Annotated in this window: 53 protein-coding genes and 1 pseudogene (2 of these 54 cut by a window edge); 31 read left to right on the forward strand and 23 right to left on the reverse strand. The window is 66.0% G+C overall.

From position 1 onward, the window contains the following. The 3 genes in view from ABZ293_RS26830 to ABZ293_RS26840 are tightly spaced (at most 16 nt apart) and all read right to left on the reverse strand, a layout consistent with a single transcriptional unit that may run on beyond the window. Nucleotides 1-796, reverse strand: partial view of an AAA family ATPase gene (locus ABZ293_RS26830; protein ID WP_355185010.1) — the 5' portion only. Its footprint begins 305 nt before the window's first position; only the first 796 of its 1,101 coding nucleotides appear in the window; the start codon lies at nt 794-796; its stop codon lies beyond the left edge, outside the window. Beyond that, on the reverse strand, nt 786-1,208 hold the full coding sequence (locus ABZ293_RS26835) for a ribulose bisphosphate carboxylase small subunit (RefSeq protein WP_355185012.1): 423 nt from the start codon (nt 1,206-1,208) through the stop codon (nt 786-788). The genes ABZ293_RS26830 and ABZ293_RS26835 overlap by 11 nt, the downstream gene beginning before the upstream one ends. Before the next feature lie 16 nt (nt 1,209-1,224). Beyond that, nucleotides 1,225-2,667 (reverse strand): form I ribulose bisphosphate carboxylase large subunit, encoded by a 1,443-nt coding sequence (locus ABZ293_RS26840; protein WP_355185014.1) that lies wholly within the window; start codon nt 2,665-2,667, stop codon nt 1,225-1,227. A gap of 126 nt (nt 2,668-2,793) precedes the next feature. On the opposite strand from ABZ293_RS26840, the gene ABZ293_RS26845 reads away from it, so the two are divergent. The 4 genes from ABZ293_RS26845 (at nt 2,794) to ABZ293_RS26860 (ending at nt 7,641) form a co-directional block, all read left to right on the forward strand. Beyond that, nucleotides 2,794-3,660 carry a LysR family transcriptional regulator gene (locus tag ABZ293_RS26845; RefSeq protein WP_355185137.1) on the forward strand — a complete coding sequence of 289 codons (867 nt, stop codon included), beginning with the start codon at nt 2,794-2,796 and terminating at the stop codon, nt 3,658-3,660. A 192-nt stretch (nt 3,661-3,852) separates the two neighbouring features. Then, complete coding sequence (locus tag ABZ293_RS26850) at nt 3,853-5,025, forward strand: aminoglycoside phosphotransferase family protein (protein ID WP_355185016.1); 1,173 nt, start codon at nt 3,853-3,855, stop codon at nt 5,023-5,025. Between the two features lie 274 nt (nt 5,026-5,299). Next, on the forward strand, nt 5,300-6,442 hold the full coding sequence (locus ABZ293_RS26855; protein ID WP_355185018.1) for a cytochrome P450: 1,143 nt from the start codon (nt 5,300-5,302) through the stop codon (nt 6,440-6,442). A 341-nt stretch (nt 6,443-6,783) separates the two neighbouring features. Then, on the forward strand, nt 6,784-7,641 hold the full coding sequence (locus ABZ293_RS26860; protein WP_355185020.1) for an SAM-dependent methyltransferase: 858 nt from the start codon (nt 6,784-6,786) through the stop codon (nt 7,639-7,641). 8 nt (nt 7,642-7,649) lie between these two features. On the opposite strand, the gene ABZ293_RS26865 is transcribed toward ABZ293_RS26860, so the two are convergent. Genes ABZ293_RS26865 through ABZ293_RS26875 form a run of 3 tightly spaced genes read right to left on the reverse strand, consistent with a single transcriptional unit; the run spans nt 7,650 to nt 10,922 of the window. Then, nucleotides 7,650-8,936, reverse strand: a complete 1,287-nt coding sequence (locus ABZ293_RS26865) for an FHA domain-containing protein (RefSeq protein ID WP_355185022.1) — start codon at nt 8,934-8,936, stop codon at nt 7,650-7,652. Next, complete coding sequence (locus tag ABZ293_RS26870) at nt 8,933-9,376, reverse strand: hypothetical protein (RefSeq protein WP_354956699.1); 444 nt, start codon at nt 9,374-9,376, stop codon at nt 8,933-8,935. The genes ABZ293_RS26865 and ABZ293_RS26870 overlap by 4 nt, the downstream gene beginning before the upstream one ends. 4 nt (nt 9,377-9,380) lie before the next feature. Beyond that, nucleotides 9,381-10,922, reverse strand: coding sequence for a hypothetical protein (locus ABZ293_RS26875; RefSeq protein WP_355185024.1), 1,542 nt, complete (start codon nt 10,920-10,922; stop codon nt 9,381-9,383). A gap of 192 nt (nt 10,923-11,114) precedes the next feature. Here ABZ293_RS26875 and ABZ293_RS26880 point away from each other — a divergent pair, with 192 nt between their 5' ends. The 17 genes and pseudogenes from ABZ293_RS26880 (at nt 11,115) to nuoN (ending at nt 27,953) form a co-directional block, all read left to right on the forward strand. After that, nucleotides 11,115-11,450, forward strand: coding sequence for a hypothetical protein (locus ABZ293_RS26880; protein WP_354956734.1), 336 nt, complete (start codon nt 11,115-11,117; stop codon nt 11,448-11,450). A 406-nt stretch (nt 11,451-11,856) separates the two neighbouring features. Then, nucleotides 11,857-12,237: an NADH-quinone oxidoreductase subunit A gene (locus ABZ293_RS26885; protein ID WP_355185026.1), complete on the forward strand. Its 381-nt coding sequence runs from the start codon at nt 11,857-11,859 to the stop codon at nt 12,235-12,237. Nucleotides 12,238-12,314: 77 nt separating this feature from the next. Further along, a complete protein-coding gene (locus tag ABZ293_RS26890; protein WP_354956693.1) occupies nt 12,315-12,869 on the forward strand; it encodes an NADH-quinone oxidoreductase subunit B family protein in 555 nt (184 codons plus the stop codon). Continuing rightward, nucleotides 12,866-13,636 carry an NADH-quinone oxidoreductase subunit C gene (locus ABZ293_RS26895; RefSeq protein WP_355185028.1) on the forward strand — a complete coding sequence of 257 codons (771 nt, stop codon included), beginning with the start codon at nt 12,866-12,868 and terminating at the stop codon, nt 13,634-13,636. The genes ABZ293_RS26890 and ABZ293_RS26895 overlap by 4 nt, the downstream gene beginning before the upstream one ends. Further along, nucleotides 13,636-14,994 (forward strand): NADH-quinone oxidoreductase subunit D, encoded by a 1,359-nt coding sequence (locus ABZ293_RS26900; protein WP_355185030.1) that lies wholly within the window; start codon nt 13,636-13,638, stop codon nt 14,992-14,994. The genes ABZ293_RS26895 and ABZ293_RS26900 overlap by 1 nt, the downstream gene beginning before the upstream one ends. After that, nucleotides 14,991-15,698 (forward strand): NADH-quinone oxidoreductase subunit NuoE, encoded by a 708-nt coding sequence (gene nuoE / locus ABZ293_RS26905; protein ID WP_355185032.1) that lies wholly within the window; start codon nt 14,991-14,993, stop codon nt 15,696-15,698. Before ABZ293_RS26900 ends, nuoE begins: the two co-directional genes overlap by 4 nt. Beyond that, nucleotides 15,698-17,011, forward strand: coding sequence for an NADH-quinone oxidoreductase subunit NuoF (gene nuoF, locus ABZ293_RS26910; protein WP_355185034.1), 1,314 nt, complete (start codon nt 15,698-15,700; stop codon nt 17,009-17,011). Before nuoE ends, nuoF begins: the two co-directional genes overlap by 1 nt. Nucleotides 17,012-17,127: 116 nt before the next feature. Further along, complete coding sequence (locus ABZ293_RS26915; protein ID WP_355185036.1) at nt 17,128-19,590, forward strand: NADH-quinone oxidoreductase subunit G; 2,463 nt, start codon at nt 17,128-17,130, stop codon at nt 19,588-19,590. Continuing rightward, nucleotides 19,583-20,773 (forward strand): annotated as a pseudogene (gene nuoH, locus ABZ293_RS26920) (NADH-quinone oxidoreductase subunit NuoH); the annotation flags it as partial. The gene ABZ293_RS26915 and the pseudogene nuoH, both read left to right, overlap by 8 nt. A 66-nt stretch (nt 20,774-20,839) precedes the next feature. Further along, nucleotides 20,840-21,415, forward strand: coding sequence for an NADH-quinone oxidoreductase subunit NuoI (nuoI, locus tag ABZ293_RS26925; RefSeq protein ID WP_355185139.1), 576 nt, complete (start codon nt 20,840-20,842; stop codon nt 21,413-21,415). 5 nt (nt 21,416-21,420) lie between these two features. Then, nucleotides 21,421-22,299: an NADH-quinone oxidoreductase subunit J gene (locus ABZ293_RS26930; RefSeq protein WP_355185141.1), complete on the forward strand. Its 879-nt coding sequence runs from the start codon at nt 21,421-21,423 to the stop codon at nt 22,297-22,299. Continuing rightward, nucleotides 22,296-22,595, forward strand: coding sequence for an NADH-quinone oxidoreductase subunit NuoK (nuoK, locus tag ABZ293_RS26935; protein WP_062982135.1), 300 nt, complete (start codon nt 22,296-22,298; stop codon nt 22,593-22,595). The genes ABZ293_RS26930 and nuoK overlap by 4 nt, the downstream gene beginning before the upstream one ends. Before the next feature lies 1 nt (nt 22,596). Further along, nucleotides 22,597-24,483, forward strand: a complete 1,887-nt coding sequence (gene nuoL, locus ABZ293_RS26940) for an NADH-quinone oxidoreductase subunit L (RefSeq protein ID WP_355185038.1) — start codon at nt 22,597-22,599, stop codon at nt 24,481-24,483. After that, entirely contained in the window at nt 24,480-24,602 is a 123-nt protein-coding gene (locus ABZ293_RS26945; RefSeq protein WP_355185040.1) for a hypothetical protein, read from the forward strand. The genes nuoL and ABZ293_RS26945 overlap by 4 nt, the downstream gene beginning before the upstream one ends. Next, a complete protein-coding gene (locus ABZ293_RS26950) occupies nt 24,599-24,721 on the forward strand; it encodes a hypothetical protein (RefSeq protein WP_355185042.1) in 123 nt (40 codons plus the stop codon). The genes ABZ293_RS26945 and ABZ293_RS26950 overlap by 4 nt, the downstream gene beginning before the upstream one ends. After that, entirely contained in the window at nt 24,718-26,346 is a 1,629-nt protein-coding gene (locus tag ABZ293_RS26955; RefSeq protein ID WP_355185044.1) for an NADH-quinone oxidoreductase subunit M, read from the forward strand. The genes ABZ293_RS26950 and ABZ293_RS26955 overlap by 4 nt, the downstream gene beginning before the upstream one ends. Further along, nucleotides 26,343-27,953, forward strand: a complete 1,611-nt coding sequence (gene nuoN / locus ABZ293_RS26960; protein WP_355185046.1) for an NADH-quinone oxidoreductase subunit NuoN — start codon at nt 26,343-26,345, stop codon at nt 27,951-27,953. Before ABZ293_RS26955 ends, nuoN begins: the two co-directional genes overlap by 4 nt. Before the next feature lie 93 nt (nt 27,954-28,046). Here nuoN and ileS read toward each other — a convergent pair whose 3' ends face one another. From ileS to ABZ293_RS26975, 3 genes are all read right to left on the reverse strand, one after another. Then, entirely contained in the window at nt 28,047-31,193 is a 3,147-nt protein-coding gene (gene ileS, locus ABZ293_RS26965) for an isoleucine--tRNA ligase (RefSeq protein WP_355185048.1), read from the reverse strand. 307 nt (nt 31,194-31,500) lie between these two features. Continuing rightward, nucleotides 31,501-32,445: a serine/threonine-protein kinase gene (locus tag ABZ293_RS26970; protein WP_355185050.1), complete on the reverse strand. Its 945-nt coding sequence runs from the start codon at nt 32,443-32,445 to the stop codon at nt 31,501-31,503. Nucleotides 32,446-32,544: 99 nt separating this feature from the next. Beyond that, nucleotides 32,545-33,375, reverse strand: a complete 831-nt coding sequence (locus ABZ293_RS26975; RefSeq protein ID WP_355185052.1) for an alpha/beta hydrolase — start codon at nt 33,373-33,375, stop codon at nt 32,545-32,547. A 293-nt stretch (nt 33,376-33,668) separates the two neighbouring features. Here ABZ293_RS26975 and ABZ293_RS26980 point away from each other — a divergent pair, with 293 nt between their 5' ends. Continuing rightward, on the forward strand, nt 33,669-34,262 hold the full coding sequence (locus tag ABZ293_RS26980) for a WHG domain-containing protein (protein ID WP_355185054.1): 594 nt from the start codon (nt 33,669-33,671) through the stop codon (nt 34,260-34,262). Continuing rightward, the gene (locus tag ABZ293_RS26985) at nt 34,259-35,101 is read left to right on the forward strand and encodes an alpha/beta hydrolase (RefSeq protein ID WP_355185056.1); all 843 of its coding nucleotides are present in this window, start codon (nt 34,259-34,261) and stop codon (nt 35,099-35,101) included. The genes ABZ293_RS26980 and ABZ293_RS26985 overlap by 4 nt, the downstream gene beginning before the upstream one ends. A gap of 180 nt (nt 35,102-35,281) precedes the next feature. Here the strand turns inward: ABZ293_RS26985 and ABZ293_RS26990 are convergent, their stop codons facing one another. The 5 genes from ABZ293_RS26990 to ABZ293_RS27010 form a co-directional block, all read right to left on the reverse strand. Next, nucleotides 35,282-35,800 (reverse strand): GNAT family N-acetyltransferase, encoded by a 519-nt coding sequence (locus tag ABZ293_RS26990; RefSeq protein ID WP_355185058.1) that lies wholly within the window; start codon nt 35,798-35,800, stop codon nt 35,282-35,284. 124 nt (nt 35,801-35,924) lie between these two features. Next, nucleotides 35,925-37,133 carry a DUF418 domain-containing protein gene (locus ABZ293_RS26995; protein ID WP_355185060.1) on the reverse strand — a complete coding sequence of 403 codons (1,209 nt, stop codon included), beginning with the start codon at nt 37,131-37,133 and terminating at the stop codon, nt 35,925-35,927. Nucleotides 37,134-37,234: 101 nt separating this feature from the next. Then, a complete protein-coding gene (locus ABZ293_RS27000; RefSeq protein WP_355185062.1) occupies nt 37,235-38,002 on the reverse strand; it encodes a hypothetical protein in 768 nt (255 codons plus the stop codon). A gap of 227 nt (nt 38,003-38,229) precedes the next feature. Next, nucleotides 38,230-39,636: a three-helix bundle dimerization domain-containing protein gene (locus tag ABZ293_RS27005; RefSeq protein ID WP_355185064.1), complete on the reverse strand. Its 1,407-nt coding sequence runs from the start codon at nt 39,634-39,636 to the stop codon at nt 38,230-38,232. Nucleotides 39,637-40,093: 457 nt separating this feature from the next. Then, the gene (locus tag ABZ293_RS27010) at nt 40,094-41,095 is read right to left on the reverse strand and encodes a zinc-binding dehydrogenase (protein ID WP_355185066.1); all 1,002 of its coding nucleotides are present in this window, start codon (nt 41,093-41,095) and stop codon (nt 40,094-40,096) included. Nucleotides 41,096-41,149: 54 nt separating this feature from the next. On the opposite strand from ABZ293_RS27010, the gene ABZ293_RS27015 reads away from it, so the two are divergent. Further along, nucleotides 41,150-41,959 carry a helix-turn-helix transcriptional regulator gene (locus ABZ293_RS27015; RefSeq protein ID WP_355185068.1) on the forward strand — a complete coding sequence of 270 codons (810 nt, stop codon included), beginning with the start codon at nt 41,150-41,152 and terminating at the stop codon, nt 41,957-41,959. A gap of 266 nt (nt 41,960-42,225) precedes the next feature. Here the strand turns inward: ABZ293_RS27015 and ABZ293_RS27020 are convergent, their stop codons facing one another. The 3 genes from ABZ293_RS27020 to ABZ293_RS27030 form a co-directional block, all read right to left on the reverse strand. Next, complete coding sequence (locus ABZ293_RS27020; RefSeq protein ID WP_355185070.1) at nt 42,226-43,644, reverse strand: S8 family serine peptidase; 1,419 nt, start codon at nt 43,642-43,644, stop codon at nt 42,226-42,228. A gap of 62 nt (nt 43,645-43,706) precedes the next feature. Next, nucleotides 43,707-44,303: a DUF308 domain-containing protein gene (locus ABZ293_RS27025; RefSeq protein WP_355185072.1), complete on the reverse strand. Its 597-nt coding sequence runs from the start codon at nt 44,301-44,303 to the stop codon at nt 43,707-43,709. An 88-nt stretch (nt 44,304-44,391) separates the two neighbouring features. Next, a complete protein-coding gene (locus ABZ293_RS27030; RefSeq protein WP_355185074.1) occupies nt 44,392-45,027 on the reverse strand; it encodes a 1,4-alpha-glucan branching protein in 636 nt (211 codons plus the stop codon). A gap of 339 nt (nt 45,028-45,366) precedes the next feature. Between ABZ293_RS27030 and ABZ293_RS27035 the strand changes: the two genes are divergently transcribed. Beyond that, a complete protein-coding gene (locus tag ABZ293_RS27035) occupies nt 45,367-46,374 on the forward strand; it encodes an acyl-CoA desaturase (RefSeq protein WP_355185076.1) in 1,008 nt (335 codons plus the stop codon). A gap of 327 nt (nt 46,375-46,701) precedes the next feature. On the opposite strand, the gene ABZ293_RS27040 is transcribed toward ABZ293_RS27035, so the two are convergent. Beyond that, complete coding sequence (locus ABZ293_RS27040; protein WP_355185078.1) at nt 46,702-47,634, reverse strand: hypothetical protein; 933 nt, start codon at nt 47,632-47,634, stop codon at nt 46,702-46,704. A 908-nt stretch (nt 47,635-48,542) separates the two neighbouring features. Between ABZ293_RS27040 and ABZ293_RS27045 the strand changes: the two genes are divergently transcribed. The 3 genes from ABZ293_RS27045 to ABZ293_RS27055 are packed head-to-tail and all read left to right on the forward strand — an operon-like array spanning nt 48,543 to nt 50,772. Continuing rightward, nucleotides 48,543-49,154 carry a dihydrofolate reductase family protein gene (locus ABZ293_RS27045; RefSeq protein ID WP_355185080.1) on the forward strand — a complete coding sequence of 204 codons (612 nt, stop codon included), beginning with the start codon at nt 48,543-48,545 and terminating at the stop codon, nt 49,152-49,154. A 53-nt stretch (nt 49,155-49,207) separates the two neighbouring features. After that, complete coding sequence (locus tag ABZ293_RS27050; RefSeq protein WP_354955037.1) at nt 49,208-49,537, forward strand: YciI family protein; 330 nt, start codon at nt 49,208-49,210, stop codon at nt 49,535-49,537. Nucleotides 49,538-49,539: 2 nt separating this feature from the next. Beyond that, nucleotides 49,540-50,772, forward strand: a complete 1,233-nt coding sequence (locus ABZ293_RS27055; RefSeq protein ID WP_355185082.1) for a sigma-70 family RNA polymerase sigma factor — start codon at nt 49,540-49,542, stop codon at nt 50,770-50,772. Here ABZ293_RS27055 and ABZ293_RS27060 read toward each other — a convergent pair. Further along, nucleotides 50,739-51,446 carry a nuclease-related domain-containing protein gene (locus ABZ293_RS27060; RefSeq protein ID WP_355185084.1) on the reverse strand — a complete coding sequence of 236 codons (708 nt, stop codon included), beginning with the start codon at nt 51,444-51,446 and terminating at the stop codon, nt 50,739-50,741. The two genes, ABZ293_RS27055 and ABZ293_RS27060, sit on opposite strands and share 34 nt — an antisense overlap. A gap of 123 nt (nt 51,447-51,569) precedes the next feature. Then, nucleotides 51,570-52,493: a LysR family transcriptional regulator gene (locus tag ABZ293_RS27065; protein ID WP_355185086.1), complete on the reverse strand. Its 924-nt coding sequence runs from the start codon at nt 52,491-52,493 to the stop codon at nt 51,570-51,572. Nucleotides 52,494-52,620: 127 nt separating this feature from the next. On the opposite strand from ABZ293_RS27065, the gene ABZ293_RS27070 reads away from it, so the two are divergent. Beyond that, nucleotides 52,621-53,454 carry a 3'(2'),5'-bisphosphate nucleotidase CysQ gene (locus ABZ293_RS27070; RefSeq protein ID WP_355185088.1) on the forward strand — a complete coding sequence of 278 codons (834 nt, stop codon included), beginning with the start codon at nt 52,621-52,623 and terminating at the stop codon, nt 53,452-53,454. 40 nt (nt 53,455-53,494) lie between these two features. Further along, nucleotides 53,495-54,091, forward strand: a complete 597-nt coding sequence (locus tag ABZ293_RS27075; protein ID WP_355185090.1) for an NAD(P)-binding domain-containing protein — start codon at nt 53,495-53,497, stop codon at nt 54,089-54,091. A gap of 110 nt (nt 54,092-54,201) precedes the next feature. Here ABZ293_RS27075 and ABZ293_RS27080 read toward each other — a convergent pair whose 3' ends face one another. Continuing rightward, nucleotides 54,202-54,342, reverse strand: coding sequence for a hypothetical protein (locus tag ABZ293_RS27080; RefSeq protein WP_355185092.1), 141 nt, complete (start codon nt 54,340-54,342; stop codon nt 54,202-54,204). 213 nt (nt 54,343-54,555) lie between these two features. Next, complete coding sequence (locus ABZ293_RS27085) at nt 54,556-55,263, reverse strand: TetR/AcrR family transcriptional regulator C-terminal domain-containing protein (protein ID WP_355185094.1); 708 nt, start codon at nt 55,261-55,263, stop codon at nt 54,556-54,558. A 114-nt stretch (nt 55,264-55,377) separates the two neighbouring features. Between ABZ293_RS27085 and ABZ293_RS27090 the strand changes: the two genes are divergently transcribed. Then, on the forward strand, nt 55,378-56,517 hold the full coding sequence (locus tag ABZ293_RS27090) for an NAD(P)/FAD-dependent oxidoreductase (RefSeq protein ID WP_355185096.1): 1,140 nt from the start codon (nt 55,378-55,380) through the stop codon (nt 56,515-56,517). A 332-nt stretch (nt 56,518-56,849) separates the two neighbouring features. Here ABZ293_RS27090 and ABZ293_RS27095 read toward each other — a convergent pair whose 3' ends face one another. Continuing rightward, a protein-coding gene (locus ABZ293_RS27095; RefSeq protein WP_355185098.1) for an NADP-dependent oxidoreductase crosses the window boundary here: on the reverse strand, nt 56,850-57,671 show its 3' portion. It continues 72 nt past the right edge of the window; only the last 822 of its 894 coding nucleotides appear in the window; its start codon lies beyond the right edge, outside the window; it ends in the stop codon at nt 56,850-56,852.

The raw sequence follows: 57,671 nt of genomic DNA on the forward strand, positions 1-57,671 counted from the left end.
AGGCGGCCGATCCGGTGTCGTCGAAGCGGAAGTTGTCGCGCGCCACCATGAGTTCGGCGATGCGCACCAATTCGTCGTGGGTGTAGTCGCTGAATTCCAGATGATGGGCCACCCGCGAGGACAGTCCCGGGTTGGCCGAGAAGAATTTCTCCATCCGATCCGGATAGCCCGCGAAGATCACCACCAGGCTGGTCCGTTCGCTTTCCATTTCCTGCAGCAGGATTTCGATGACTTCCTGACCGTAATCGCGTTCGTTCTCCGGGCGGAACAGGTAGTACGCCTCATCGATGAACAGCACTCCCCCAGCCGCCTTGGCGAGGGCTTCCTTGGTCTTGGGTGCGGTGTGCCCGATGAACTGGCCGACCAGATCATCGCGAGTCACCGTGTGCACCTTGGGTTTGCGGATATAACCGAGCGCGTGCAGCATCTGCGCCATCCGCAATGCGACGGTGGTCTTACCGGTTCCGGGGCCGCCGGTGAAGCTCATGTGCATAGTGGGCCGGGACGCTTGCAGGCCGAACCGCTCCCGGGCCCGGTCGATGAGCAGCAGCGCCGCGATCTCGCGCACCCGCCGCTTCACATTCGCCAATCCGACGAGTTCGGCGTCGAGCCTGCTCAATACGTCCTCGACGTCGTTGCTCGCGATATCGGTGGTCAGATCCAGCACGGCGCCTTCGGCCAGCACCTCGCCGTCCGGTGGTGCGTCCGCGGGCACGGCCCGCACCGGCCGGCCGTCGTCGACGGCCGGCCGGTGCAATCGGAAACCGCTTGCCGCGCTGGACCGTTCAGCCACCATAGCGGGCACCCGGCCGGTCGTCGGCGGCATACGGCCGCAGTCCGTAGATCTGCCGCCGGTCCGGGCCCTCGGTGCGGGTCAGCAGGAAGCCGGGTTCATCGACGGGGCGCTGCACCAGGAAGCTCAATGCGGTGGTCTGCCTGCCGTAGCGGGCATCGTAGGCGAGGACCCGAATGTAGTGCCGCGGAAAAGTATTGCGGCAGGCGTCGATCTCGGCGAGCACGCCGTCGGGCTCGTCGAGATCGAACAGCGGCAGCCCCCACATTTCCCAGTAGGCGTTGCGGGGGTGCGGATCATCGGTGTACTCGATGGACACCGGCCAATTGTTGAGCAATGCGTAGCGCACCTGGGCCGCGATTTCGGCATCGGTGAACTCGGGCAGGTAGGAGAAGGTTCCGTGACGCAGATACATGGGAAGGTCCTGTCGTTCAGCGGCTGGCCGTCGGCACGGCATCCGGTGCGTCGGTGGAGGTGTAGTCGAAGGTGACATCGCCCCAGGTCGAGAGCGCGACATCGAGCGGGCGACAGATCTCGGCGGCCTTGCGCAACACCTCCGGCCCCTCCTTCAGCAGGTCGCGACCCTCGTTGCGGGCCTTGACAACCGCCTCCAACGCCACCCGATTGGCCTCCGCGCCCGCGGCGATGCCGAGCGGATGTCCGATGGTGCCGCCGCCGAACTGCAACACCACGTCATCGCCGAAAAGGTCGAGCAGCTGGTGCATCTGCCCCGCGTGGATACCGCCGGAAGCGACGGGCATGACCCCACCCAGACTCGCCCACTCCTGATCGAAGAAGATGCCGTTGCCCGGGTTGGTAGGAATGTGGTTCTCCCGCAACGTATCGTAGAAACCCCTGGTCGTTGCCGGATCACCCTCCAGCTTGCCGACCACGGTGCCCGCGTGTAGATGATCGACGCCGATCAGCCTGCACCACTTCGCCAGCACCCGGAAGCTCACACCGTGGGTCTTCTGCCGGGTGTAGGTGGAGTGCCCCGCACGATGCAGGTGCAGCAGCACACCGTTGCGCCGCGCCCAGCGCGACATCGACTGCATGGCGGTGAATCCGACGGTGAGGTCCATCATGATCACGACGCTGCCCAGTTCCTTGGCGAACTCGGCGCGCTCGTACATCTCCTCCATCGTTGCCGCGGTGACATTGAGGTAGTGGCCCTTGATCTCCCCGGTTTCGGCCACCGCGCGGTTGACGCCCTCCATGGCGAACAGGTACCGGTCGCGCCAGCGCATGAACGGCTGGGAGTTGATGTTCTCATCGTCTTTGGTGAAATCCAGGCCGCCCTTGCACGCCTCGTAGATCACCCGCCCGTAATTGCGCGCGGACAGACCGAGTTTCGGCTTCACCGTCGCACCGAGCAGCGGCCTGCCGTATTTGTTCAGATACTCGCGTTCCATGACGGTGCCGTGCGGCGGGCCCTGGAAGGTCTTGACGTAGGCCACCGGAATCCGCATATCTTCCAGGCGCAATGCCAGCAGCGGTTTGAATCCGAAGACATTGCCGATGATCGAGGAGGTGAGGTTGGTGATCGACCCCTCCTCGAACAGGTCGAGATCGTAGGCGATATAGGCGAAGTACTCACCTTGGCGGCCGGGCACCTCATCGATGTGATAGCACTTGGCCTGGTAGCGATCGTGCGCCGTGAGTCGGTCGGTCCATACGACAGTCCAAGTGGCCGTTGAGGATTCACCCGCAACGGCGGCCGCGGCCTCGATCGGGTCAACGCCCTTTTGCGGGGTGACGCGGAAGACGGCCAGGACGTCGGTATCTTTGGGGACGTAGTCCGGCGCGTAGTAGCCCATCGAAGCGTAGGAGTGCACACCCGGATCCCAGCGGTTCGGTTCGGTTACCTCGGTCATCATTCCTCCGCTCCGGGTGAACGCCTGATGAGTTCAAGGATGACCGGGGCGTTAACGACAAACAATTTGATTGTTTCTCGGAATACTCAACGGATTCATAGGGTTTGATACCGTCGAATTGTGGGTATGGTGAGTGCGGCTCGGATGGAAACATTCCTGGCCGTGGCCCGACAGGGCAGCATCCGCCGCGCGGCCACCCAGCTGCATATCACCGAGGCCGCGGTGTCCGCGGCCGTTGCCCATATTGAAAAGCAGCTCGGCGCGAAGCTCATCGCGAAGTCCGGACGCGGCATCGCGCTCACCGAGGCGGGGCGCATCTACTCCGAATACTGCCGCACTATCCTCGGCCTGATGAAGGAGGCCTCCGCGGCCGTTCGTCGCGCCGAAACCGGCAAGCTCCGGATCGGCGTCGTCGCCACCGCGGGTGAGTACGTGCTGCTGCGACTGCTCGCATCCTTTCGCAATCGCTATCCGGATATCGAACTCAGTCTGTCGGTACACCCACGCGACGTGCTGTTCCTCGAATTGCACCACCACGAAACCGATCTCGTCATCGCGGGCCGCCCACCCCGCGACACCGGACTGGTCATCCGGGCCCGCCGCCCCAGTCAGCTCGTCGTCGTCGGCGCCCCCGGCTGCCCGGATCCGCTACGCAGCACCTGGCTGCTGCGCGGCCGCGGATCCGGCACCCGCGACGCCACACTCAGCCTCATCGACCGCCTCGAAATCGCCCCGCCCACCCTTACTCTGGGTAGCCACGGCGCCGTCCTCGCCGCCGCCCGCGAGGGCCTCGGCGTCACCCTCATCCACAGTGACGCCCTCGCCCAGGATCTGGAGTCCGGTCTGCTGCAAGTACTCCCGGTGGACGGCACCCCGATGGATCGCCCCTGGCACGCCATCACCACCCGCACCCCCACCCCGACAACGCGACTGTTCCTCGCCCACATCCTCGACCCCGCCGAAGTCGGCCCGCACGCCTTCCACGCTGGTTAGCCGCACCGGCGGATACCCGCTCAGGACGGTGCTCGGGGGTACCGGGCAGGCAGCGCCTGCCGACGAGCAGGAGACTCGGGCAACGTTCTTGCTGTACAACGTCTTCCGGAAGAATGGGGTACTGTCTGCGGGCCCCGGCCGCTCGCGGCTGCTCGGGACAGTGTTGTCGTACTCCGGAATCGAGGCAAGTGCATGAATCACAAGCTCTGGTTGCTCGGGCGATCCGCCACCGTCGGTACTCATATATTGGGCGAGAAGATCACCCGACCGAAGGCGCGGTCCATCAACGATGTCCCGGTTTCCGGCGAAAGAATCGCTCCCGAGTGGCTGACGGCTGTCCTATGTCGCGATGTTCCCGGTGCCGAGGTGCTCTCGTTCGACACGTCCAACGGCAGCCGCGGTACCTCCACCCGGGTCGCGATCCGGGTCGACTACAACGACGTGGGCACTCAGGCGGGATTGCCCACGGAACTGTTCGCGAAGACAACCACGGCCTTCAGCCAGCGCATACTGCTCGGCGGCGGACAGATGATCGACGGGGAGACCCGCTTCTTCCGGGACTTTCGGCCGCGACTCGAGATGGAGGCCCCGATCGGCTACTGGGGCGCCTCCGACCCGTCGTCGTGGCGGTCGATCGCGCTCATGGAGGATATCGTCGCGACGCGCGGTGCCGTGTTCAGCGAGCCGACTGCTCCCATCGCCCGTGACCAGATGGAAGATCTGATCCGCAATCTCGCCCGGCTGCACGGCACGTTCTGGGAGGACTCGGCTATCGCGGTCCTCAACACCCCGGCCTACATGCTCGACGTTTATCTCGCCGCGATCGATATGAAGAAGCGCTGTGAGGTAGGCCTGCGCCGGGCGGAAGAGGTCGTTCCCGAAGCCTTGCACGGGCAGAGCGAACGGTTGTGGGCGGGTGTCGAGCGGGCCATCACCATCGCTACCGACGACGTTCCCGCGACCTTGTTGCACGGCGACCCGCACATCGGGCAAACCTACCTGACTCGCGACGGGCGGATGGGGTATGTCGACTGGCAAGTGGTGATGCGTGGCGGGTGGGCGCACGATTTCGCCTATGCCGTCAACTCCGGATGTGAGCCCGAGGACCGTCGCGCATGGGACCGCGAGCTGTTGAAGGCGTACCTGGAGGAGCTCGGACACGCCGGCGGTGCGGTGCCGTCGTTCGACGACGCCTGGCTGCTGTATCGGCAGCAGTCCATGTTCGCCTATGCGGCATGGGCTTTCACGATCGGCCGTGCGGCGTATCAACCCAAGATGCAATCGACCGAAACATGTTTGACGCTGTTGAAGCGCATCACCACCGCGATCGACGATCACGATTCGTTGGGAGCCCTCGGCGTCTAGTCCGGTCGGGCGGGGTTCGGTACTTGCGGAGTGTCAGGTACCGCACCCGACCGTCGCCCGCGTAGTACTTGCCTCGGTAGTCCATGCGCATCGCATACGAACAGTCTGGAGTTTCTTGTTGAGTACGCCGCAGTCCCAGGTGCGCCCACAGTCGTGCCCGGTCATCCACGGCTCGCCGATCGCCTCCGACGGCCCGCGAATACCGCTGCACTCGCCGGAGTTCGCCGCCGATCCGCACCATGTATATCGTGAAATGCGAAGACAGTATGGCTCTTTGGCGCCGGTCGAATTGGCGCCGGGCGTACCCGCCACGCTGGTGATCGGCTACAGCACCGCGGTGCGAATCCTCAACGATCCCGATCACTTCCCCGCCGACCCGCGCGCCTGGCAGGCGACGGTCCCCGCCGACTGTCCGATCCTTCCGCTGCTGGAGTGGCGTCCCATGGCCAGCAGAAGCACCGGGACGGACTTCGTGCGTTATCGGCAGGCGATCACCGCGAGCATCGACGCCGTGGACCTCTACGCCATGCACGACATCGTGGAGAATATCGCGACCCCCCTGATCAACAGCTTCTGCCAGGCGGGCCGCGCGGAGCTGATCAGCCAATACGTGTACCCGCTGGTGTTCGAAGTCGTCAATTCCATGCTGGGCTGCCCACCGGAGATCGGGCAGCAGGTCGCCGCCGGCACGGCCGCGCTGCTCGAGGGGGTCGATGCCGAAAAAGGCAGCCAGATGCTCGGCGCGGCACTGATGAATCTGGTGACCCTCAAACGAACGGAGCCCGGAAACGACATCACCTCGGTCCTGCAACAGCATCCGGCCGCGCTGGATGACGTGGAGGTCTCGCATCATGTATCGCAGGTCTACGGCACGGGCATCGAGTTCGAACTGAACCTCATCGTCAATACCCTCCTGCTGATCCTCACCGACGATCGTTTCGGTGACAGTGTCCTGGGCGGGAATCTGTCCTCGCGGGAGGCCTTGGATGAGGTCTTGTTCGATGACCCGCCGCTGGCGAACCTACTGATCACCTACCCTCGCCAGCCGATCCTCGTCGACGGCGTGTGGCTGCCCGCCAATCAGCCGGTCGTCATCAGCATGGCAGCCTGCAACAACGACCCTGCCATCCGCACCGATGACCTGACAGGTAACCGCTCCCACCTGGCTTGGGGCATCGGCCCACACGCCTGCCCCGCGCAATCCCTTGCCTATTTGATCGCTCAGGATGCCATCGACCAGCTCCTCGATGCCCTGCCCGAAATCCGGCTCGACAAACGGGACGGCACGCCGATCTGGCGGCCGGGGCCGTTCCACCGGGCACTGACGGAACTGCCGGTCACCTTTCCACCCGCGCTTCCGTTGAACGCGAACATCGAACCCGTACGCCCACCCGACCCGCACACAGCCAGAGGCTAGTGGGTGCGGCCGTACCCCTACATCGGCCGATGTAGGGGTACGCCTCTACAACTACGAGCGAGCCCGCTTTAGACAGTGGGAAGGGGTGGGCGGTGGAGTCCGGGGGGCACGACACCCGGACTCCACCCGACTGGCGATCGACTGATCGCGCAGGCTGTCAGCCGAAATTCGCCGTTGCGATGATTGTCGCCCAAATACCGGCTCAACAGCATGTTTCCCTGTTACGAGCCCGTGAAATTCGTGTTCCAGACGGCCCGATTTCCCGTCCAGGTTCCATCGGAGGGCATCGCCACGCCTGACCATGCCCGACGAGGGCGCGCGGCTGTGCCAGACTGGCGCGCATGACCGGTGGGGAAGGGTTGATCACCAATGTGTCCGATACCGCGCGGTGGGTGGCCGCCTACCGGGCCACCGAGACGGCGCGTGCGGACGCACTGTTCCGTGATCCACTCGCGCAACGGCTGGCCGGGGAGCGCGGCCATGCCATCGTCGCGGCCGCGCCCCGCATGCTGCGCGGCGGGTGGGCCGTGGTCACCCGGACCAAACTCATCGATGACCTGATCGCGACCGCCATCGGCGAGGGCTGCGACCGGGTGCTCAATCTCGCGGCCGGACTGGACACCCGCCCCTATCGCCTGGACCTGCCCGCCGATTTCGTCTGGGTGGAGGCCGATCTACCGGCACTGACCACCGAGAAGCAAGCCGCTCTCGCGGACGAGAAGCCGCACTGCACCCTGATCCGCCGCGGCGTCGACCTCACCGATCCGTCCGCGCTGGCGCAGTTCCTGGACGCGGCACTCGGCCCGCTGGGACCCGAAAACTCCCCCGCCACAAAGGCTTTGGTGCTCACAGAAGGCTTGCTCATGTATCTCGACGAGGAAACGGTCCGGACCATGGCCGCCGCCCTCACCCGGCCGGAGATCAGCTGGTGGGTCATGGACATCACCATGGCGATGAGGCGCATACGCGCCAGTTCGATGTTCGTGAACGCGCCACTGAAATTCGAACCGAGCAATGGCATCGCCTACTTCGAGGAGCTCGGCTGGCAGCCCCGCGAGGTCGAACATCTGCTCGTGCACGCCCGCAAGTTCCACCGCGCCCCGTGGTACCTGCGTCCCTTCACCTACCTTCCCCAGCCCAACCCACGCAAACCGGGCCGCAATCCCTGGTCGGGAATTGTTCGCTACCAGCGCGGCTAGCACACGGCTCAGAACTGGCTGTGCTGGGAGTCGAAGGTGAGGACGCGACCGCCGAGCAGGATTTGGCAGCCCGCGACCAGGGTGGTCGGGTGGTTCGGCATCGCCCGGATCCACTCCTGATGCCCGGGCATCCTGATGTAGGTACCGTTGGCCGACCCCTGGTCGATCGCGGTCACCTCCCATTCGACCAGCCGAATCTGCACATGCGCCCGCGACATTCCGCCCGACCGGTCCGGCAACCGAATCGGTCGCGCACCGCGCCCCACCGCCGCCGCATGCTCGGGTTCCCGCCCGAGAACGATGTCATTGTCGAGTACGAACGACGTTCCGTCATCGAGCATGAGCAACCCGAGCGGCGGGCGAATCCCCTCGGTCAACACACAGGTCAACTGATCCATCCGAATCCCGCACACCGCGCAGAACGACACCCGCGGATCATTCAGATGCTGTCGCGAACACATGAACCCCCGCACAACAACCCCGCCGTCATCGGGCATCACCACCGGTACCACCCCGCGGGTACGAACCGGCACCGGAATCGGCACATTCGGCACCAATGTATCGGTGTCGAACTCCGGATCGCGCCCGGACTCCGCACTCGGGCCAGCGCCGTCATCCACCTCAGCACTCTTGCGAAGCCCAACCGGTCGTCCCACCGGGACACTCGATGACGGATTCGGCGAGTCCCCCACCCCGCGGTCCACATCGTCGGATGCCACCGAGCGAGAAGCAGCTACGCCCGACTTCCGTGCCGCCGGTGCACGATCCGCCGCAGGCGCGCCGAACCATAGCACCGCCCCGGACCCTGGCACGGTGCCCGCTTCGAGCCCCGCGATACCGCGCCCCGGTAGCGCGCTCGGCCCGTCCTCGTCCACGAACAACCCCACCCCGATATCGGGTGCCGGAATCACCACCCGATCCACGGTGAATCCGGCATCCCTGCCGTGCAGCACCTCCGCGCGATCCGAACTCTCCAGCACCGCCGTCACCCCGCCGTGCAGAAACAATGCCACCCCGTCCGCACTCGGGGTGATCACCCCGAACTCCACCTGATCCTCGTTGTCCAGATTCATCAACCACGTGGTGGCAAGGCGTGCGAATATGCGTCCGGTGCGTGGTTTCTCCTCGGCAACGGCCTCCCGCGCCAGCCCGAGCAGCGCCGTCATCGTCCGACCCGCGGGCGATTCGGAACTCGCGGCGATATCGGCGCGGTGGGCGACCACAACGACCACCCCATCGGCATTCGCGATCAGATGCGTACCACCCGGCAGCACCTCGAGCTGCGGATCGGTCACAGGAATCGACCACCCCGGAACCGCCACCTGTGGAACACCAACCGCATCGGCCCATTGACAATGAGCCAAAACACGATCCAGGTGACGGTGAACTGGATGAGGAATGCCGTCAGCGATGGGTGCAGCGCTCGTGGGAGCACGATGGTCGTGTGGTCTACGAGGACCCACATCAGCGCCGCCTCGTTGACGATCGTCCAGAAGCCGAACAGTGTCGGCCAGTCCTTCTCCCACCGGAACTGCTGCAGGAAATGGTACAGCAGCTCCCACAGCACACCCACGAGCACGGTCGTGAGCAGCACCGACAACGTCACGCGATACGCCTGCCCCAGGGACAGCGATCCGGTCGGCAAAACCGGGGTAATGATCACCGCGACAAGGAATCCGAGGATGCCGAGTGCGAGTATGCGGGTCTGGATTCGCCCGTTCAAGGTGAGCAGCATTGGTTCAGATCTTCTTGTTCGTCGCCCACAACCACCATTGCCGTGACGAGCGCAGCGGTCCCATGCGTTGGCAGAAGCCCAGCGCCGCAAGATCGTCCGCGATCTCCTGCGCCGCGATCTGCAAGCCGAGGAAGGTATCCACCCCAGGAAACGGACCACCCAGCGTCGCACTACCCGATGCATAGATGCGTCCGCTGCCGCTTCGCGTGCCGATCAATTCGAAGGTGGTCGCCACATCCATCCGCCCCACCGGATTGCGCCCGGCCCCAGCGTGATCCAGCAGATCCGCCAGCAAGCGATGTTCGCGCACATCGGCCTCCAACCCGGTGCAGTCGATGATGTAGTCCGCGGCGGTATCGAAGGGCTGGGTCGGTGGCGGAAACGGCAGCGGCGCACTCGGATCCGGCACGATGGTCGTGATCACCCCATCCCGCCCGGGCGCGGGCCGCAGATCGCGCGCCGTGCCCGCCAGCACCTGGTACCAGCCCTGCTTGCGACCGCGCCGCAACTGCTCCTGCCAACCGTCGCGGATGGGGGTGCTGGTGCCGCCCATCTCCTGGTAGGCCCCCGCGCGCCGTTCACCTTGCAGCGTGCGCATTTTCGCCTTGAGCTGCCCGCCCCACACCGACTTCGGATAGTTGAATCCCTGATAGGACCAGCCGTCACCGGACCTGCGGCGGTTGAAGAGGTTCGAGCCCTGCGTCTTACCCACATAGTGGCGGAACAGATGCAGAATCCGGGTATTGAGTTGAAGCTGGTCGCGATCGTCGATGATCCGCTGCAACACCCGGCTGGCCACGATCCCGCTACCGCGAATCATCACCGTGCACGGCCTGCGCTGCAGGGCCTGGTAGACGTGCTCATGCGGTTCGTAGGCATTGACCACCCGCGTCGGATCGCGATACTTCTCCCGATATTCCTGCAGATCGGGCAGCAACTTCAGCCCCGGATACCCAACGGCCACATGGACATACGTACTGCGGAACGCGATCCGCTTGGTCGGTGTCGCACCGGCGGGCGGAGTGAGGATGGTGAAATATCCACCGCCGTACCGCTTGCGCACCATGCGTACCTGCCCTTTGTGCAACGATCCCGCATACCCGATCCGATGGAACTCGCGCTCCATCGAGGCGAACGCCTGCCCCGCCCTCGGCGTGTAGTAATTGGCGAAGATCGGCTCGGTGAACACATTCCACAGGGGCCGGATCGTTTTCTCCGCCAACGCCTCACGCACCGCATAGGACGGAAACCCCCAGATATTGTCCGGCGTCGACGCCGAATCACTGCGCAACCGCTCCCCGCGCGGAATCTGCGACACCCGTGTCAGATACTCATACGACGACCATGGCACCTCCTGCGGTCCGAGCACCGCCATCGACGCCACCGCGACACCGTAGATCCGCAGGGTGTCATAGGTGACGAAGGACCCGATGCCACTGCCGATCGTCACGAACGGAACGTTCACCACCGGAATCCCCGCCCGGCCCACCATCTCATCGGTCCACACGTCGGTTTCGACGAGTTCCCGGGTGATATCTCCCCGCATTTTCGGGATGCTACCGGCCGGAACTTAGCAATGGCTTTCGATTGCCTTACCCGACGCGCACCACCGATCTGCGCCAACCTGCCACGCCGCGCCCCCTCGCGGACGTACCATCCCTGCGTGGCCGACGCGATTCGTTCCACCCCGCTGCGGGTTCTCGTCTACAGCAACGACGCCGATACCCGGCGCCAAGTGATGCTGGCACTGGGCAGACATCCGCACCCCGAACTACCCGCCTTCGAATACCTCGAGGTGGCGACCGCCCCCGTGGTCATCGAGCAGATGGACGCGGGCGGTATCGACCTGGCCATCCTGGACGGGGAATCCGCCCCGGCGGGCGGTCTCGGCATCGCCAAACAGCTCAAGGACGAGATCGACCAGTGCCCACCGGTTCTGGTGCTGACCGGTCGCCCCGACGACGCCTGGCTCGCGAACTGGTCACGCGCCGAGGCCGCGGTGTCGCATCCGATCGATCCGATCCGGCTGACCGAGGCCGTTGTCGCGCTGCTGCGCAATCGCACCGCGGCCTGACCGAATTTCGCCGGTCAGCCCAATAGCCACATCGCGCCCGCGTCCTCGGACGCGGGCACTCGAATGTCACGTGACGGGCAATCGCCTAGCGACCCTGCGGACCGGATTACCGCCGATTCAGTCATAAATAGCAGTCCCGTTTTCGATCAAACACCCCATTCGAATACACGGTCGACCCGTCGCGTCAGTTGTAGGCTGTGCCGTAGCTCACATGGGCGCGAGCCTCGATATGACAGACCCGCGCGGTGCGAGCAGGCCATGAGGCGAGTCTGACCGAGGCGGACAACGACGTCAGCCCGCCTCGGAAGCTGCCGTCATTCCGACGCCGACCAGCACAATCCCGGCGCCGTCGGGGGATATGACGCCCAACCGCCAGCTATAGCTCGCAAGGAGGGGAAGTGCAGTCGTGAATATCGAGATGCCCACTCTGGTCCTCGGCGCGGTCGCCGCCGCGTTCGCGGTTTTCTCCATCATCCTCTCGGCCCTCGTCGGCCCGAAACGACACAACCGGGCCAAACAGGAGGCCTACGAGTGCGGCATCGAACCGACACCGCACGCCGTCGCGGGTGGGCCGGGAAATGTTACCGGACAACGCTTTCCGGTGAAGTACTACCTCACCGCCATGCTGTTCATCATTTTCGACATCGAGATCGTGTTCCTCTACCCGTGGGCTGTCCACTTCGATGCGCTCGGTCTCTTCGGTCTCGCCGCGATGGCGCTGTTCATCTTCAACGTCTCCGTGGCCTACGCCTACGAATGGCGGCGCGGCGGTCTCAGCTGGGACTGATCGCCCGTATGGCCATGGCATACCGAGCAATACGCCGCCAGCGACATACGCACAGTGGAAGTGAGAGTTAGTCGAACATGGGTCTCGAGGAAAAACTGCCCAGCGGCTTCCTGCTGAGCACGGTCGAAGATTTCGCCGGATACCTGCGCAAGGGCTCACTGTGGCCCGCTACCTTCGGTCTGGCCTGCTGCGCCATCGAGATGATGGCCACCGGTGCCGGACGTTTCGATATCGCCCGCTTCGGCATGGAGGCGTTCCGCGCCTCACCGCGGCAGGCCGATCTGATGATCGTCGCGGGCCGGGTCAGCCAGAAGATGGCACCGGTACTGCGTCAGGTCTACGACCAGATGACCGAACCGAAATGGGTGCTGGCCATGGGCGTTTGCGCGTCCTCGGGCGGCATGTTCAACAACTACGCCATCGTGCAGGGCGTGGACCATGTGGTGCCGGTCGACATCTACCTGCCCGGGTGCCCGCCCCGCCCGGAAATGCTGTTGAACGCCATCCTGACCCTGCACGCGAAGATTCAGGAGATGCCGCTCGGCGTCAATCGCGAAGAGGCCATTCGCGCCGCCGAAGCGGCCGCGCTGGCGTCCACGCCGACCATCCGGATGGAGGGTCTGCTGCGATGACCTTCGATACCCCCGACAACACCGAGACCAGGACACCGCACGAGTTCATCGATGCCGCGGCCACCGCCGGTCCGGAAGGCACACCGCCGGAACCGGATTCGCCACCAGCCGAGGTGATCGGTGTGCGACGCGGCATGTTCGGCGTCAGTGGGACCGGCGACACCTCCGGGTACGGCCGTCTGGTCCGCCCGGTGACACTGCCGGGCAGCACCCCCGCGCCCTACGGCGGCTATTTCGACGAGATCGTCGGCGAACTCCATGCCGCCCTCGGCGCGGTCGATACCCGCTGGGAGAGCGCCATCGAGAAGGTGATCGTCTTTCGCGGCGAACTCACCCTGCACGTGCGCCGCGAACACCTCGTCACCGTCGCCATGGCATTGCGTGATACCGCCGCCCTACGTTTCGAGCTGTGTCTCGGGGTGAACGGCGTGCACTATCCCGAGGACGCGGGCCGCGAATTGCATGCGGTGTATCACCTCATGTCGATCACGCACAACCGGCGCCTGCGCATCGAGGTATCCGCACCGGACGCCGACCCGCATATCCCGTCGCTGTTCAGCGTGTATCCGACCACCGACTGGCATGAGCGGGAAACCTACGACTTCTTCGGCATCCTCTTCGACGGCCACCCCTCGCTGACACGCATCGCGATGCCCGACGACTGGCGTGGCCACCCCCAGCGCAAGGACTACCCGCTCGGCGGGATCCCGGTCGAGTACAAGGGCGCGCGCATTCCGCCGCCCGACGAGCGGAGGGCGTACAAGTAATGAACGACATCGACACCCGGCCCGGCGTCAACAATGACACCGGGCCCGACCCCGCTGGCAAGCCGAAGCCGGAACCGACCGTGGTGACGGTGGCCGGCCAGGACTGGGACGCGGTCACCGAAACCCTCGACGGCGCGGGCGAAGAACGCATTGTCGTCAATATGGGCCCACAGCATCCGTCCACACATGGCGTGCTCCGGCTCATTCTCGAGATCGAGGGCGAAACGGTCACCGAGGCCCGCTGCGGCATCGGCTACCTGCACACCGGCATCGAGAAGAATCTCGAATTCCGCAACTGGGCGCAGGGCACCACCTTTGTGACGCGGATGGACTACCTCTCGCCCTTCTTCAACGAGACGGCCTACTGCCTGGGCGTCGAGCGACTGCTCGATATCGAGGACCAGATTCCCCAGCGCGCCACCATCGTTCGCGTCATGCTCATGGAACTCAACCGGATTTCTTCACATCTGGTGGCGTTGGCGACCGGCGGCATGGAATTGGGTGCACTCACTCCGATGCTGTTCGGTTTCCGGGAACGCGAACTGATCCTGGACGTCTTCGAGACCATCACCGGCCTGCGCATGAACCACGCGTACATCCGCCCCGGCGGCCTGGCCCAGGACCTGCCCGATGACGGCGTCACCAAAGTCCGTGAACTGCTTACTCTTTTGCCCAAGCGACTGCGCGATATGGACCATCTGCTCACCCAGAACCCGATCTGGAAGGCGCGCACCCAGAACATCGGCTACCTCGATCTCACCGGCTGCATGGCGCTCGGCATCACCGGCCCGGTACTGCGCTCCACCGGTCTGCCGCACGATCTGCGCAAGGCCGCGCCGTACTGCGGTTACGAGAACTACGAATTCGACGTTCCCACCACCACCGGCTGTGACTGCTACGGCCGCTATTGGATTCGGGTGGCGGAGATGAAGGAGTCGCTCAAGATCGTCGAGCAGTGCCTGGACAAACTGCGGCCCGGCCCGGTGATGGTGGACGACAAGAAGATCGCCTGGCCTGCCGATCTGCAACTGGGTCCGGACGGACTCGGCAACTCCCCCAAGCACATCGGCCGCATCATGGGCACATCCATGGAGGGACTCATCCACCACTTCAAACTCGTCACCGAGGGCATCCGGGTTCCCGCGGGCCAGGTGTATGTGGCCGTTGAATCGCCGCGCGGCGAACTCGGCGTGCACATGGTCAGCGATGGCGGCACCCGCCCGTATCGCGTGCACTATCGCGACCCCTCGTTCACGAATCTACAAGCGGTGGCGGCGATGTGCGAGGGCGGGATGGTCGCCGACGTGATCGCCTCCGTCGCCAGCATCGACCCCGTGATGGGCGGAGTAGACCGATGACACAGATCCTGCTGAAGCTTTCCGCCCGGCCGCAGCCGTTCGCACCGTATGTGCGCGAACGGCTCGAGATCGATGCGAAAGAGATCATCGCCCGCTATCCGGAGCCACGTTCCGCGCTGTTGCCGCTGCTGCATCTGGTGCAGGCCGAGGAGGGCTGGGTCACCGGCACCGGGATCGAATTCTGCGCCGACCAGCTCGGCTTGACCGGTGCGGAGGTCACCGCGGTGGCCACCTTCTACTCGATGTACCGGCGCACCCCCACCGGCGACTACCACGTCGGCGTCTGCACGAACACCTTGTGTGCGGTGATGGGGGGCGACGCCATCCTCGATGCCCTGCGGCAGCGCCTCGGTATCGGGCACGGCGAGACCACCCCGGACGGGGCGATCACCCTCGAGCACATCGAGTGCAATGCCGCATGCGATTTCGCGCCGGTGGTCATGGTCAACTGGGAGTTCTTCGACAACCAGACCCCGGAATCGGCTGCCGCACTGGTGGATTCGCTGCGCCGGGGCGAGCAGGTGACGCCGACGCGCGGCGCCCCGCTGTGCACCTTCAAGCAGACCGCACGCATTCTGGCCGGATTCCCGGACGAGCGCCCCGGCGTCCTCGACGGCGCGGCGGGCGCGGCGACGCTGGCCGGGCTGCGGGTCGCGCGGGAACAGAATATGGAAGCGCCGGAACCGAATTCGGAGGATGTGTGATGACACTGACTCCCGTACTCACCCGGTACTGGGATGACCCACAGTCGTGGACCATCGAGCACTACCGGCGCCACGACGGCTATCAGGCGCTGCGCAAAGCCCTGCGCATGCAACCCGATCAGATCATCCAGACAGTGAAGGACGCGGGCCTGCGCGGACGCGGCGGGGCGGGGTTCCCGACCGGCATGAAGTGGAGCTTCATCCCGCAGGGGGCGGGACCGGACGGGGTGACCAAACCGCACTACCTGGTGGTCAATGCCGACGAGTCGGAACCCGGTACCTGCAAGGACATTCCGCTCATGTTGGCCACCCCGCACACCCTCATCGAGGGCGTGATCATCGCGGCCTATGCGATCCGGGCGGCACACGCGTTCATCTATGTGCGCGGCGAGGTGGTTCCGGTGCTGCGGCGGCTGCAGGCCGCGGTCGCACAGGCGTATGCGGCCGGATTCCTCGGCAAGAACATTCTCGGCTCGGGCTACGACCTGGAACTGATCGTGCACGCCGGAGCCGGTGCCTATATCTGTGGTGAGGAAACTGCACTGCTGGATTCGCTCGAGGGTCGGCGCGGCCAGCCCCGGCTACGGCCGCCGTTCCCGGCCGTCGCGGGCCTGTACGCGTGCCCGACGGTGGTCAACAATGTGGAATCCATTGCCAGCGTGCCGCCGATCATCCTCAACGGCACCACCTGGTTCCGGTCCATGGGCAGTGAGAAGTCCCCGGGCTTCACGCTGTACTCGCTGTCGGGTCATATCGCCCGGCCGGGCCAATACGAAGCGCCACTAGGCATTACGCTGCGCGAACTGCTCGGCTATGCCGGTGGCGTGCGGGCCGGACATCAGGTCAAGTTCTGGACACCGGGCGGTTCGTCGACACCGCTGTTCACCGACGAACACCTCGACGTACCGCTGGACTACGAGGGCGTCGCGGGCGCCGGATCCATGTTGGGCACCAAGGCACTACAGATCTTCGACGACACCACCTGCGTCGTGCGCGCGGTACTGCGCTGGACCGAGTTCTACGCCCACGAATCCTGCGGCAAATGCACCCCCTGTCGCGAGGGCACGTACTGGCTCGTCCAACTGCTCACCCGCATCGAAGCGGGCCAGGGCACCACATCGGATATCGAGAAGCTCCTCGATATCAGCGACACCATCAACGGCAAGTCGTTCTGCGCACTCGGCGACGGCGCGGCCAGCCCGATCATCTCCTCGCTGAAGTACTTCCGCCAGGAATACCTCGACCATCTGCGGCTCGACGGCTGCCCGTTCGATCCCGCGCGATCCACCGCCTGGGCCGAAGGAGTCAAATGAGTACAGCATCGCGTAGCGATTCCGTGGGGGGCGGCGGTCGGGTGACGGGTGGGCGTACAGCATCGCGTAGCGATTCCGTGGGGGGTGGCGGTCGGGCGACGGGTGGGCCAGCCACGGTGAACACCAACACCAGTGAGCTGGTTCCGGCCGATCTGGTCACCGTCACCATCGATGACACCGAGGTCAGTGTCCCCCCGGGCACCCTGCTGATCCGGGCCGCCGAACTGATCGGCATCCAGATCCCGCGCTTCTGCGACCATCCGCTGCTCGACCCGGTCGGCGCATGCCGTCAGTGTCTGGTCGAGGTCGAGGGGCAGCGCAAGCCGGTCGCCTCCTGCACGATGGCCGTCGCCGACGGCATGGTCGTGCGCACACAGCTGACCTCACCCGCCGCGGATAAGGCGCAGGAGGGGGTGATGGAGCTGCTGCTCATCAACCATCCCCTCGACTGCCCGGTCTGCGATAAGGGCGGCGAATGCCCGCTGCAGAACCAGGCGATGTCCAGCGGTCGGCCCGAGACCCGATTCGACGGTGTGAAGCGCACATACCCCAAACCGATTCCGCTCTCGACCGCGGTGCTGCTGGACCGGGAACGCTGCGTACTCTGCGCCCGCTGCACCCGCTTCTCCCAGCAGGTCGCCGGCGATCCGTTCATCGAACTGATGGACCGCGGTGCACTCGAGCAGGTCGGTACTGCACAGGCCGAACCGTTCGACTCCTACTTCTCCGGTAATACCGTGCAGATCTGCCCGGTCGGCGCGCTCACCGGCACCAGCTACCGGTTCCGGGCCCGCCCATTCGACCTGGTCTCCAGCCCGAGCGTCTGTGAGCACTGCGCATCGGGTTGCGCGCAGCGCACCGACCACCGGCGGGGAAAGGTGTTGCGCCGCTTGGCCGGTGACGATCCGCAGGTCAATGAGGAGTGGAACTGCGATAAGGGCCGCTGGGCATTCACCTACGCGACCGAACGCGACCGGCTGACCACACCGCTGGTACGCGGTTGGGACGGCAAGCTCGCGCCCGCATCCTGGTCCGAGGCGCTGGCCGCGGCCGCCGAGGGGCTGGCATCGGCCGTCGGGAATGCGGGCGTCCTGGTCGGCGGTCGCGTCACCGAGGAAGACGCCTACGCCTACGCCAAATTCGCTCGAATCGCCCTCGGCACCAATGACATCGACTTCCGCGCCCGGGCGCATTCGGTCGAGGAGGCGGACTTCCTGGCGGCCCGGGTAGCCGGACAGGGCGTCACCGTCGACTACGACGCGCTGGAGAATGCGCCGGTCGTGCTGCTCGCCGGACTCGAGCCGGAAGAGGAGTCGCCGATCATCTATCTGCGGCTGCGCAAGGCCGCACGCAAGCGCGGCATGCCGATCTTCTCGCTCGCCGCCTACTCTTCGCGCGGACTGGACCGGATGTCGGGCACCCTGCTGCAGGCCGTGCCCGGTACCGAACCTCAGCTGCTCGATGCCCTGCGCGCCGGTGAGATCGCAATGGATTCGGCCGCTTTGGCGACCGCCGCGCAGCTGCTGCGTCAGCCCGGCGCGGTGGTCCTGGTCGGTGAGCGAATGGCCGGAATTCCGGGTGCGTTGTCGGCAGCGGTCCGCCTCGCCGACGACACCGGTGCCGCGCTGGCCTGGGTGCCGCGGCGTGCCGGTGAGCGCGGTGCGATCGAGGCGGGCGCCTTGCCCGGACTGCTGCCCGGTGGCCGCCCGGTGGTGGATCCGCGTGCGCGCCAACAGGTTCGCGCGATCTGGAATGTCCCGGACCTGCCGGTCACCGTCGGTCGCGATACCGCGGCCATCCTGGAGGCCGCCCCGACTTTGGGCGCGCTGGTCATCGGCGGGGTCGATATTGCCGATCTGCCGGATTCGCAGGCCGCGCTCGATGCGATCGATGCCGCCCGGTTCGTGGTCAGCCTGGAGTTGCGGCGCAGTGCCGTCACCGAGCGCGCCGATGTCGTCTTCCCGGTGGCCTCGGCGATGCAGAAGTCCGGCACGTTCCGCACGTGGGAGGGCAGGCCGCGGCAATTCGATACCGCACTCGGTGATTCGATGGTGCGCCGCGAAGCCGCACCGCTGTCGGATCAACGGGTACTGCAGGCGATCGCGGACGAGATGAAGGTGGCGCTCGGGCTCCCCGATACCGCGGCCGCGCGCGCCGAACTCGCCGAACTCGGCGCCTGGGACGGCCCGCCGGTCGCCGCGCCCGCCCATCTGCCGCATCCGGTTCCCCAGACGATTCCGGGCACCGCCATCCTGTCCAGCTGGCGAATGCTGCTGGATCAGGGGCGCATGCAGGACGGCGAGCCGAATCTGGCGGGCGTCGCGCGCCCGCCGGTGGTGCGCCTGTCCTCCGCAACCGCCGCGGAAATCGGTGCGGCCGACGATGACCAGATCGTCATCGCCACCGAGCGCGGCGCCATCACGCTGCCGCTGCTGATCACCGATCTGCCCGATCGCGTGGCATGGCTGCCGTTGAACTCGCCGGGCTGCTCGGTCAACGAACAGCTCGCCACCCAGCCGGGCGGTGTGGTGCAGCTGCATCGCGCCGACGAGAGGATGAAGGAACACCGCCATGAGTGATCTCTCTCTTTTCGGCCACGACCCGCTGTGGCTTGTCATCGGGAAATCCCTGGCGATCTTCGCCTTCCTGCTACTCACGCCGATGATGGCGGTGTATCTGGAACGCAAGATCGTGGCGTGGATGCAGATGCGCGTCGGCCCGAACCGGGTCGGTCCCAAAGGCACCCTGCAGGCCGTCGCCGACGGCGTGAAGATGGCGTTGAAGGAAGATATCGTTCCGGCGATCGTCGATAAGCCGATTTTCATTCTGGCGCCGGTGATTTCGGTGGTGCCCGCATTCATGGCGTTCGCGGTCATCCCGTTGGGGCCGGAGGTCTCGATCCTCGGTCATCGGACTGCGTTGCAGCTCACCGATCTGCCGGTGGCGGTGCTCTATATCCTCGCCATCACCTCGATCGGCGTGTACGGGATCGTGCTGGCGGGCTGGTCGTCCGGTTCGACGTATCCGCTGCTGGGCGGGTTGCGTTCGACCGCGCAGGTGATCTCCTATGAGATCGCGATGGCGCTGTGCTTCGCGACGGTATTCCTGCTCGGCGGCACCATGTCCACCTCCGGCATCGTCAAGGCGCAGGAGGGCACCTGGTATGTCTTCCTGCTGCTGCCGTCGTTCCTGATCTACTGCGTATCGATGGTCGGTGAGACCAACCGGGCCCCGTTCGACCTGCCCGAGGCAGAGGGCGAACTGGTCGGCGGCTTCCACACCGAATACTCCTCGCTCAAATTCGCCATGTTCATGATGGCCGAATACATCAATATGGCAACGGTTTCCGCGCTCGCCACCACGCTGTTCCTCGGCGGCTGGCATGCGCCGTTCCCGATCAATCTGTGGGACGGTGCTAATTCCGGTTGGTGGCCGGTGCTGTGGTTCACGGCCAAGATGTGGACGTTCCTGTTCGTCTTCATCTGGTTGCGCGGCACACTGCCCCGCCTGCGCTACGACCAGTTCATGAATCTCGGCTGGAAGCTGCTGATTCCGACCTCGCTGCTGTGGGTGATGCTGGTCGCCACCGCCCGGGTGCTGCAGAACGAGGGCTATAAAGTCCAGACGCCGTTCCTGGTGATCGGCGGCCTGATCATCTCCGGACTGATGGTGCTGATGTTCCTGCAGGCCGGACGCAGGCAGGGGGTGCCGCCGACGGCCGAGGAACCCAGCCGACAGGAGTCGGGCACAGCGGGCACGGTCTTCCTCGGCTTCCCGACGCCACCACTTCCGGATCCCGCGACGCGGCGTCCGGAACCGAAGCCGGGTCTGTTCGAGCCGCTGGCGGGATTCGGGGTCACCCTGCTCACCATGTTCAAGAAGCCCAATACCGAGTCCTATCCGGAACAGAAGGTGCCGACCGCGCCGCGCTATCACGGCCGCCATCAGCTCAATCGCTATCCCGATGGTCTGGAGAAGTGCATCGGTTGTGAGTTGTGCGCGTGGGCCTGCCCCGCCGATGCGATCTATGTCGAGGGCGCGGATAACACCGAGACCGCCCGCTTTTCGCCCGGTGAACGCTACGGGCAGGTCTACCAGATCAACTATCTGCGCTGCATCGGCTGCGGATTGTGCATCGAGGCATGCCCGACCAGGGCGCTGACCATGACCAACGACTACGAGATGACCGATGACAACCGCGCCGATCTGATCTACGAGAAGGATCGGCTCCTCGCCCCGCTGCAGCCAGGGATGACCGCACCGCCGCATGCGATGTATCCCGGTGCGACGGAGGGTGACTACTACCGCGGCGATATCCCGGGCGGTAAAAGCGGTTCGGATACACCGGATTCCGGCACCACCAGGGAGCCTGCCGCCGCAGGCGCGGAAGGAGGCGCACGGTGACCGAAATGATACTGGCCGCCGAACCACTGACCCACACCTCCACCGGTGAGGCCGTCCAATTCTGGATTCTCGGCCCACTCGCGGTGATCGGGGCGCTCGGCATGGTGTTCGCGGGCAAGGCAGTCCATTCGGCAATCTGCCTGGCAGCGACGATGATCGTGCTCGCCACCTTCTACATGGCACAGGACGCGCTGTTCCTCGGTGTCGTGCAGATCGTCGTCTACACCGGCGCGGTCATGATGCTGTTCCTGTTCGTGCTCATGCTGGTCGGCGTCGATTCCCCGGAATCGCTCGGGGAAACGCTGCGCGGACAACGCCTCGCTGCGGGCACCGTCGGCCTCGGCTTCGGGATGCTGCTGATCAGCGGTATCGCGAACGGCATTCGCAACTCCGGAATCACCTATCCGGCAAAGGGGTTCGCCTATCAGGATGTGATCGCGCAGCTCGCCGAGCTGATATTCGTCCGGTACGTGTGGGCCTTCGAACTCACCGGCGCATTGCTCATCACCGCAACCATCGGCGCGATGATCCTCGCGCACCGGGAGAACTTCGGACCGCGCCTGGATCAGAAGGAACTCTCGCGCCGCCGGTTCCGCAGTGCCTACGACCCCACCCGCCCCTCGGATCGGGCCACCCCGCTGCCGACGCCCGGCGTGTACGCCCGGCACAACGCGGTCGATATTCCGGCGCGGCTGCCGGACGGTTCGTTCGAGGAGTTGTCGGTCAGCACGATCCTGCGGCACCGCCGCACCAGGGCGCTCGAAGAGGCCGCCGTCATCTCGGTCGGTGCCACTCCGACATTCGCTGTCGAAGCCCCCTACGAACCCGAAAATCCCACGGACGTCGACGATTCGACGCAGCCTGACGAGGAAGGCAAGCGGTGAATCCTGAGAACTACCTGTTCCTGTCCGCCCTGCTGTTCACCATCGGCGCGGCCGGTGTGCTGCTGCGGCGCAATGCCATTGTGGTGTTCATGTGCATCGAGCTGATGCTCAATGCGGTGAACCTCGCCTTCGTCACCTTCGCCCGGCTGCACTCGAATCTGGACGGTCAGGTGTTCGCGTTCTTCACCATGGTGGTGGCCGCGGCCGAAGTCGTGGTCGGGCTCGCCATCATCATGACCATCTTCCGCACCCGCCGTTCGACCTCGGTCGACGACGCCAACCTGCTGAAGTTCTGACGTGGATACCGCAACGCTCTGGGTGCTTCCCGCACTGCCGCTGGCCGGTGCCGTCGTACTGCTGCTGCTCGGACGCTACAGCGACAAGTGGGGGCATCTGCTCGGCTGCGCCACCGCGCTGGCCTCGTTCGGCTTCGCCGTCGTGGCGTTCTTCGATATGCGCGGCCGCGATGACGCCGCCCGCGCGATCCACAACGATCTGTTCAGCTGGGTTCCGGTCGACGGACTGCAGGTGGACTTCAGCCTCCAATTGGACCAGCTGTCAGTGTGTTTCGCACTGCTGATCACCGGGGTCGGATCGCTGATCCACATCTACTCTGTCGGCTATATGGGCCATGATCCGGGACGGCGGCGCTTCTTCGCCTACCTGAATCTGTTCCTCGCGGCCATGCTGCTGCTGGTGCTGGCGAACAACTACCTGGTGCTCTACCTCGGCTGGGAGGGCGTCGGCCTGGCGTCCTACCTGCTGATCGGATTCTGGTACCACAAGCCGACCGCGGCGACCGCGGCCAAGAAGGCGTTCGTGGTCAACCGGGTCGGCGATATGGGCCTGGCCCTTGCAATGTTCACCATGTTCGCGACCTTCGGCTCGATCGACTTCGGCGCGGTATTCGCGACCGCGCCGAAGACGAGCGAGGGCACGCTCACCGCTATCGGGCTGCTGCTGCTACTCGCCGCCTGCGGTAAGTCCGCGCAGGTGCCGCTGCAGTCCTGGCTCGGGGACGCAATGGAGGGTCCGACCCCGGTGTCCGCGCTCATCCACGCGGCCACCATGGTGACCGCCGGTGTGTACCTGATCGCGCGCTCCGGGCCGATCTTCGATCTGGCGCCCAATGCGCGGCTCGGGGTGGTGTTGGTCGGTGCGGTGACGCTGCTGTTCGGCGCGATCGTCGGTTGTGCGAAGGACGACATCAAGAAGGCGCTCGCGGCGTCCACCATGAGCCAGATCGGTTATATGGTGCTGGCCGCCGGTCTGGGCCCGGCCGGATACGCCGTCGCCATCATGCATCTGCTCACCCACGGCTTCTTCAAGGCCGGGCTGTTCCTGGGGGCCGGATCGGTAATGCATGCGATGGACGATGAGACCGATATGCGACGCTACGGCGGCCTGCGCAAACTGCTGCCGATCACCTACATCACCTTCGGGCTCGGCTATCTGGCGATTATCGGAGTGCCGCCGTTCGCCGGATTCTTCTCCAAGGATCGGATCATCGAGGCGGCGTTCAACCAAGGCGGCGCAAGCGGTTTCGCCTTGGGGACGGTGACCCTGGTCGGTGCGGGGCTGACCGCGTTCTACATGACGCGGGTGATGATCCTGACCTTCTTCGGCGAACGCCGCTGGAAGCCTGATACCCATCCGCATGAGTCACCGGCGGTGATGACCGGGCCGATGATTCTGCTCGCCATCGGATCGGTCGCCGCGGGTGGGGTTTTCGTCCTCGGTTCGTCACTGCAGAACTGGCTCGAACCCGTTGTCGGGGCACATCACGGCGAGGAGGTCGTGCCCGCGGGCGTGGTGACCGCACTGGCCCTGCTGGTGGTCGCGGTCGGTATCGGCTTCGCCTACTACCAGTACGCGCAGCGCGAAGTGCCCGAGACCGCACCGGAAGCGGTATCGGCGCTGACTATCGCGGCTCGCAATGACCTCTACGGCGATGCGTTCAATGAACGCGTATTCATGCGCCCGGGGGCGGATCTGACCCAGGCGCTGGTCTTCCTCGACAATCGCGGCATCGACGGCATCGTCAACGGAATCGCCGCGCTGATCGGCAGACTGTCCGCGCGGATCCGGCGGGTGCAGTCCGGATTCGTACGGTCCTACGCCCTGTCCATGTTCACCGGCGCGGCCCTGGTCGCGGCAGCACTTTTGGCGGTGAGGCTCTGGTGAGTTGTCCCCGGTTGATCCCGCGGTTGCGTCCGGCTGCGGTGCTGCTCGTACCCGATGTGTCCATGTTCACCGGCGCGGCCCTGGTCGCGGCAGCACTTTTGGCGGTGAGGCTCTGGTGAGTTGTCCCCGGTTGATCGCGCGGTTGCGTCCGGCTGCGGCGGTGCTCGTACCCGATGTGTCCATGTTCACCGGCGCGGCCCTGGTGGCCGCGGCCCTGCTGGCAGTGAGGCTCTGGTGAGTGACTTTCCCTGGTTGACCACGCTGTGGGTGCTGCCGGTCGTCGGCGCGGTGGCGGTGCTGATGCTGCCCGCGTCCCGGCGCACCCTGGCCCGCGGTCTGGCGTTCGGTGTCGCGTTGGCGGTGCTGGTGCTCGGCATCGTACTGGCGGTGCGCTTCGAACCCGGTGGGGCGCAATATCAGTTCGTCGAATCCCATGAGTGGATTCCGGCCTTCGGCGCGGGCTATACGCTCGGGTTGGACGGGATCGCCTTGGTGCTGATCCTGCTCACCGGGGCGCTGGTGCCCTTGCTGATCCTGGCCGGTTGGAACGACGAACGTGAGGTCGGCAGCGGACGCCGGGTGTCGCACACCTATGTCGCGCTGACGCTGCTCGTCGAGGCGATGGTGCTGATTTCGTTCGTCTCGCTGGACATTCTGCTGTTCTACGTATTCTTCGAGGCGATGCTCATCCCGATGTACTTCCTCATCGGCGGATTCGGGCCGCGCAGTGCGGATCTCGCGCATCGCCAACAGCGTTCGCGGGCGGCAGTGAAGTTCCTGCTGTACAACCTGTTCGGCGGTCTGATCATGTTGGCGGCGGTGATCGGGTTGTATGTGCTCACCGCGCGGCAGGGGCTCGGGTCCGGATCGTCGGGCACCTTCGACTTCCGCACGGTCGTCGCGGCGGCCAATGCCGGACAGCTCGGTGCGGGTCCGGCGGTGCTCAACGCGCTGTTCCTCGGATTCATGTTCGCCTTCGCGGTCAAGGCACCGCTGTGGCCGCTGCACACCTGGCTGCCGGACGCGGCGGTCGCGGCGACGCCATCGAGTGCGGTGCTGATGATGGCGGTGGTGGACAAGGTCGGCACCTTCGGCATGCTGCGGTACTGCCTGCTGCTGTTCCCGGATGCTTCGGGAACCTATGCGCCCCTCGTCGTTACGCTCGCAGTGATCGGCATCATCTACGGTGCGCTGCTGGCCATCGGGCAGACCGATGTGATGCGCCTGATCGCCTACACCTCGATCTCGCACTTCGGCTTCATCATCCTCGGCATCTTCGCGATGACCAGTCAGGGCCAGACCGGTGCCACGCTGTACATGGTCAACCACGGCATCTCGACTGCTGCGTTGTTCCTGATCGCGGGATTCCTGGTGTCGCGCAGGGGAACTCGTGTGATCGCCGCCTACGGCGGGGTGCAGAAGGTGGCGCCGGTGCTCGCGGGCACCTTCATGATCGCCGGTCTCGCCACGCTGTCGCTGCCCGGTCTCGCGCCGTTCATCAGCGAATTCCTGGTGCTGTTGGGCACCTTCACCCGCTACGGGTTCGCGGCGGTGATCGCGACCGCGGCGCTGGTACTGGCCGCGCTGTATGTGCTGTGGATGTACCAGCGGATGATGACCGGTCCGGTCAAGGAGGGCAACGAGCGGCTCTACGATCTGGTCCCGCGCGAGTTGGCCGTGGTGGTGCCATTGATCGCCGCGCTGCTGTTCCTCGGCGTCTATCCGAAACCGGTGCTGGACTTCATCAATCCCGCGGTGGGCCAGACGCTCACCACCATCGGCGTCCATGATCCCGCGCCGAAGACGCCCGCGATCCCCGAAGCAGGACCCGCCGGGGCCGATCACGGAGGTGCCCACAAATGACAGTGCTGCTCGCGGCCAGTGTGCCCGCGCCGAGCATCGAATACGCCAAGCTGTCGCCGATGCTGATCGTCTTCGGCGCCGCGGTGATCGGGGTGCTCGTGGAGGCGTTCGCGCCGCGTCGCCACCGCTACGCCATCCAAGTGCCCCTGGGGCTGGCCGGATTGGTTGCGGCGCTGGTGGCGGTGGTGCGGTTGTCGGGGACCGAGGCGACCGCGATGGTCGGTGCGGTCGCGATCGATGGCGTGACCCTGTACCTGCAGGGCACGATTCTGGTGGTGTCGATTTTGGCGCTGCTGTTCATGGCCGAGCGCGGTGCGGAGCCCCGGCCGCAGGGCCGCTCGGGACCAGGGACCTGGAGTCTGGCCGCGGCCACTGTCGGTAGCGGAGTGGACGCGTTCACCCCGCAGGCCTCCGCGGTTCCGGGCAGTGCGAGCGAAATGGCTGCGGTCCGTGCGGGTATCGCGACCACCGAGGTGTTTCCGCTGGCCATGCTCGCGATCGGCGGACTGCTGCTGTTCCCGGCGTCGAATGATCTGCTCACCATGTTCGTCGCGTTGGAGGTGCTGTCGCTGCCGCTGTATCTGCTGTGCGGGCTGGCGCGGCGCAAGCGACTGCTCTCCCAAGAGGCGGCGCTGAAATACTTTCTGCTCGGGGCGTTTTCGTCCGCGTTCTTCCTCTATGGGGTCGCGCTGCTGTATGGGCAGGCGGGCACGGTCAAGCTCGGTGGTATCGCCGAGGCAATAAAGCAGCACCCACAGAACACCACCCTGGCGCTGCTCGGTGTGGCGATGCTGGCGGTCGGCTTGTTGTTCAAGATCGGCGCGGTGCCGTTCCAGTCCTGGGTGCCCGACGTGTACCAGGGCGCGCCGAGTGCGGTCACCGGATTCATGGCCGCTGCGACCAAGATCGCCGCCGTCGGCGCGTTGCTGCGAATCCTGCAGATCGCCGTCCCCGGTCTGCGCGACGACTGGCGGCCGGTTCTCGCCGCGGTCGCCATCGCGACCATGGTCATCGGTGCGGTCATGGCCATTACCCAGACCGACGTCAAGCGCATGCTCGCCTACTCCTCGGTCGCGCATGCCGGTTTCATCCTCATCGGCCTGGTCGCGGCGAACGAGGCGGGTACCTCGGCCATCCTGTTCTATCTGCTGGCCTACGGTCTCGGCACGCTCGGCGCCTTCGCGATCGTCAGCCTGGTCCGCGACACCACGGGCGATGAAGCCACCGCCATGTCGCAATGGGCCGGTCTCGGTCGCCGATCCCCCTGGCTGGCAACGGTTTTCGCGCTCTTCCTGCTCTCCTTCGCGGGTCTGCCGCTGACCGGTGGTTTCGTCGCGAAGTTCGCCGTCTTCCAGGCCGCGGCCTCCGGTGATGCCACCTACCTGGTGATCATCGGCGTCATTTCCAGTGCCATCGCTGCCTTCTTCTACATTCGCGTCATCGTCCTGATGTTCTTCACCGACCCACCCGCCGACGCCCCCACGGTCGCCGCCCCATTCCTGACCACCACGGTGGTTGCCTTCACCGCGGGTGCCACGGTCCTGTTGGGCATCCTCCCCCAGATGCTCCTCGATTTGGCCAACCGCGCAGCGACTTTCGTCCGCTGAGTCCATCCCGACCAGAACACCGCCGCACCCTTTGTGGGTCCGGCGGTGTTCTCGTTCTCCAGACGCCCTCACCTGCGATGCCGTGAGCGAACCTCAGCTCGTTCGGGTGAGGTGAACGGTGAGTTCGGCCGAACCCGCGGTACCGCGGTAACCGTCGGTGAGGTTGGTGACCAGAGTGATGTCGTTGGCCAGAGTTTCGCGGCCGATGAACTCTCGGTGGTGCTTCACCGCGTCCAATACATCGTCGGGGGCTGCGATGGTCAGTGCGATTCGGTCGGAGATGTCCAGACCGGCGTCGCGGCGGGCTTGCTGGGCGACGCGGATGACATCGCGGGCGATGCCCTCGACAGCGAGTTCGGGGGTGATGTGGGTGTCGAGGGCAATGGTGGTTCCGCGCTGGGTTTCGACGATCCACCCACTGCGCGGGGTTTCGGTGATCGACACGTCGTCGCTGGTGATCTCGAGTGGTTCGCCGTTGTCATCGATGGTGGCCGTGCCGTGTTCGCGTAGTTGCGCGACCAGGTTCGAGGCCTCGGCGGCCCGGATGGCGTCGGCGACGGCGGGGGTTTGTTTGCCATAGCGTTGGCCGAGGGCACGGAAGTTCGGTTTCACCGCGATATCGGTCAGGGAACCGGTCGTATCGAGCTCATCGATCGTTCTGACGTTCAGTTCATCGGCGATGACTTCGATCAGCTCCGGCGGGAGCTGAATATGTGGTGGCAGGCCGAGAAATGCCCGAGCCAATGGCTGTCGGATGCGGATGCCGCTGGTTTTGCGGGCGGCGCGCCCGCCCTCGACCGCAGCGCGAGCGATCGCGACCTGTTCGGACAGGGTGGCGTCGACCAGTGTGCTGTCGGCGAGCGGCCAGTCGGTGAGGTGCACGGATTCGACGGCGGCGGGGTCGCCGGGGCGGATAACCGTTTGCCAGATCTCCTCGGTGATGAACGGCATGATCGGCGCGAGCAGGCGGGTCAGTACCTCCAGGCATTCGTAGAGAGTCGACAGCGCATCCTGCTCGCCGTCCCAGAAGCGGGAGCGGCTGCGGCGCACGTACCAGTTGGACAGATCGTCGATGAATCCGGCCAGCAGCCGACCCGCGCCAGCGGTGTCGTAGCCGTCGAGTTTTTCGTCGACCGCGCTGGCGAGGGTGTGCAGTTCGCCGAGTATCCAGCGGTCGAGGATGGCGCGATCGGTTGTCGGGCGGGCGGTTTCGGGTCGCCAGTCGGTGTGGCTGGCGTAGAGGGTGAAGAAGGCCGCGGTGTTCCAGTAGGTCAGCAGCACGCGCCGGGTGATGTCCTCGAGCGGGCCCGCGCCGACGCGGCGTGGTGACCATGGGGAGCCGGAGCAGGCCATGAACCAGCGCAGCGCGTCGGCCCCGTGGGTGTCCATCAGTGGGATCGGGGCGAGGATATTGCCCAGGTGCTTGCTCATCTTGCGGCCGTCTTCGGCCATGATGTGCCCGAGGCACACCACGTTTTCGTATGGGGAGCGGTCGAAGACCAGGGTGCCGATGGCCATGAGAGTGTAGAACCAGCCGCGGGTCTGGTCGATCGCCTCGCAGATGTATTGCGCGGGAAAGCGTTTCGCGAACGCTTCGACACTGCCGGGAGCGTACGGGTAGCCGAGGGAGGCGAATGGCATTGCGCCGGAGTCGTACCAGGCGTCGATTACTTCCGGCACTCGCGTCGCGGTCCGGGCGCAGTCGGGACAGGGGAAGGTGACGGCGTCGATGTAGGGCCGGTGCGGATCCAGATCCGATAGATCACGTCCGGCGAGTCGACCGAGTTCGGCGCGGGATCCGATCGCGGTGATATGCCCGGAGTCGCAGCGCCACAGCGGCAGTGGGGTTCCCCAATAGCGGGAGCGCGATACTGCCCAGTCGATATTGTTGGCCAGCCAGTCGCCGAAACGCCCATCCTTGATGTGGTCGGGGAACCAGGTGGTGCGTTCGTTCTCCCGTTGCATCGCGCTCCGGACGCTGGTGGTGCGGATGTACCACGACGGCTGTGCGTAGTACATCAGCGGCGTGTGACACCGCCAGCAGTGCGGGTAGGAGTGCTCATACCGCTGGTAATCGAGTAGCAGTCCGCGCTCGGTGAGGTCGTCGACGAGGATTTGGTCGGCGGCTTTGAAGAACAGTCCCCCGACCAGCGCGACGGTATCGAGGAACTTCCCGTCGGGGGCGATCGGGTTGACCACCGGCAGGTCATTGGCCCGGCATACCGCCAGGTCGTCAACACCGAACGCGGGAGCCTGGTGCACCAGCCCGGTACCGTCGGTCGTAGTTACGTAGTCGGCCACCACCACTCGGTGCGCGTCGGGGATCTCGACCAGATCAAACGGCCGTCGATAGCGCAGCCCGGCCAGCTCACGGCCGGTGAACCGGGACAGCGGCTCGGCGTGGTCCCCGAGCACCGCCGCCATCAGCAATTCGGCCACCACGAACAGACCGGCGGGGGTGCGGGCCAGCACGTAGGTGACGTCCGGGTGCACGGCGACCGCGGTGTTGGCGACCAGCGTCCACGGCGTCGTGGTCCAGATCAGCAGGTGCACATCGTCGTATCCGGCCAGCGGCTCGGTCAGCGGAAACCGCACGTATACCGAGGGATCGGTGACGGTCTCGTAGCCTTGGGCGACCTCGTGATCCGAGAGCGCAGTACCGCAGCGCGGACAATACGGAGTCACCCGGAAGTCCTCGACCAGTCGGCCGTCGCCGTGGATCTTCTGCAGCGACCACCACACGCTGTCCACATATTCCGGAGACATGGTGGTGTAGGGGTGATCCAGGTCGATCCAGTACCCCATCCGGCGGGTGAGCTGTTCGAATTCATCGACGTGCCGCAGCACCGATTCCCGGCAGCGTGCGTTGAACACGTCTATGCCGATCTTCTCGATATCGGGTTTGCCCGACAGCGCCAGTTCCTTTTCCACGGCCAGCTCGACCGGCAGCCCGTGACAGTCCCATCCGGCCTGCCGCGGCACCGAGTACCCCTTCATCGTGCGATACCGCGGAAAGATGTCCTTGAAGACCCGGGCCTCGACGTGGTGGGTGCCCGGGGAGCCGTTCGCCGTGGGCGGGCCCTCGTAGAAGACCCAGCCAGCCGCGTCGCGGGTGCGTTCGGTGCTGCGGCGGAACACATCTTTGGCGCGCCACCAGTCGATGATCCTGGCATCGACCTCCGGCAGGTCCACCCGCGTCGGCAACGCGGCGAACGGCGACACCACAGCCTCGTCCGTCATGGAATCAGATCCCTCGTTTCGTCAACTCGCATGAGAAAAGCCTGCTCATGCGGGGACGAAACACCCTGGCGCCAGGGAACTCCGCGGTACCACCCCGCTTGCACCAGTCGATACCGATGCCTCTTCGTTCGCCGCTGTGACGTGCGGCCGACGTCCGGTTCTACTAGGGGCGGACCCTGTTCTTCCGGAAGCTCCCCGGTGATGGCCGGATCAATGCTGCTGCCGCGACTGTAACAAGCGTTGTCGGCCGCGCGCGAGATCTTTTGGGCTCACGACCTTCGAACAGGTCGGCGCGCAGGACATTCTCCTATCGCGGACCGGATTTCGCAGGTTCCTTTCGCCTGAATCTGGCGCTCAGCTGCGATCGGGTGAATGCCGTATTGAGGCGGTCGAGTAGAGGGGTGGGCGGATCGACGCCCTGCAGCGCCTCGGTGAGCAACCGGATCGGTTCGGTGCACGAGGTGTAGCGGGCACCGGGGTCCTTTTCGAGCGACCGGTGCAGGATCGCGTCGACCTCGGGCGGGATCCAGTGTTGGCGCGCGGAAATTTCGGGGGGCGGGTCGTGCAGTTGGGCCTCCGCGGTGGACATGAGATTCCCGCGGGGGAACGGCGGGCGGCCGGTGAGCAGTTCGATGGCCGAGCAGACCAGTGCGTACTGGTCCGTCGCTGGGCACACCGCACCCGCCCGCAGCAGTTCCGGCGCGGCGAACGGCACCGAGACGACGACGAAACCATTGGTAGCCAGCGGCGGTTCGGGCCGGTGCAGCCAGCGGGCCTGATCGAAGTCCGAAAGTTTCACCGTCGCGGCATCATCCGCACCGACCAGCACATTCGCCGGTTTGACGTCGAGATGGACCACATCGTTCGCGTGCACGAAATCCAGTCCCGCCGCGACATCGGTCAGCATGCGCAGCACCCGCGGCAGGTCCGGACGTCGATGTGGCATCCGCACCAGTGCCGACCCGGTCGAGCCCGCGACGTATTCGTGCGCCGACCACAGCCTGCCGTCGGTTTCGCCGTGTGTGTACATCCGCACAATATTGGGATGTCGCAGTACCGACAGAATGTCGAACTCGTGCACGAATCGCGCACGCGCCTCGGGCGACCGGCTGTCCTCGGGCCCGAGCACCTTCAGAGATACCGGTCGCGATCGTTCCAGATCCTCGGCCAGATACACATCGCTGCTACCGCCATGGCCGAGCCGGGCCTGCACAACAAATCCAGCAAACTGGTCATTCGGCTCGAGTACCACGGCCTCACCATAGTTCGCCGATATCCGGCATCGACGGCGCAACCCACCGCTGCTGGGAAGAGATGCGCCGTCGGTGAGTGCACCCGATGCGGAGCTGGCCTACGAAGTTGCCGCGAGCACCTCACGGAGCCGAGCGACGAATGCGGCTGGATCCTCGACGAATCCGGTGTGTCCGCCCGGGAATATGGTCGGCGTGACGCCGATGGCCGTGCCGAGGGCGCGGGACGTGCGGTCGCAGAGCTGATCGGTCGAATCGGCGCCGATACCGATGATGATGCGAGCCGGAGTCGATTGCAGCACAGCGCTGTTCGGCGCCCAGGTAACGGTGCCGTGGAGTTCGTGATCGAACCAGTAGCGCTCGCTGGCAAGTTGACGTGGTTCGCGCTCGCCGCCGAACATCTGCTGCAGCACCGGTTCCGGCATCTGGATGTTGGCGTTGGCCATGAACTTGCGCCAGGCGCCGACGACATCGCCGGTGCGGTAGGTGGCGATCATGTCCTCGGTGTTGGCGCGCACTCGGTCGCGGTCGTCGAGCAGTTCGCCGAGCGGGGGCTCGTGGGCGATCACGGTGGTGACCAGGTCGGGCCGGGATTCGGCCAGCGCCAGCACACTCGCGGCGCCGCCGCTGGATCCGAAGACCACCGCGGGACCGATGCCGAGGTGAGCAATGAGCCGGGCGAGGTCGTCGGCGCGCAGCTGCGGAGTCGAGTCCTGCTCCGGATCGTCGAGCACACTGTCCTGGTGCCCGCGCGGGTCGGTGGTGAGGACGGTGTGGTCGGCAGCCAGCAGCTCGGCCAGCGGAGCGAAGGCCGCCGCGTCCATCGGTGCGCCGACCAGCACGACCAGCGGTCCCTTACCGCGCACCTCGTAATGCAGCTGCGCTCCGGGCACGTCGAGGGTATGTGCGGGGGCGGTCGAAGTCGGGGTCATCAAGGTCTCCTCGAGCAGTAGTGACGGTTGTTCGTGAATGTGGACCGCCCCGCCGCACCGAACTAATCGGTCGCCCACCAACTTTCTCGCGCGAGCCTCGTGTGCACTCCCCCTGCTCTGTACAACAACTCCGGCGAGACGCCGCACTCCCCCTTCAGCGCAACGCTGCATCCGAACTCCGGCGGCCGCTCCGCCCAGCTCGAGTTGAGCGGGGGCGCCGCATGGCTAGATGTTTGCGAAAACTAGGCACCCTAGGTTATAACCTAAGTATCCTAGTTTGAGAAAGAGGGGCTATGTCACCACGTGCCGGACTCACTGCCGAGCGGATCACGCAGGCAGCGGCCGAACTGGCCGACGAGGTCGGGTTCGACAACATCACCGTGGCGGCGCTGGCCCGGAAGTTCGGTGTGAAGGATGCGAGCCTCTACTCCCACATCAGGAATCTCGAGGATTTACGCAATCGGGTGGCCATGCTGGCCGCCGACGAGAAGACCGGCCGTATCGCCGCGGCGGTGGCCGGACGCGCCGGACGCGATGCCCTCGCCGCATTCGCCGACGAGTGGCGGGGCTACGCATTGGCACATCCGGGCCGCTATGCCGCCACGCAGATGCCGATGGATCCGAGCGTGGCCGCCGGATGGGCCGGTGGGCGGCGCGCGATCGATCTGACCTATGGGATGCTGCGCGCCTATGGTCTCGGCGAACCCGATATCACCGATGCGGTTCGCCTGTTGCGCAGCACATTTCACGGATTCACTACCCTGGAAGCGAGCGGCGGGTTCGGCCACTCCCGGCCGACCACCGCCTCCTGGGACCGGATTATCGACGCTTTGCACATCACTCTCACCCATTGGCCGTCGACCGACGAGAAAGCGAAAACCCAGTGAGAACAGAAACATTGGCCGTACCGGGCGCCACCCTGTATTACGAAGTGCTGGGCAGCGGCCCGGTGCTGCTCCTGCTGCCCGGCAGCGGCGGCGATGCCGGAATCTTCGATCCGGTCGCCGATACCCTCGCCGAGCACTTCACCGTGGTCGCCGCCGATCCGCGCGGTTACTCCCGCAGCGTCCTGGACGATCCCGAACCCGTGGACCAGCGGATGGAGGTATTCAGCGACGATGCCCATCGCCTGCTCGAACACCTCACGCCCGCAGGCGAATACGCCTATGTCACCGGTATCAGCGGTGGTGCGGTCGTGGCACTGGACCTACTCGCGCGCCATCCCGACCGACTGCGGTTGGTGGTCGCTCATGAGCCGCCGTGCTTCGCGATCCTCCCCGATGCGGATGCGCACCGGGCGATGGTCGAGGAGGTGATCGAACTCTGTAACGAGCAGGGCCCCGCCGCCGCTGGCGCGCGCTTCATGCAGGCCGTCGGTGTCAGGTCCAAGCCGCTGCCCGATCCGGCGGAGGTCCCGGCCCGCACCGCCGAAATGCTCGGCCGCCTCATGGCCAACACTGCGGTGATGTTCGCCCACGAACTGCGCCAGGTCACCGCCTACCGCCCCGATATGGCCGCACTCGCCACCGTCCGGGATCGCCTCGTACTGGCCGCGGGCCGCGAAACCCGTGGCCAACTCCCGTACCGCACCGCCGAAACCATCGCGAACGAATTGCAGCACCCGCTCGTCGAATTTCCGGGCGGCCACAGCGGAGTCCGCGAAACCCCAACCGAATTCGCCCGCACCCTGCTCGAAACGCTGACGGCCAGCGCCGCCGAACGCTGAACCCAGCCCTGCTGTGCCGTCGCTTCCGGTCGATCGTGATCGGGTGGGCAGCAACACCATTCGATCTAGCCTGTGTTCGAGGGTGGCTCGAGTTGAGGGGCGCCGCTGCCCGGCGTCCCTCAACCGACAGGACGCAAGGTGTCGGCGGCGTGTCGGTGAGCCAAAGCGACTCGAAAGCCTTTATGCGGCGACCTCATAGATGATTTCGAGGCCATCTTCGTCGTCCCATTGCTCCCCGATCTGAACGAAGCCGTATTGCGATGCCAACCGGGAAGACGCAAGGTTGTCGGGGCTGATGCTGACGCGAACCATCCGGACCCCCGGCTCCCACGCGGCACGCTGCAGCAAACACTCCAAGGCCGCACGGGCATAACCACGCCGGCGCAGAGCCGGATCGACGGCATATCCGATCTCTACCATTCCCGATGAGTCGGGCGCCGCGTGGAACCCGGCCATGCCAACAGCCAGTTGCTTGGGCACATCCCAGATCACACCGGTGACCCAACCCGCACTGGCCGGATCACGCAACGCCTGCTCGCTGCGCCGCTGCCATGTCCGCCGCGAACCCGAATCCACGAAATACGTTGTCAGCGATACCGGACTCACCTTGTTCGCCGTTGCGAGATCCCCTGCCGCGAGCGCCCGGAATGCCGGACCGTTCAGGTGCACGACACGAACACGTGGCCGAACAGCAGACACAGCACTTCTCCCTCGATCGGCGCACGCACCACCATAAACATCCGTCCACCGCATTATCCCGGCCGGTGTCGACCGTGTCCGAGGACAAGTGCAGATGTCCGATCCAGCCGTCGTTCAGCGAAACTCAATCCCGCTGCGCCGGAGCATGTTCCGGCCGACGCCAGGCCGGAACCGACAAATACGTCGCGGCCCGCAAAACCCACTCCACCGGACCATACGCATGCCCACGCAACCACCGGTCGCTGAGCACGATCTGCACCGCATAGGTCACCAGCGCAATCCCGATAACGCCCGCCGGTGGCACTTCATCGGCCAGCGCGAACCCGTAGCCGGTGTAGATCACCATCAACACCACCGACTGCAGAATGTAGTTCGATGCCGCCATCCGCCCAGCCGGGGCGAGCAGCGCGAGATACCGTGCGGTGCGCGCCGATTCGGTTAGGATGACGATCCCGGCGATGTACGCGAAGGTCATCAAAGGGTTCACCAATTCCTGGATCCCGGCCCAGTACGACGGCGGCTCGAGCCAATCCATCACATTCGCGAAGGTCACCGCCGAGACCGGCAGCCCAACCGCAAGTCCGCCCACCAACACCCGAGGTGCCCAGCGGCGCAGTGTCTCCCGATCGGTGAACAATTGGCGTTTACCTGCCGCCATCCCGATCAGAAACAATCCGAGCGCCGGAACACCCTGGGTGAACCAGATCAGGACCATCCACACCGGCGCCTGGGACAGCTGCATCGCGAAGGTATCACCGATGCTGCCGGTATATCCCTCGCGCAACGCCACCACGTCGAGCAGATCAGCAAGCGCAATGACATCGCCGGAATTCGGCAGAAACGACCATACCGACCACACGCCGTACAGCACCACCCCGCCGATCACCGCGCGCCGCGGCGTCACCCACCGCAGCAGCATCAAGATCAGGCACAGGAACGCGTACAGCGTCAGAATGTCGCCGATCCACAGCAAAAATACATGCGCCAGCCCGATCACCATCAGCGCGGCACATCGACGCAGCAACCGCGGATTCGCCGAGACCCCGGCCCGCCGCGCCGCCGCGATCTGCAGGGTGAACGAATACCCGAACAGAAACGCGAACAGTAGATAGAACCGGCCCTCGAACAGCGCCTCCACCACCGCGTTCACCATATGGTCGGCCGTGCCGTCGAAGCCGAGCCGCGGAACGTCGTCGGTTCCGGCGAACGACCAGATCAGCGTGGCGAAATTGACATTCACGATGAGGATCCCGAACAGCGCGCATCCCCGCAGAATGTCGACCTCGGCGATCCGTCGACCGGATGCCGGAGCGGACAGCACCGATTCGGACATGATCCGAAGGTAAGCGACCACGCCGAACCGGTCGTCCTCCCATCGGCCGATTCCCACCCTGATCCGATCCACCCCGAACCGCTACCTCCGGCGTATTGACATCACGCCAGATCGGCGACCTCCAGATAGATCTGCCGCTCGACGGCGATCTCGACCAGGAAGCCGCGCTCCCCATCCACCGAGGCCGTCCTGTGGAATGCCGCCACCGCTACCTCCCCGACCCGCAACCGCTGGCCGGTGAAATCACGCTGCCCCAGAATGATCGGCTGTGCCCGCTCGAACTCCAATTCGCTGACATCATCGGGCAGCGGGAGTCCGAGCAGGTCGGTGACGGTGCCGGGGATGAGCCGGACCGCGACGATCTGATCGAAACTCGGACGCCGCACGATCCGGTGCGCCAAATACATCTTGCCCGCCCGCCCGAAGCACAGATGCGTCAGCAGCTCGGCAGTGCGCAATGGATGCGGATCGAGCTGGGCGAAGGATACGACGTTGCGCACCGTCACGTCGACATCGCGCGCGATCACCGTGCCGCGGCGATCCAGATGTCCGCGAATCAGGTTGCCCCGGAACTCAGTTCGCGGATGTTGCGCGTCCGGACCGAGGTCGGCCAGCGACAGCCCCGCCGGAGCGAAGGCGTGGCAGCCGACAAATCCGGCGCGTCGATCGGCGCCCAGCGCCCGGCGGCCGCGTTCATCCAGTTCGACGTCGAGCAGCACTTGAAAGTCATACGGCGCGAAAAACATCGGCCGATGCGAGAGATAACAGTCGGTGCCGGTCCCGAACACCACCATCCCGTGCGTACCCACCGTGGGCGCCGACCGGCATGGACCCGCATGCACGGCCGTCTTGGTGAACATCCCACTCATGAGGAGGCTCCTTTCCTCCATCCCCGACCCCCAGCCTGGCTCGAGCGCGCCCCACTGCCACGAGTGTCCGGCTACTCGAATCCCCCGCCCCCGCTACTCGACCTCCCGGATCCGATATGTCCCCTTCGTTCTCCACGATCCCCCGATTGCCCCGCCTGGGCAATCGGTCATGATCTGGACATATCGGTCGCCGGTAAATGCCCTGGCAAAGGGCATGCGGACCAGGACTAGTTGTAGGTCTTGGTGACGCCGTCGAGCAGGTGCTCGAGGGTGTCGTTGGTGGGGGTGTCGATCATGTCGATCAGGTCGGCGGCCACCGCGACGTGGTTGTCGGCGGTGACGTTGGCGAACTGAGTGGGATCGCTGGTGCGGAAGCCGTGCTCGGCGGCCAAACGCTGCAGGTCCGGGTCGGTGGCGAGCAGGCGGCCGATGCGGTCACCGGATGCGGTCAGCGGCACCAGGGTGTGCTGGGAGAGCACGGTCGGGGACGGGTAGGTCAGTACCATGCCCGGCTTGATCTGCCCGCGCACGGTCGCCTCGACGAACTGCGCCTCGTAGATCCAGACCATCGGCGTGGGACCCATGCCTGCCGAGAGGTATTCGCGGAACGGACCCTCGGTGGAGTTCTCGGTGTACCCCTGTCGCACGAACAGTCGCGAAACCGTGGGCAGCACGGCCTGCTCGGCGGCCGGACCCTGCACGATGGTGTTGTCGTTGGCCACGTGGCTGGCAATGGCCAGGTACATGGCCGCGGAGTTGGAGGTGCGCGGATCGGTGGTGGAAACCAGGATGTTCTTGTGCACCGGGTACACGGTGTTGCCGGGAAGCTTGTCCCACTCCGTGTCGGTGCGCACGAGTTCGAGATAGCGGGCCATATCGAAGGTCGGCACCGGCCCCGGACGCAGCACACCGGCCGCGGTCAGCAGGTCCGCGATCGGCTGGAAGGTCGCGATCGCCATCGGCGAGGAGAACGGCGTGTACTTGGTGCTGATATTGCGTGCCCGCTGGATCCGATCGGCGGCTGGCGCACTGGACGGGAAGGCGAAGTCGTACTTCCCGAGGTCGACCGAGGTCGCGATCTGCCGCGATCCCGCCGGATCGACCGCCACCTTGACACCCTTGCGGGCCAGCGCCTCCACGACGCGCGGATCCTCGAAGAACGCCATCTTCTCCGAACCGACCACCCCGTGCACCGTGGTCACCCCGGGCGCTGCCACACCGGCCGCGGCCGGTGCGTCGGGCTGCCGCACGGCGAATCCGACGACAAGTGCGAGGACCAGGACCACGATGGCGGCGGCGAGTGCCAGCAGCCGTTTATCGGCGACGAGCTTGCCCGCACCCGAGGCCACGATCGCGCGGACCCCCTGCGCCTGCGTCGCCGAATCTCCCTGAACAGCAACATGTTCCGTCCCAGGCTCCGCTGCGGATGCGCTTTCGCCCGCCACGGCCGCCGCCAATTCCCTGCGGGCGATCCGCTCGATCAGAATCGGCACGAATTCCCGCACCGGATGCCCCTCGAAGCGTTGCCGCGCCGTACCCACCACGGTCTCGACCTGGTCGGGCGGATAGTCGTCGACCAGGCGATCGGTCAACCGCTGGATGGCCTGCTCTTCGCGGACAGTAACGACACCCACCACAGTCTCCTCGGCGTCCCTTCGGTTTTCCGGTCACGACGGCACTCACCCCTGCCCGCGCCGCCGAACCCTACCCAAATTCTCCGCCACCCCGACACCGGCGCCACCCCCCATCACTGGCGAGCGAATCCCATTTCGACTGTGCCAGTGGAGATCTGCCACGGACCGCTACCCACCGCCTCTGCGCAGGTCAGCGCGAAATCAGCGGGCGGTGACCCGCTCGTACCAGGGCGGCACCGACCCGGAACCGAGCAGAACTCCGACCCGAACTCGCGCCGAAAGTTCAACGGGCTATTCACCTTTCGCTACCTAGCGTTGTCCGCATGTTTCCACCACACCCTGGGACCGCCCTGCCGTGGCAGCAACAACGGACGTGCACGGCCAGCGGGTAGCGGCAGCTGTTCATGCCTGGCTCGATTCTCGGGTGCATGAGACGGCAGAGCATGAACATGAGCGGCTAGGGCACCACGACAAGCTTCCCGGTGGCTCGGTTGTTCTCCATGTACCGGTGAGCCGCAACGATGTCGTCCAGGCCGAAGACATGGTCGACGTTGGGTCGATAGACGCCTGCCTCGACCTCGTGGACGATTCGCTGCAACACGGTAGTGCCTGCGCTGCCCTCGAGGTTGTGGCTGTGGAAGGCCGTGAACTTGGTTCCGGACGGGATCATCGCTATCGGTTCGAAGTCCGGAATCAGCCATCCGCTGAGCGAGCCCGCCACGCACACTGTTCCGCCACGACGGACCAGGCGCAGCGAGTCCACCGCCGTGTGCGCCCCGACGAGATCCAGCACGTAGTCCGGCCCCTCGGGCCAGACCGAGTGCATGCTCGCGGTCAGCGGTCCACCGGCATCGACGAGCACGTGATCGACGCCGACCGCGGTCAAGGCGTCGGACCTGTCCTGCTGCCGAGTGGTGGCAGCGACCTCGACACCGTAGCTGGACGCGATCGACGCGGCCGCCATCCCCACAGATGAGGTTCCGCCGCGAATCAGCAACCGGCCCCCGTCCTTTGGCGCGATCCCCAACGCGTCCAGCGAGCCCCGCGCGGTCAAGTACGTCTCGGGCAGTGCGGCCAAGGCGTCCCAGGGCAGCGTGGTGCTGACCGGCATCAGCAGCGAGTTCGGCAACAGCGCATACTCGGCGTAACCGCCGTCGAACTCCCGTCCCATCTCACCCATCACCGCCGCAACGGTCGTCCCATCAGGGATCGTGGGATCGGTTGATGCTGCCACGATTCCCACGCATTCGATCCCGAGCACACGCGGGAACCGCACGTTCGGGGAATGCCCCTGACGAGTCCTCAGCTCCGACCGGTTCAGGCCCGCGGCCTTCACCTGCACCAGGCTCCAGCCCTCCCGAACCGCTGGCACCGGCACCTCGCGGATCTCCAGCACGTCCGGGCCACCCGCCCGGACACAGACCGCCGCTCGCATTGTCGTAGACATGTTTTCGCGCATGCATTCACTGTCGCCCGGAGGCGGTGTGGCCGACCACCGATAGAATGCCAACTTATGCCCATTGGCCGCCAACTTCCCCAGCCCGGTGGGACATCCCAGCTGTGGCCCTCCGGAGGGGTTCATCTATGGCCGTCGGGGGGAACAAGTTCGGCGCATTCCCATCCACGTGGACACCTGGTGTACGCGGCCCGTGGTGTTCTGTCGGTGCACACCGAACGCGGCACATCGATCGTTCCGGCCAATCGGGTCGCATGGACTCCCGCCGGATTCATGCACTACCACCGTGCGCACGGCCAGACCGATATGCGGATCGTCTTCTTACCGGCATCCCTGGCCCGGCTCGTACCAGACCATCCTGCTGTGTTCATGACCTCCGACCTCGCCCGCGAAATCCTGCTCACCCTCACGGGCCCACGCAACTACGACCGCGCCGCACGCGACCAAGACCGCGCCGCGCTCGTTCGCCTTCGCCGAGTCCTTGTCGATGAACTCCACGAAGCACACGAGCAGCCACTGCAACTGCCGGAACCACGCGATGACAGGTTGCAAGCCATTGCGCAGCTGCTGTACCAGAACCCCGCAGACAACACGTCATTGGCCGAACTCGGGCAGACGATCGGTGCCAGCGCCCGCACTCTCAGCCGACTGTTCCGCAACGAACTCGGCATGACCTTCTATGAATGGCGCACACAGCTACGCATCTATCACGCACTCGTTCTTCTCGCCGACGGCCACGACGCGACCCACGCCGCACATGCCTGCGGATGGGCGAATCCCAGCAGCTTCATTGCCGCCTTCACCAACATCATCGGCACCACCCCGGGCCGCTACCGCACCGGTCACCAGCGCCGGACCACCCCATGACCTGGGCAGCGCATCGTTCACCACTGCTCACCCTGACCGAAAGACGACCCGCGGCAGTCGAATACGCGAACTCACCAGTCCGGCAACCCTTTCGAACCTCATCGGCAGCCATGCGTGGCACCACCAGCCGGCCCGGGCTCGGCGGCGCCGAGAAGACCCTGCACTGCCAGATCGCATTCGTTCAATGCTCGACCAGACCTGCTCGGTCGGGTCGAACAGGGCGCCCGGGAGCCGCGGCCGGTAGCCGGTAGGCCCCCAGCCCGAATTCACGGTGTGATCAGGGCCCGGATATCCGGCAGATTCCCGATCCGCTGTGTCGCGGGCCGTCCCGGTGCGTCTACTTGCGGTGAGCCGGTGGCACGCAACCGCGCCCGTACTTCGGCCGAGGTCTTGCGACCGGTGCCTGCGGCCGCCAGCCCCTGGTAGCTGGCAACCGAGCCGACGACGATCGGGGACGCGCTCGAGGTTCCGCTGAAAGTGTCTGTGTACCAATAGTCTTCGTCCGTGCCGCCCTGCAGATCGCCGTATCCGGTGGTGGTCACCTCCAGGCCCCAGCCCTGGGCGTCGACGCGAGATCCGTAGTTGGAGAAGGCGAGCCGTGAGCGCGCGGGTCCGTGGTCGCGGCCGTGGAATCCCGGTGGCGGGGAACCCGCGCCGACCAGGATCGCACCGGAATCGGCCACGCCGCCACGGAACGGGTTGCGCCAGGAGGACGGGAAGTCGGCGGGTCGGGTTTCATAGAGTGCGCTGTCGAGGTCTTCGGCGCCGTTGCCCGCGGCCCCGACCACGATGACACCGTGTCCGATGGCGTAGCGGATCGCGGCCCAGTCGTCGGGCCACCATTCGATCGCGATGTATCCCGCCTGGTCCGAACGGTTCTGGTAGTTGTAGCGCGGTCCGGGCCGGTGCAGTTCGAGCAGGATGATGTCGCCCGCGCCGAGCGCGTCGGCGGCGGTGCGGATGGCGGCCGCGGAACCCGCGTCGAAGACCGAGACCGCGCGGATGGCGGCATCGGCGGCAATGCCGGTAATGCCGAAAGTGTTCACGTCACCGCTGATCTCACCGGCCACCGCGGTGCCGTGATTGCGCCAGCCCAGATCCGCCGACGGCGCGTTGCCGATCACCCCGCCCTGGTTCGCCAGCAGGTCCTCGTGGGTGAACCGCCACGCGCCCTCCACATCCACGATGCGCACGCCCGCGCCGCGACCACCGGGTTGGGTCCAAGCCCAGCGGGCGTTCACCCCCTGCGGTGCCGCCTCCAGATATCCCTGCCGGACTTCGTAATTCGGCGTGACCGGCGGTGCGTCCTCGAGTCTTCGGGCCGCGATATCGGCCAGCACCACCGGTGGTGCGATCGGTGGCTCGGCGGGCGGTTTGATGTAGGCCGTCTCGACCGCGTCATCGGCACGCAGCCGATCCGCGACCGCCTCGAGTTCGGTCGCGACGCCGCGCACCGCGAAGTAGTTCAGATACTCCGCACCGATCGGCTCCTGATCGGTGTCCGCGATCCGCTGCGGCAGCCGATTGGCGGGCCCGAAGATCCGCACCGGCGCACCACCTTCGGGCAGCAACTCGACCAACCGGGATTGCGCCGCCAGACTCTCGCGCACCGCATTCTGGTCGATACCCGCCTGCGCACCGCGGGTGACAACGATCAATTCCGAACCACTCGCTGTGGGTGCCATGCCCGACAGTTAACCCGCCACCCGATCTTCGCGCCACCGCACCAATTCGAGTGTGTGCCAACTCAGTTCGGGATTATCGGAATTGGCACGGTGTCCGGGACCGGGGCAACATCGCCCCGGCGGCGGGCGCCGGTGAGGATTTCCAGTGCGCCGATCACGATCGCGCAGCCACCGACCGCCAAGGCCAGTACCTCGAGTGAATCGAAGGGCAAGACGATCACGACCAGCCCGACCATCATGGTCAGCAGCCCGAACACCTCTTGCCAGCCACTTTCTGGTAACCCATCGGACCAGACCGCTACGATGGCCTGCGCGATGCCGCGGATGGCCCAGCCCAGGCCGATCAACACTGCAAGCAGCACCACCGAATTCGCGCTGCGCAACGACAATACTGCCAGGGCAACGGAGGCAACGCCGCTGAAGAATACGAAGATCCGCAGCGCGGTCGCGAATCGCGAACCCATGGCGATGATGAGCTGTAACGCGCCGCCCCACAGCAGATAGAGGCCGAAGAGCAGTTGCGCGGTAGCTTCGGTCTTGTGCGGCCACACGGCGATGAGCCCCCCGAGGGCCACCGAGCCGATGCCTGCGAACAACACCGCCTGCCGCGCCCCGCCGACAAGCTCACCCCCAGGACCCGCACTCTCGTTTTCGGGCATAGCACCATGGTATGACTCGAGAATGCGGATAGCCGAATGTTTGCTTTCGACTCGCGGAACTCCGACAATTTTCCGCCGGATTCCCGGCTCATGCTCCCATCGCGAGAACTACAGCGCGGGCGGTGGAACCGTCGCCGAGTTGCCACGGCACGCTCACTCGGGCATTGGCTGTGCCAGGGGCGTCAGCCGTGTTCAGGACATGGCGAAATACCGCGATCGCACCGCCCTGCACGGCGATATCGGTGTATGAGGGCCCATCGGTGGTCGAGACGAGTTCGCTTGCGGTGTCGGCGAGTTCGCCGACCGTGACGATGACCGATGGGTCCGGAGTGTCGCTCTCGCTCTGCGCCTGCGGCCGCGCTCGCCCGGTCAGCAGCGCGATAATCTGGGTGACCGCCACCGGATCCCGGGTTCCGTCGTAGATCCAACGCTGTCCGAGTATGCCGTGTATCGAGGTCCCGATAAGAGCTTCGTCGGCACTGTCGAGTGGCGCGCCACGGTATGTCAGCGGCAGGTGGTAGGTGCGGGCTTCCGGCCCCGCACCATCGGTCACCAGCATGAATTCGATGCCGACCGCACCCGTCGGATCGTCGAGCCGGAAGCCACCGGCCTTGGTCAGCTCCGGTGTGCGGTCGCTGTCTCGATACCAGGGCCGGGTCGGCAGCCAGGCGGTGAGCAGCTCGAGTTTGGTGGGAGACATTGTCGTGCGGTGGATTACAGCCATGGAACACACTAACCTTCGGCGGCAGAGGGACGCGGCCTGGAGTTCGCGGGGTGGGCGCTCCGGTCCGTCAGAGCTCGGCCGCGATCCTTCCGCCGCGCCGATGGTCACCAGTGCACCCCGGCCGATGCGCGCCGCGTGGCTCAGCGAGAAGTGCGGCAGGTACAAACACCATCGCGGTGGCCAGCGGCGCACCGCTCCAGCGAGGTCGTTTCCGAGAGCGCATGCTGCTGTCGGCGTCGTTGTCACGTAGACGTATCACCGATCCGCAACCCCGTTCACTTGGACGTGGTCTCCATGCGGCAGGCTGGTCCCGTGGTAGTTGCGTCTGATGTTGTCCCAGTGCGTGGTAGTGAGTACTCGGTCTTGTTGCGTCGGATCCGGGAGGCGGATCTATTGGACCGCCAGTTGCGGTACTACGGGTGGAAAAGTGCGATTACCGCGGGAGCGTTCGTTGCCGGGTGGGCGGGGTTCTTCGTCATCGGAGATTCGTGGTGGCAGCTGGGTGTTGGGGTGTTCCTGGCCGCGGTGTTCGCGCAGATCGCTTTCCTGGGACATGACGCCGGGCACAAGCAGATCTTCGCTTCCCGGCGAGCCAACTACCTGTACGGCATGGTCGTCGGCAATCTCGGTATCGGGCTGAGCATCGGCTGGTGGACCAGCAATCACAACAGGCACCACGCCCACCCCAACACCGAGGGTGCGGATCCCGACGTCATGGGAATCCTGGCCCATTCCGGCGGACGCGCACGGGCCGGCACGGGTATCCGTCGGCTGATCTTCCGCTACCAGGCCTGGCTGTTCTTCCCAATGTTGTTGCTCGAAGGCGGCAGCTTGCACTACGCGAGCGTCCGGGCGGTGTTTCGCTGGCCGATCCCGAATCGCGTCTGGGAGGGTGCACTGCTCGCCGCGCACGGTGTCGGGTACCTCTCCGCGGTGTTCCTGGTCCTGTCGCCGGGCAAAGCGTTGGCGTTCATCGTTGTTCAGCAGGGTCTGTTCGGGTTGTACATGGGCTGCACGTTCGCCCCCAACCACAAGGGGATGGAAGTTCTGCCCGAAGGCGACAACACCGACTTCCTGCGCAGACAGGTGCTCACCTCACGTAATGTCCGCGGCGGCTTTCTCGTCGATACCGTCCTGGGCGGCCTCAACTATCAGATCGAGCACCACCTGTTCCCGTCGATGCCCCGCGCCAACCTGCGGCGAGCCCAGCCGATGGTCGCCCAATTCTGCGCCGAGATCGGCGTGCCCTACTGCGAGACGAGCCTTGTCGAGTCCTACGTCCAAGCGCTGAGCCACCTCAACGACGTCGGGCGCCAGACCCGGACGACACCTCAGCCGGTCGAATAGTGCAGCGGGTCCGTAGGCACCGATTCCGCAGCTCACCGCTCACCGGGAACCACCCGCTGCGCCCCTGGTACAGACGGGGCGATCGCGATTTCGGGACCGCCGACCAGCATCGCACGGTTCATACGCTGGTCCGTTAGGCCTACCAGAAGCCCAGTTCAGGCTGGGCTTTTGCGTTCCAGTGGTACTTTGCGTCGGCCGGTTTTCCAATTAATTCACAACTGAGTTGTTCGACGCGTCCCGGCCGGTCCCCGCTGCTGATCTCCCTTATCGACAGCTATTTCAGGAGGCCGCTGTCGCCGTCGAATTCGAAGGATGTATCGCGGTCTGCTATCCCGGAGCCGCATCGGACACCGATCCCCCTCGGCTCGTGCGAGATTCGGCGACCATATGGTCCAACTGGCGTTCCGCCCGTTCCGCTCGCGCCAATGTCTGCGCCCGGGCGTCATCGAGTGCGGCCAGCCGCTCGGCCGCTTCGCGCCGCGCCTGCTCGACTGCCGCCGCCGACTCGGCCCGCACGGCCGCGATCTCCGTACTCGCCGCGCGACGAACATCGGCGAGCTCACCGCGGGTTCGATCCAGTTCCGACCGCACCCGGTTCAACTCCTCGCGTGCCTCCGCAACGGCCTGATTGCGCTCGGCGGCAGCCTGTTCGGCGCGTTCGATGGCACGCTCGGCATCGGCGGCACGCTGTACCGCCAGGTCGCGTTCGGCACCGGCCGCGGTGATCTGCTGGGCTGATTCGCGGCGGACCTGCTCGATCTCGGTGGCCGCCTTGCGCCGCGCCAATTCCACATCCTCGGTTGCCTGCTGCCGCGCGCGTTCCACATCGTCGGCGGCCTCGCGGCGGATGGTGCGAATCTCCGATTCGGCCACGCTGCGCGCCGCGAATACATCGTCGGCGGCTTGTTTGGTCGCCCGCTCGACCTCGCGCATCGCATCTGCCCGCGCGGTATCCGCCTGGGCGACCAAGGATTCCGCATGCTCGGCCGCACTCGCCGCATCGTCGGCGGCCGATTCCGCCGCCGCCCTGGCCTCATCCGCCTCCCGACGCGCCTGCTCGGCCGCGACCGTCGCAACCTCCGCCTCGGCGATCCGCCGCGCCGCATCCGCTTGCACGGCCTGTACCTGTGCCTCGGCGATCGATGGATCGGCAAGGGTGGACAGCTCGGCCACCGCCGCGGTCAGCGTATTGCCGAGTTGATCTGCCAGCCCACGGAATTGGGTGAGCAACTCATCGGCACGCAACCGAGCCACCGTCACGGGCCCCTGCTGCGTCACAGTGACAGAACTCGAGGGTGCTTCCGATTCCTGTTGCTGCCGTTGACGTTCTCGCCACGCTCGCCATCGCGTGTGGTCTGGATGATCACAGTATTCCGAGGGTCGCCCGGGCCCTCCCCCGCGTGTAATCGGTCGAGCACACCCTGGGTAGCTACAAACGTTGGACACCACAGAATAGTAGCGTTGGTTTCGTCACTTTCAACGTATTCATACGAAACGAAATCCGTGTCGTCTCGAGAACTTCCCTATGTCGATCACTTCGTTCTAGCCCCCGATAAGTGAACATTATCGGCGGTTAGCCTCGGTGGAATCGTCGCGAACTCGGTGCCCTTGTTTCGTTTACGTTTGGTATGTGCAAACGAAACGTATACCCAACGGAACTCATGAAAAACTAGGTACCCCTACCGCAGGTCGGTGTTGTCTCTCATCTGAAACGATCACAAGCTCCCGTCGAGGCCCAGGACCCCGAAGCTGCCGCCAGGGGTCAAGTGGGGACGTGCTACCGCGCGCGGCCGTGACGCAGGAGTGGGAACCTTGCGCGGTTCGCGAATCTGCGGAGAGCGGGCCGGTCTCGAAGATCGACATTCACCAATTCCGCCACGCCCACGCCACCGACGAGGTTGCCCTCGCGCCCGAGCCGTTCGACGCCCGCCACCACTGGTCAGGATCTTCGCGATCGATCTGGTCCACGAGCTTGTCCGCACTGGGCGCACTCGAGGAAGTGGGGCGCGGTTGCCGCGACACTGTCGTGCTGTCGAATTGCTGACGACCAGCGTCCCGGAAAATTCTTCAAAGAAATCCGGGAGGCGGTGTCGGATCGGGGCGGTGGTGTTCGTAGCAGGGGTGAGGCCGCCGACACGGGGCGGCGCCAAGGCAAAGGAACCGCGATCATGAAGCTGACGACCATGACTCAGGTCACCATCGATGGAGTGATGCAGGGAAACGGCGCCGCGCCGGATGACCGCAGGAACGGATTCGAGCGCGGTGGATGGGCCCGGGGGAAGGGCGACGACGAGACCAGGACGTTCATCACGCAGACCTACCAGCGCGCAGAGGCGTTCCTGTTCGGCCGGCGCACCTACGAGCTGTTCGCCGGCTCCTGGGGATCAATCGACCAGATGCGCGCACATCCCATCGGCGTGGCCTTGAACGAGGCCCCCAAATACGTTGCCTCGACCACGCTCACCGCGCCGCGTTGGGAAGACACGACCGTTCTCCGCGGTGACCTCGCGGCGGCCGTCATTGAGCTGAAGGCCAAGCCCGGGGGCGAGCTGCAGGTGCACGGCAGTGGCGTCCTGACCCGGTGGCTGCTGCAGAACGATCTGGTCGACGAGATGACTCTGATCGTGATCCCGGTGATCCTCGGCCAGGGCGCGAGACTGTTCCCGGAGACCGGCCCGGATCTTGCGCTCGACCTGGTCGAGTCGCGAATCGACTCGAAGGGCGTGACGATCCAGGCGTACCGGCCGGCCGGGCGCCCGCAGTATGTGCCAACGGCTTGAAGTCCCGGACCACCGAACCACGCTGTCTTGATACCACAGGAGAGGATCTTCAGATGCAGTACCTGGTTTCCGTGATCGATGACAAGAGCAATCCCGGCAGCGCGGACAGGCGCCCTGCCATCAGCGCGTTCAACGAACGACTTATCGCCGAGGGCTACTGGGTTTTCGCGGGCGGTCTCGCGGACACCGACGCGGCCACGGTCATCGACAACCGGGGCGAGCAGGCGGTGTTCAGCGACGGGCCTTTCGTGGAGTCGAAGGAGTACCTCGCCGGCGTCTGGGTGTGGGAGGCCCCCGATCTTGATGTGGCGCTCAGGCTCGCCACCGAGGCGTCGAAGGTCTGCGATCGGAAGATCGAGGTGCGGCCGTTCCTGGCGGAGTGAGCGTGGCCGACGTCCCCGAGGCGGTCACCCGGGCCCACCACGAGGAGTGGGCTCGGGTGGTTGCCTCCCTGACCAGGCGCTTCGGTGACCTCGACATCGCCGAGGAGGCAGCGGCCGAGGCGTTCGCGACCGCCGTCGAGCGGTGGCGGGCCGACGGCGTGCCCCCCAACCCCGGCGCTTGGCTGACCACCACCGCCAACCGCAAGGCCATCGATCGGATCCGGCGTGAGCACAAGCGCGACGACAAGCACAAAGAGGCTCAGATGGTGTACGACGACCCGCCCGAGCCTGTCAGCGCTGTCGACGACGACCGGCTCCGGCTGATCTTCACCTGCTGTCACCCGGCGCTGGCGATGGAGACCCGCGTGGCGCTGACGCTGCGCATGGTCGGCGGGCTGACCGTGCCCGAGATCGCCCGCGCCTTTCTGGTGCGCGAGACCGCCTTGGAGCGGCGGATCACCCGCGCGAAGGCCAAGATCAAGGCGGCTCGTATCCCCTACCGCGTGCCGTCCGCCGAGGATCTGCCGACGCGAGTCTCCGGCGTGCTCGCCGTCCTGTACCTGGTGTTCAACGAGGGCTACCTGGCGACCGGCCCCGACACCGATCCCCTACGGCACGACCTGGCCACCGAGGCGATCCGGCTCACTCGCCTGATCCGTGCCCTCCTGCCGGACGACGGTGAGGTGGCCGGGCTGCTGGCGCTGATGCTGCTCACCGAGGCCCGCCGCACCGCCCGTGTCTCGGCCGGCGGCGAACTGGTCACGCTCGGCGAGCAGGACCGTGGGGCCTGGGACGCGGCGCTGATCGCCGAAGGCCACTGGCTGGTGCGCGAGCGCCTCGCCGCTGCCGCCGCCGGGGTGGCTCCGGGCCGCTACCAGATCCTCGCCGCGATCAACGCCGTGCACACCTCCGCCCGCAACATGCGCGACACCGACTGGTCTCAGGTCCTCGCCCTCTACGACCAACTCGTCCGCCTCGACCCTTCACCGATCATCGCCCTCAACCGAGCCATCGCGGTCGCCGAACTCGACGGCCCGCAGGTGGCACTGGCAGCAGTCGACCGTCTCCAAGACAAGCTGGCCGGCTATCACGCCTACCACGCCACCCGCGCCGACCTGCTGCGCAGGCTGGGCCAAAGCCAGCAGTCACGCGCGGCCTACGACAGGGCCATCGAACTGGCAGGCAACACCGCCGAGACCGCCTACTTGACCCGCCGCCGCGACCAACTGCGGTAGCGCCCACGGATCAGATCCCGGTCGAAACTCCGCGCGCAGCAGCGGCCGACCCCGGGGCGCGCCGCCGAGGCATTCCGCAACCTGTCGCGACAGCGACGGGTTGCGCTTCGTCCGAGTTTCGAATGCCAGGTCGCGAGTACGCATTTCGCGACGCCGAGTGCGCCGTAGAGGCCGGACAGGCCGAGGCTGGTGATTACCTCGTCGACGAGGTCGGCGGCCCATAGCGCGGGGTTGTTCGCGTCCAGGTGCAGGTAGTAGCGGAACACGTCGAAGTCTTCGACGACGATGTCGGTGAGGTTCGGGGGGTTGGCCGCGTGCAGAGCCGGCATGTCCTGGCCGGGCAGCAGCATGACGAGCACCAGGCCGTGGATGTACAAGCGGTGCCCGATCGTTTCGCCGATCCAGTTCTTCGCGGCCAGGGTGTTGGCGCGGACCTGGTTCATCGGGTTGTGGTCGACGTCGTTGCCGTAGATGTCGGCGATCTGCCCGTCGTCCATCCGCCACGGCCCGTTCGGCGGCACGACGAGCACCCCGTCCTGGCGGTTGCGGAATCCCTTGACCTCTACCGCGATACACCGCTGGGGTGTCCAGATCAGCGCGTCGAGCTGGCGACTGTAGCTGTGGTCAGGGACCTCGACGTTCAGCAACGCCACCCCGGGCTGTCGCCAAATCATCGTCGACAACCCTGGTGGCGGCTCTTCCGGCGCTGATCCCGACGGGGTCCCGGCCATGATCCTCCTCCTGGGTAACCGCTGTTATGTTCCCCATGACGGACTGGTTCTCGGCGTCGGCAGGTGTCAACGCGCCGTCTGGCCCTGTCCTCTCATCGCACTGGTCAACGCGGTCCGTGCCAGATCGCGTAGCCAGATGTGTGCGGGGTCGGTGTCATAGCGCTGATGCCATGACAGGTACGCCGGGGCCGGCGGCAGGTCCAACGGGAGCGGGAGCAGGACCAGGCCGAGATCTGTGGCGGCCGAACGCACTGTGGATTCGGGGGCTGTGACGAGGAGGTCGGAGGCTCGCACGAACTCGAGCGCGGCTCTTTCGGTTGGCGCGGTCGCCACCACACGTCGGGTGAGGTCGAGCCGCGCGAGAGCGTCGTCGATGATGTTGCCGAGCCTTCCGCGCCGCGAGACGGTGATGTGCTCGGCCGCGGCATACCGCGCGGCGGTGACGGTCTTGACACGGGTGAGCGGGTGCCCCCGCCGTACGACGATGACGTGCTGGGTCTCGGCCACCCGATCGGCGCGAATCTCGGGCGCGGTCGGGCGGTCCGCGTTCGCGGCGAGGTCGACCTCGCCGCGACGCAACTCGGGGGTGTCGATGCTCGATTCCGCGATGAAGCGCAGACGCACGCCCGGCGCCTGCTCGCGCACGGCAGCGAGAAGGGCGGGGCCGCTGAGGGCGACCAGTGCGTCGTGCCAGCGGAGGGTGAAGGTGCGCTCGAGCGTTGCGAGGTCGAGTTCACGGCTTGGCGCCAGCACGCCCTGGACCTGCCGCAGCAGGTCGTGCACCTGTTCCCGGACGGCGAGCGCGTATGGCGTCGGGGTCATCGTGCGCCCTGTGCGTACCAGGATCTGATCCCCCGTCGTGCGCCGGATCCGGCCGAGGCTTCGGCTCATCGCGGGGGCGGTGACGTGCAGGCGGTCGGCCGCGCCGGCCACGCTGCCTTCCTCCAGGAGAGCGTCGAGCGCGGCGAGCAGATTCAAATCCAATTGCATGGGAGTCATTCTATTCGTGCTTTACATGCACTTGAAGTTAATGATGGCCCGTCCTACCTTCGAGATGCGGGCGCAAAAGACCACGGTTTTCGCCCGGCTGACCTCCGCTCAGATAGGAGCACCCACCATGTCCGAATCGATTCGGAGCACCGGTGTTGCCACAGCTGCCGGCTCCGCCTCCGACGCCGACCTGCTCGCACAGACCGCGATCGCTGTACGCACGGCGAGTTCGGCACTGCGGGAGCGCTTCGGCGACGTGGTCCAGTTCCGGACCCGCGAAGAGCTGATGGGCGCGCTCGCCGCCAACGACGACACGGTTCTCGACATCCTGCGCCCCCGCCTCGAAGTCCTGCGCCCGGATGCCCGCTGGGTGGAGGAGGAGCTGGACGGCGGCGCTCTGCCGGCCGGCGAATGGTGGGTCGTGGATCCGGCCGAAGGCAACGTCAACCACCTGCACGCCCTGCCGGAATGGGCGGTGACCGCCACCCTCGTGCACGATAACCAGCCGGTGCTCACCGCGGTCCACCTACCGCTGACCGGCGAGACCTACACCGCGCTCGCCGGCGCCGGCGCCCACCTCGACGGCCGGCCGCTGCACGTGTCGGGGACCACGGACCTCGGGCTGAGCATCGTGGCCACGAGCCAGGCCAGGCCGGACGAGGACGAGAAGGTCGTGCGGCGCGTCGGCTCCTCGATCACCGAGATGCTCATCGACGCGCTCGTAGTGCGGACAGCCGTGCCAGCCACCCTGCACCTGCTGAACGTGGCCGCCGGCCGGATCGACGCCTTCTGGCAGTTCGCCGGGGCCCGCGCGGACTTGCTTCCCGGGGCGCTGCTCGTCGCCGAGGCCGGCGGACGGATCTCCACCGCCGAGGGCCGCCCCTGGACCCCGGAGAGCGACAGCTTCCTGGCAGCGGCGCCCGGCGTGCACGCCGATGCGGTCGCCACGCTGTCCCGCTGAGCACCGACCAGAACAGAAATACCAGGAGGACCAGTTCACCATGAGCAAGATCACCATCCTCGGCGGCGGCCGCGTCGGCGGCGGCCTGGCCACCGCCCTCACTCGGGCCGGGCACGAAGTGACCGTGGCGGACCGCTCGCCGGGCGCTGCCGCCGACGCTGCCCGGACAGCACAGATCGTCATCAACGCCACGCCGGGCGCCGGCTCGCTGGAGCGGCTCGCCGCGCTGCGCGAGGAACTGCGCGGCAAGATCCTCGTAGACGTCTCCAACGCCACCGTCGACGGACCCGACGGACTGCCCGCCGACCTGCTCTACCCCGGCTCGAGCCTCGCGGAGCAACTCCAAAAGGCGCTCCCCGAGACGCACGTCGTCAAGACGCTCAACACGATGCTTCACTCGGTGATGACCGCGCCCGCCGCGCTCACCCAGACGCCAACCGCGTTCCTCTCCGGCAAGGACCCGGAGGCCAAGCAGGTCGTCCGCGGGCTTCTCGCGGACCTCGGCTGGCACCAGGAGTGGATCACCGACCTCGGCGGGATCGAGACCGCGCGGGCTACCGAGGCCGCGATCTTGTTCGTACCGCACGTGATCCGATCCAGCGGATTCGCGCCCTTCGCGATCTCGATCGCTCGCTGATCCGCACCGAGTGTGGCTCCTGAAGTTCTGCCAATGCCTGACATCACATAGCAAGCCAGGTCGTTGTCACCCATCCGTGCATCGGCCCCGCTGTCCCAGCACGACTTGGCTCAACTTGTGGTCAGCAGCCACGAGTCCGTGGTGAGGAGCTCCGTAATCAACACCTGATCCACACCGCACGACAACGCGTCGCCCTCCAAGACCCCGTCGCCCTGCGTAACCATCGTCTCGCTCAGCCGCAGTCTTGACATTCGGTTCGAACTCCTGCGGTGGCCGTACAACCAGGCCAAGTCGCTTCGCTCAACCACAGAGGGCTCGGTGTTCGAGCTGCACGGCTGCCACCCCCGTCGTTCGCCCCAGGACCCCGAATCCGCCCGAAATTCGGCGAGTTCTACGGGAACGTCAAGTTCGCCACGGTGTACGGCGGCGCGGACGGTCGACTCTGCACCGTCTGAAGCGCGGCATCATGCGGGCGGTCGTGGGTTTGCGGTCATGTTCAGGCCGTCGAGGAGCAGGTCGAGGCCGGTGGTGAATTGGTCGCGGTCGTCGTGGTCGCGCAGGTCCGTGGTGGTGCGCGTCAGGAAGGGGTAGTCGACGGGGTCTAGTTTTCCCCAGTGTTCGGCGGTCTGGGCGAGGAAGGCGTCGCGGCTGGTGGTCGTATCGGCGGTGGTGCGTGGGGCGATGATCTGGGCGCTGACACCGGTGATGTAGTAGGAGATCGCGGTGGAGACCGCGAACTGCCGTTCGGCGGGCAGCCCGGTTCGTGCGACAAGGGTGCCGATGCGGTCGAGCAGGTGCAGTGCGTTCGCCAGCGTGGGCGGCGCGTTGACGTGGGACGCTGCCCACGGGTGCAGGTCAAGGGCATCGAAGACGGCGATGGCAAGCGCGCGCAGATCGGCGCCGGCGACTTCCTCGGGGTCTGCGGCCGGGGCCGCGGTGAAGGCGTGGCCGAGCACCTGATCGGCAGCCAGGGCGACGAGTTCGTCCTTGTTCGTCACGTGCCAGTACAGCGCACCGGGTCCGGTGTTCAGCTGTTTGGCCAGCAGTCGGAAGGTGAGTCCCCGCTCGCCGAGTTCGTCCAGTAGTGCAACGGCCGCGCCAACGATGATCTCTCGCGATAGGGCGTCGGCACGCTCTTCCCCATCGGGTGCTCTTCCTCGTGTCCGTGGCATGACCTCATTTTGACAGATCCTGGAACCGCGTTCCATACTGTTTATGGAACACCGGTCCATATAAGTGTTCGGGCAGGTGCCCGGCGCTCCGCCCGCAGGGGAACGAGGAAGTCCATGAACACCAGCCACCACCCGATCGCCATCGTCGGCGCCGGCCTCGGCGGCCTGACCCTCGCCCGGGTCCTGCACGTCCACGGCATCCCCGCAACGGTCTACGAGGCCGATCCCTCGGAAAAGTCCCGCACGCAGGGGGGCCAGCTCGACATCCATGAGAACGACGGGCAGCGTGCGCTCGCCGACGCCGGCCTCACCGACGAGTTCCGCGCGATCATCCACGAAGGCGCTGAGGCGTTGCGCGTGCTCGACCGGCACGGCAAGCTGCTGCACGACGAGCCCGACGACGGCACGGCGCGGCGTCCCGAAGTGCTCCGCGGAGACCTGCGTCGGATCTTGCTCGACTCCCTGCCCGACCAGACGGTCCAGTGGGGACGCAAGGTCGCCGATGTCCGGTCCCTCGGTGACGGACAGCACGAGCTGACCTTCGCCGACGGCTCGACCGTGACCAGCAGCCTTGTCGTCGGTGCCGACGGCGCCTGGTCGAAGGTCCGTCCACTGCTCTCCGACGCCAAGCCCGAGTACATCGGCACGACGTTCATAGAGACCTACCTGTACGACGTCGACGAGCGGCACCCCGCGACGGCCAAGGCAGTTGGTGTCGGCGCGATGTACGCGCTGACACCGGGCAAGGGGATCGTCGCGCACCGCGAGGCGGGAAACATCCTGCACACCTACGTCGAACTGAACCGCCCGGCCGAGTGGATCGCCGACATCGACTTCACCGACGCCGCCGCCGCGACCGCTCGGATCACGGCCGAGTTCGACGGGTGGGCCCCGGAACTCACCGCGCTGATCACCGACGGCGAGACCGCTCCGGTCGCACGCATGATCCACACCCTCCCGGACGGACACCGATGGGACCGCGTGCCCGGGGTGACGCTCCTGGGGGATGCCGCGCACCTGATGCCGCCGTCCGGCGACGGCGCGAACCTGGCCATGTTCGACGGCTCCGAACTCGCCAAGGCGATCGCCGCGCACCCCGACGACTTCGAAGCGGCAGTCGCCGCCTACGAAGAGGCGCTATTCCCCCGCAGTGAAGCCTTTTACGCCGACGCCCACGAGATTCTGGACCTCTGCCTCGGAGAGCGTGCACCGTTCGGACTCATCGACCTCTTCAACGGTGACACCCAGAGCTGACGGGGGGCGCGAGCAGTCCTGAGCCGGATCAGTGCCGCATTGGGCGCCCATCCACCCGACCGTGCCACTATCGCAGCGGAAATGAACAAGCTCCAGCAAACCCTGCAATCGCATGTGCGCGCGGAAGCTGCAATCCGGATCGTGGGCGGCGAGGTGGGCCCCGCGCGCGCCCGCCGGGACCGCGCGCTGACAGATTTGATGGTCGACCCGGCTCCTCCTTGGCGGTGGTCCGAAGCCACCTCGATCATCAACCGGGCGCACTCACAGACGACGACGAGTGGCGCCGGGTCGCGACTGCAGGGATCGCGGCGATCGAGAAGTTCAGCCGGTTTTCAGACGACCAGGACCCGGCGCCCGCGCGTGTGACCGGCCTGGCTGTCGATGTGCGCCGCCGCGGCCTCGGCGAGCGTGTACGACTTCTCGACCGGGATGTGCAGCTTTCCCCGCGAGATGAGGCCGACGGCCTCGGCGAGCGCTTCCGGCACGCTCCCGGCCACGCCGGAGAATCGGACACCGAACTCCGGCGCAGCGAGATCGGCGATGGAGATCACCTTCTGCGGATCCCCGGTCAGCTCGACGAGCTCGCGGATCACACCCGAGCCGGCCAGATCGAGAGCTGCGTCGACATGGCCGAGCCGCCGCACCCGCTCGACCCAGCCTTCGCTGTACGTCGTGGCGAGGGCACCCAAGCTGCGCAGATAGTCCTGGTTCGCGGCCCCGGCCGTGCCTATCACCGTGATGCCGCGGTCGCGGGCGATCTGCAGCACCGCCGATCCGACTCCCCCGGACGCACCGCTGACCAGCAGCGTCTGCCCGGCCTGCACGCCGACCTCGCCGATGATGCGCAGCGCGGTCTCCACCACGGAGGGGTAACCGGCCGCTTCTTCGAAGGCCACTCCCTCGGGCACACGGGCCCAGGCCGACAGCACGGCGAACTCGGCATAGGTGCTCGAGCCTTCGCCGAACACGTGGTCGCCGACCTCGACGCCTTCGACGCCCTCGCCGACCTCGTCCACCACCCCAGAGGCGTCCAGCCCGATTCCGGAGGGCAACTCGATCGGATGGGCCCCGAGGATCTGGCCTTCACGGATCCTCCAGTCGACGGGGTTCACGCCCACCGCCCGCACCGCGATGCGTACCTGACCGGGGCCCGC

Origin of the sequence: Nocardia sp. NPDC005998 (genome assembly GCF_040614395.1) — a bacterium.
Classification (GTDB): Bacteria; Actinomycetota; Actinomycetes; order Mycobacteriales; family Mycobacteriaceae; genus Nocardia.

Bases quoted from the DNA above. Each gene is read 5' to 3' on its own strand.
- ABZ293_RS26980 (WP_355185054.1), top strand. From the start codon at position 33,669: ATGTCACCACGTGCCGGACTCACTGCCGAGCGGATCACGCAGGCAGCG.
- ABZ293_RS27030 (WP_355185074.1), bottom strand. From the start codon at position 45,027: ATGGCTGTAATCCACCGCACGACAATGTCTCCCACCAAACTCGAGCTG.
- ABZ293_RS27000 (WP_355185062.1), bottom strand. From the start codon at position 38,002: ATGAGTGGGATGTTCACCAAGACGGCCGTGCATGCGGGTCCATGCCGG.
- ABZ293_RS26850 (WP_355185016.1), top strand. From the start codon at position 3,853: ATGAATCACAAGCTCTGGTTGCTCGGGCGATCCGCCACCGTCGGTACT.
- ABZ293_RS26880 (WP_354956734.1), top strand. From the start codon at position 11,115: ATGCTGGCACTGGGCAGACATCCGCACCCCGAACTACCCGCCTTCGAA.
- ABZ293_RS26900 (WP_355185030.1), top strand. From the start codon at position 13,636: ATGAACGACATCGACACCCGGCCCGGCGTCAACAATGACACCGGGCCC.
- ABZ293_RS26975 (WP_355185052.1), bottom strand. From the start codon at position 33,375: ATGACCCCGACTTCGACCGCCCCCGCACATACCCTCGACGTGCCCGGA.
- ABZ293_RS27050 (WP_354955037.1), top strand. From the start codon at position 49,208: ATGCAGTACCTGGTTTCCGTGATCGATGACAAGAGCAATCCCGGCAGC.
- ABZ293_RS27060 (WP_355185084.1), bottom strand. From the start codon at position 51,446: ATGATTTGGCGACAGCCCGGGGTGGCGTTGCTGAACGTCGAGGTCCCT.
- ABZ293_RS26845 (WP_355185137.1), top strand. From the start codon at position 2,794: ATGGTGAGTGCGGCTCGGATGGAAACATTCCTGGCCGTGGCCCGACAG.
- ABZ293_RS26895 (WP_355185028.1), top strand. From the start codon at position 12,866: ATGACCTTCGATACCCCCGACAACACCGAGACCAGGACACCGCACGAG.
- ABZ293_RS26875 (WP_355185024.1), bottom strand. From the start codon at position 10,922: ATGCGGGGAGATATCACCCGGGAACTCGTCGAAACCGACGTGTGGACC.
- ABZ293_RS27020 (WP_355185070.1), bottom strand. From the start codon at position 43,644: ATGGCACCCACAGCGAGTGGTTCGGAATTGATCGTTGTCACCCGCGGT.
- ABZ293_RS27080 (WP_355185092.1), bottom strand. From the start codon at position 54,342: ATGTCAAGACTGCGGCTGAGCGAGACGATGGTTACGCAGGGCGACGGG.
- ABZ293_RS26995 (WP_355185060.1), bottom strand. From the start codon at position 37,133: ATGTCCGAATCGGTGCTGTCCGCTCCGGCATCCGGTCGACGGATCGCC.
- ABZ293_RS27010 (WP_355185066.1), bottom strand. From the start codon at position 41,095: ATGCGCGAAAACATGTCTACGACAATGCGAGCGGCGGTCTGTGTCCGG.
- nuoF (WP_355185034.1), top strand. From the start codon at position 15,698: ATGACACTGACTCCCGTACTCACCCGGTACTGGGATGACCCACAGTCG.
- ABZ293_RS26860 (WP_355185020.1), top strand. From the start codon at position 6,784: ATGACCGGTGGGGAAGGGTTGATCACCAATGTGTCCGATACCGCGCGG.
- ABZ293_RS26930 (WP_355185141.1), top strand. From the start codon at position 21,421: ATGATACTGGCCGCCGAACCACTGACCCACACCTCCACCGGTGAGGCC.
- ABZ293_RS26870 (WP_354956699.1), bottom strand. From the start codon at position 9,376: ATGCTGCTCACCTTGAACGGGCGAATCCAGACCCGCATACTCGCACTC.
- ileS (WP_355185048.1), bottom strand. From the start codon at position 31,193: ATGACGGACGAGGCTGTGGTGTCGCCGTTCGCCGCGTTGCCGACGCGG.
- ABZ293_RS27045 (WP_355185080.1), top strand. From the start codon at position 48,543: ATGAAGCTGACGACCATGACTCAGGTCACCATCGATGGAGTGATGCAG.
- nuoN (WP_355185046.1), top strand. From the start codon at position 26,343: ATGACAGTGCTGCTCGCGGCCAGTGTGCCCGCGCCGAGCATCGAATAC.
- ABZ293_RS26890 (WP_354956693.1), top strand. From the start codon at position 12,315: ATGGGTCTCGAGGAAAAACTGCCCAGCGGCTTCCTGCTGAGCACGGTC.
- nuoE (WP_355185032.1), top strand. From the start codon at position 14,991: ATGACACAGATCCTGCTGAAGCTTTCCGCCCGGCCGCAGCCGTTCGCA.
- ABZ293_RS27025 (WP_355185072.1), bottom strand. From the start codon at position 44,303: ATGCCCGAAAACGAGAGTGCGGGTCCTGGGGGTGAGCTTGTCGGCGGG.
- ABZ293_RS27090 (WP_355185096.1), top strand. From the start codon at position 55,378: ATGAACACCAGCCACCACCCGATCGCCATCGTCGGCGCCGGCCTCGGC.
- ABZ293_RS26835 (WP_355185012.1), bottom strand. From the start codon at position 1,208: ATGTATCTGCGTCACGGAACCTTCTCCTACCTGCCCGAGTTCACCGAT.
- ABZ293_RS27070 (WP_355185088.1), top strand. From the start codon at position 52,621: ATGTCCGAATCGATTCGGAGCACCGGTGTTGCCACAGCTGCCGGCTCC.
- ABZ293_RS27085 (WP_355185094.1), bottom strand. From the start codon at position 55,263: ATGCCACGGACACGAGGAAGAGCACCCGATGGGGAAGAGCGTGCCGAC.
- ABZ293_RS27065 (WP_355185086.1), bottom strand. From the start codon at position 52,493: ATGCAATTGGATTTGAATCTGCTCGCCGCGCTCGACGCTCTCCTGGAG.
- ABZ293_RS26840 (WP_355185014.1), bottom strand. From the start codon at position 2,667: ATGACCGAGGTAACCGAACCGAACCGCTGGGATCCGGGTGTGCACTCC.
- ABZ293_RS27075 (WP_355185090.1), top strand. From the start codon at position 53,495: ATGAGCAAGATCACCATCCTCGGCGGCGGCCGCGTCGGCGGCGGCCTG.
- ABZ293_RS27015 (WP_355185068.1), top strand. From the start codon at position 41,150: ATGCCCATTGGCCGCCAACTTCCCCAGCCCGGTGGGACATCCCAGCTG.